Genomic DNA, 43,717 nt, shown 5'->3' with positions numbered 1-43,717 from the left:
GGATCCTTTCGGGTGGTGTCACCGGGTGATCGACCCGGCGTTCCCTCAGGCTTGCTCGGCGCAAGCGAGCGCGGCATGGGCAGATCGGCGAAATGTGGACAACTTCGCGCTCGTCACGCGGCTGTGGACAACCGGTGTTCGCTGGGACCAGCAGTGACGCACGAGGCGTGCGGACGAGCCCCAGAGCGAGAATCGAGGCGAGGGCCTCCCGGTTGCGTGGGCCGGAACCGATCGCGGGAGTTGGCCGCGAAGCTCGGCCGCGCGATATTCGGTTGCGAAGGCTGGTCGCGAATGCCATCGAGGACGCCGATCGCAGAGGGAGGTTGCGGAGGCTGGTCGGGGACGCCGATCGCGTGGGCAGATCGCGGAGGCAGATGGCGAAGACTGGTCGTGCAGATCGTTGTGTGAACAGGGACCGATACCGGCGGTCGTGAAGATCGTCGTGGTGGACAATGCCGGTATAGCGCGCACTTTCTTGCACGACGATCATCACGATCGGCGGAATCGGCAGATGCCCGCACGACGATCATCACGACCGCCGAGGCCCCGCGCACTTCGTCGCACGACGATCAGCACGACCCAGGCAACCAGGGCCGTTCCGCCGATCCAGCGCCGAAACCTCGTGATTCGCCCACTTCTGGAGGGTTATCCACGCTTCCGGGCGCCAGGATGGGTGGACAACCCTCCAGAAGTGCAGGCTTGCTCCAGACGTGCAGGTCGCAGAGGTGCAGGTCCCAGACGTGCACGTCCCTCCAGGGGTGCGCGTAACCCACCAGCCCCCGTCCACCCGAGTCCGCTCCACTACCACCCGCACAGCCCGGTCACGTCGAGCCCAGCGCTGAAACGCGAAACATCCGCGGCGTTCGTTACGCGATGCCTGCGTGCGAGGAACGATGCCTGCACCGTTACGATCCGGGAATTGATCAGTTGGCGAATGAATCACGACGAGGATGTGTGGAGCGACCGACGAGATTCGCACCATCGGTCCACGACACCACGGCGGGGTGGGGAGGTGGGCGTATGCCCTTGACGCTGCGATATGTCGCGCGTTCGGACGCCGGGTTGGTCCGAGAGGGGAATGAGGACGCGGGCTACGCCGGCCCCTACATCCTCGCTGTCGCCGACGGCATGGGCGGACATGCCGCGGGCGAAGTAGCCAGCCAGGCCGCCGTCGACGAGTTGGTGCAGGCTGATCTGCCACCGGATGGCCGGGACACCCTCGACGCGCTGGCAGCGGTGGTGCACGCGGCCAACGACCGGATCCGGCAACTGGTCGACAGCGATCCGAAACTGCGGGGCATGGGGACGACCGCCACGCTGCTGCTGTGGAACAAGTCGAGGTTCGGGCTCGCGCACATCGGCGACTCCCGCGCGTACCGTCTGCGCGACCACGAACTGGTCCAAATCACGCGCGACCACACGTTCGTCCAAGCGCTGGTCGACGACGGGCGGATCTCGGTCGACGACGCCCGCGTTCACCCGGCTCGGGCGGTGGTGACGAAGGTGCTGCAGGGCGACGAGCCCATCGAGCCGGACTACGTGATGCTCGATGTGAAGGCGGGCGATCGATTCCTGCTGTGCAGCGACGGGTTGTCCGACGTGGTCGGCCACGACGACCTGCGCGCCGCGTTGGACGCGCCGGGCGGCGTCGAAGCGGCCGCGGACCGGCTGATGAGCCTGGCGCTGCAGGCCGGGGGGCCGGACAACGTGACGGTCGTGCTCGCCGACGTCGTCGAGACCGACAGCCCGCCGCAGCCTGACGACACCGCCGAGGCCTACCTGGTCGGCGCGGTCGCAGGCGCTGGGACGTCGCACCACGAGGGGCAGTCGAGGCGCGACGACGCGCCCCGCTGACAGCCGGCAGCCGGTCTCGCCCGGCCGCCCGCCGCCAGTCACCCGCCGCTACCCGCCGCGAGGCTCAGACCAGGACCACCTTGCCGGTGGTACGCCGTGCTTCCAGCGCCGCGTGCGCATCGGCGGCACGTTCCAGCGGGAAGCGCTGCACGACGGGGACCAGTCGGCCGGCGGCGAGCTCGGCCAGCGACCGCGTCTCGAGTTCACGCATCAGGCCCGGCCGGCGGGTCAGCTTCGCGCCGAGGCCCCACGTGGCGGTGAGTCCGCGTTGGATCAGATCGAGCGAGGTGAACTCGATCAGCTGTCCCGACGAGCTCCCGAACATCACCAGCCGGCCGCCGGCGCCGAGCAGGTCGAAGGCGGAACGGCCCAGGTCGCCGCCGACGCCGTCGAGGACGAGGCTCACGGCCTGGTCACCGACCGCGGCGGTCACTTGACTCGGCCAGTCGTCGTCGAGGTAGTCGATGGCGTGGGTGGCACCCAGCTTCGTCACTTGTCTGACCTTGTCCGGTCCCCCGGCCACGCCGACGACCACCGCCCCGGCGCGTCGGCCGGCTTGCACGAACAGCGAGCCCAGCCCACCAGCAGCCGCGGTCACGAGCACCACGTCGTCCGACGTGATGGCCGCGGTGTCGAGCACGGCGAGCGCGGTGCGACCGGTTCCGATCATCGCCACGGCGGCATCGGCGCCCACGTCGTCGGGCACCACGTGCAGCGCCGATGCGGCCACGACGGCGCGGCGGGCGTAGCCCCCGGGCACCGGACCGAGGTGGGCCACCACGCGCCGGCCCAACCAGCTCGGGTCGACCCCCGCGCCGACGGCGTCGACGGTGCCGGCGACTTCCCGGCCGGGAATGGTCGGCAGCTCCGGAACGGCCAGTGGTCCTTCCGCGGAACCGGCTCGCTGTACGGTGTCGATGAAATGGACCCCGCTGGCCTCGACCGCGATCCCCACCTGCCCGTCCGTCACCTGCGGGTCGGGTACGTCTTCGTACACGAGATTCTCGGCCGGACCGAACTCGTGCAACCTGATCGCGTACATGGTGGGCTCCTTTGATCGACACTCGCCACTACGCTAGAACCTGAACTTTGATTCAGGTCAACGTCGTGAGAGAAGAGAAGGGCAACGCATGGAGTCGCCCGCGTGGAAGAAGTCCGAACTGACGGTCGGTGAGATGTCCCGGCGCAGCGGCGTCGCGGTGTCGGCGTTGCACTTCTACGAGCGGCAAGGCCTGATCTCAGCCCGCCGGACCTCGGGCAATCAACGCCGGTATCCACGCATCATGTTGCGCAGGGTCGCGCTGATCCGGATCGCACAACGCGTCGGCATCCCGCTGGCCGACATCGCAGCAGCCTTGAACAGCCTGCCGGATGGCCGGACCCCCACTCAGGAGGACTGGGAGCGGCTCTCCAGGGAATGGCGAGACGAGCTCGACGAGCGGATCAAGCGCCTGCAACAGCTGCGTGACGACTTCACCGACTGCATCGGCTGTGGCTGTCTGTCGCTGAGTCGTTGTTCGCTGGCCAACAAGCGTGATGTCCTGGGTGAGCACGGGCCGGGGCCGCGCAGGCTCCTCGAAGACGCCGAACAGTCCGGCTCATCCGATGGCGGTGTCGCCGAGACGGTGTCGCGATGACCACCGCGACCTCGGCCGATGCAGCCCTCGAGGTGGCCTGTGACGAATCGGGCTCCGAAGGTGAACGACTCATCGGTGGTAACACCGACGTGTTCGCCCACGCCGGGGTCCGGCTCGACGCAAGCACGGCGGCCGAGGCGATCGTCGAGATCCGGGACCGGATCCGATCACCGGCCACCGAGTACAAGGCGAATCACCTACTCCGGGAAAAGCACCGATCGGTCCTGATGTGGTTGCTCGGATCGACGGGCCCGATTCACGACCGTGCGCAGGTGCAGCTGATCGAGAAACCGGCGCTGCTGGTGAACCGTGTGGCTGACGTACTGCTCGGCGACCCCGCCGCAGCCGCCGCCTTGTACCGCGAGGGTCCCCAGCTGTTCGGCGCCCGGTGGCAGACCTTTCTGGAGGCATCCAACGAGGTGATGCGGGCCAAACACCGTGACGACGTCGAGTCGTCGGTGCAGGCGCTCTTCGACGCGATCGACCACCTCGCCTTCGTCGGCCCGACGCCGGACGGCCCGGCCGGCCTCGTCGCGCTGCTCCGGCATTGCCGACCGCGAACCGAGGCCTGGCGAGCGAGCCGCGCCGACGACCCGACGGCGATGCCGGTGCTCGATCCCTTGATCCCCGCACTGGTCCAGACGGTCGCGTACTGGAGCGCCGACGGCGTGCCGGTGTCGATCGTGCACGACGAGCAGAACAGCCTGACCGACGAACGCATCGTCCAGTTGCGGCAGATCATCGACGGCGCCCGAGGCGAACCCGCCGACCCGGCAGCGTCGCGGCGACTGTCGAGCCTGCGACTGGCCGACTCACGCTTCGACGCACGCGTCCAATTGGCCGATTTTCTGGCCGGGGTCGCGCGCCGGATCGCCGAGGACGAGCTCAACGGCCACGGCGACGCCGAACTGACCGCGCTCCTGCAGCCTTACGTCGACGCAACGTCGACTTGGGGCGACAACCGCAGCTGGTCGCTGTTGTGCCGCCCCGCATCGAGCGCCTCGGCCTGAACCGGCCCCGCCGCGACCGGAAGAGATCAGAAGTCCAGGTCGACGGTTTCGATACCTGCGTCGCGGCAGTGATCCAGGTAGCGCTTCATCTTGGTCTCGGCGGTCTCCACGTAGGCCAACTCGCCGTTCTCGTCCATGTACTCGATCGGGCCGTAGATGGTGAACAGCGTGAGCATGGGCTCGTCCCCGTCCACGTCGGCCACCAGGGTGTGCACGTCACCAGGGGGCTCGAAGACGAACGAACCCGGCTCGGCCTGCCAATCGTGCTCGAGGTAGTGCCATCGCCCTTGCAGGACGTACCCCTCGACCTCGGAAAGGTGTCGGTGGCGGTTGACGACTCCGCTCTCGGTGACTTTCAAGATGTTGGTCCAGCGGCCGGTGGTGGTGTTGATCCGCAAGGGCTTGAACCAGACCCGGTCGGAGCCCTGGGGAACCCACGGCACCCGGTCGGCGAGCACGAGCATGTCCTGAAGTGTGGTCACGAGTTCTCTCCTGCCGTGATCTTGTCGATCCAATACCATCTGGCGACGGCGTCGACCCCGGCCGGGGACACCGACCGTAGGTGTACGACGTCGCCATCCGTTCCGGTGATGCGTCCGTGGTCCTGGAGCTTGAGGATGTGAAAGCGTTCCGGTGGGAAACCGAGGTGGACGTCGATCTCGAAGCGGCCGTTCGGACCCGGATCGCTCCCGACGTCGTCAGCCACCTTGCCGCCGGCCTGGACGGTGATCCAGACCTGGTAGACTGCCACCACCACGACAACGACCAGGATCGATCGGACGGGCCGGGTCCGCAGCAGGTCAGCTGCCGTCGCCCACATGGGCTTCCTCCCCGGACAACAGGCTCTCGATGCGGGTCACGGTCGTACGGAAGTCCGTACTCTCCACCGCCGCGTGCCAGTTTCGCGGCCGCGGCAATGGGACCTCGACGATGTCGCGCACCGTGCTCGGCCGGCCCGACAGCACGACGACCCGGTCGGACAGGAAGACGGCCTCCTCGATGTCGTGGGTGACGAAGAAGACGGTCGGGCGGCGCAGCTCGAACAACGCCGTGAGGTCTTGCTGGAGCTTGCGCCGCGTCTGCGCGTCGATGCTCGCGAACGGCTCGTCCATCAGCATCACGGCCGGCTCGTTGACCAGAACCCGGGCAACTCCGAGACGTTGCTGCATTCCACCGGAGAGCTCGTGCGGGTACTTCCGCTCGAATCCGGACAGGCCCACCAGCTCGAGGACGTCGCGGCCGGCTTGCTCGCGTCGGGCCTTGTCCATCCCCTTCATCCGCAGCCCGAACGTGACGTTGCCCAGGACGGTCTTCCACGGGAAGAGGGCGTGGCTCTGGAACACCACGCCGCGATCAGGCCCGGGGGCGGTCACCTCGGTGCCGCCGACGGTCACCGTGCCCCGGGTCTTCTCGATGAAGCCCGCGACGATGTTGAGGACCGTCGTCTTGCCGCACCCACTGGGGCCGAGGATGGACACGAACTCGCCCTCGTGCACCGAGAACGAGACGTCACCGATGGCGACGATCTCTTCACCGGTGTAACGGTCCACGTACCGCTTGTGCAGATTGTCGATCACCATTGCCGTCATCGGGTCGTCTCCACCTGCCTCACCATTCCCCACCGCTCGACCGTCGCCTGTTCGAAGGGCGCCAGGACCAAGGCGTCCAGCGCGTACCACAAGATGCCCAGAATGATCATGCCCAGGAAGACCTCGGCGACGTCTCCCACTCGTCGGGCGTCGAACATCATGAAGCCGATCCCGCTCGTCCCGACGATGATCTCCGCGGCGATCAGGGCCCGCCAGCCATAACCGAGACCGGTACGGATGCCGCTGGCCACGGCCGGCAGGGAGCCGGGCACGATGACCTCGAGGAACACCCGGAAGCGGCTGGCGCCCATACTCCGGGCCGCTCGAACGAGCTCGTCGGGAACCTGGTCGACGCCGGCGACCACACCCAGCGTCAACGGGAACACGATCGTGTAGACGATCACGAACGTGACCGCCGTCAGGCTGAAGCCGAACCACACGATCACGATCGGCAGCCATGCGATGTCGGCGATCGCCTGAAAGAAGATCAGCACCGGCCAGGTCAGCCGACGAGCCCATCGGTTCAGGCCCACCAGGAAGCCCAGCGGGATACCGAGCAGCAGCCCGAAGCCCACCCCGTACGCCAACCGGGTGACCGAGTCGGACAGGTAGCTGGGCAAGATCCCTTTCCGGACCAGGTCGATGAACTCCGACCAGACCACGCCGGGGCCGGCGAAGAACGACTCGTTGACGATGCCCGATCGGGCGATCAGCCACCACAACAGCACCACGGGCACGAAGGGGCCGAGGGTACGTACAACGGGGTGCGCGAAAACGCGCGCCGCGATCCGCATCACGACACCGCCTTCATGCCCCATCGCTCGACCGTGCGCCGCTCCAGTGGGGCGAGGAGCAGCCGGTCCATGAGCAGCCACAGGATGCCGATGATGACCATCGAGGCGACGATCACGTCGGTGTCGAACTGGCTCTGCGCAAGGAACAGCGCGTAACCCAGTCCGGCATTGGTGGCGATGATCTCGGCCGCGACCAGGCCCCGCCAGCCGTAGCCGAGACCGATCCGCAACCCGGTGACGATGCTCGGCAGCGCGCCGGGCAGCAGCACCTCCCAGAAGATCCGGATCCGTCCGGTGCCCATCGAGCGGGCGGCACGTAGCAATTGCTCGGGGATCTGCTGGACGCCCAGCAACGCGTTGTAGGTCAACGCGAAGAACATGGCGTTCCAGACGATGAAGATCACCGCACCGTTGCCGTACCCCAACCACAGGGTCGCGATCGGAATCCAGGCGATGCCCGCGAGAGCGACGGAGAAGCGCAGCAACGGGGAGAAGAACGCCGACAACATCGGGCTCGCGCCCAGCGCCACACCGAAGGGGATCGCGGTGACCAACGCGATGGCGGCACCGATGCCGATGCGGGCCAGGCTGGCCCCCAGGTGCCGGGCCAGATCACCGGAGGCGATCATGTCGCCGATCGCGCCCACCACGTCGTTGACCTGCGGGAAGGTACGCAGCGGCGTGTCGGTGACGGCGATCGTCACCGCCCATATCGCCAGCAGGAGAACGAACGGGACGACGAACCAGAATGCGGCGGCCAGCCGGGACGGCCGGGCCCGCCGCCGGGTCCGGCCGATCCTCGGGGTGGTCGTGGGCGCGGTTGCGGTCACGCGCAGGCCTGTTCCGCCGCAGCACGGTCATAGGTCACGTCGGAACCGGTCAGCTCGGCGCCGTCCGGGATCGGCGGGAGATCTTCGAACAGTTCCGGGCGGTCCTCCATCACGTCGAGAATCGGCGCGGGATCGAAATACGCCGCCGCGTCGAAGCCAGGCTCCACGGCGTCCTGTTCAGCGAGCAATTGGCTGACGGTGTCGAGAGCCAGCACATTGCACTGGCTCAATCGCGGGTCGAGCTGCGTGATGTTGTACTTCATCGCTTCGGTGGCCACGTCCACCTCGGTGCCCGGAAGCCAACGGGTGGCCGACTCGGCGGCGTCGTCGGGGTTCTCCCGCATCCACTGGTCGACGGCGGCTCGCGCGGTGAGGTAGCTCTTGATGATCTCGGGGTTCTCTGCGGCGAACTCACGCGTGGTGATCTGGTAGCCGATGAAGGGGATGTAGCCACCCCCGCGCAGGATCTCTTCGGCCCCTTCGACCTGCTTGACCGCCTGAATCGGCCAGGGGTCCCAGATGATGCCGACGTCGATGCCGTCGGTTTCGAGCGCGACGGCCATGTCCGGCGGCGCGGTGTTGACGATCTCGACGTCGGAGACGTCCAGCCCGGCGTCGTCGAGCAGGCCGAGTAGGTAGAGATGGTTGATGGAGCCGATCGACACGCCGATCCGCTTACCGGCCAGCGTGGACAAGTCGGTGCCCGAGACGCCGGACGACGCCTTGGCCACCACGCCCATCGTCTCGTCGATGTTTCCCTGCGAGGCCGAGCCGGTGTAGTTGCCCAGCAGGACCAGGTCGTCGCCTTTCTGTGCGGCGGAGATCATCGGGGTGCCGACCTGGACGATGTCGACCTCGCCGGACTGCAGAGCATTGAGCACGTCGACCCCGGTCGGGAAGGGCTGCGCCAGCTCGACGTCCAGGCCTTCGTCCTCGAAGTAGCCGGTCTCGACAGCGACGGGCAGGCCGATCTGATCGATCGCGGAGACGTATCCGGCGCGAACCGAGGTGAGTTCGGTGCTCGCACCGCCACCGTCACCGTCGCCGTCGCCTCCGCCTGCGACGTCGTCGTCGACGGTCGCTCCGCCACCGCAGCCCGCCATCAGCAAGAGCGCCGGCGCGGCGATCAGCAGTCGGGTGACACGGGATCTCGTGGCCATGCTGTTCCTAACTCTCGACGGGAGTGGGGCTGATGTCGGGTCCCGACAGGCACGCGAGAACCGCCGCGCGGTCGGGAATCGGGTCGACGGCGCCGTGGCCCTGCGTGGCCAGTGCGGCTGCGACCACGGCGTAGCGAGCAGCAGCCATCGGAGCGGCACCGTCGAGCAGCCGCGCCAAGAACGCGCCGTCGAACGTGTCCCCGGCGCCCGTGCTGTCGACGGGCTCGACCCGATACGCCGGAACGTGTTCGGTGTCGCCCTGATGGTGGACCAGCACGCCGTCAGCGCCCATGGTCAGGGCGACGATGTCCGGGCCGCGGCGCACGAACCAGTCCAGCACCTCGCTCGGGTCCTCGGTTCCGGCGAGCAGCCGTCCCTCCTCCAGGTTCGGCAGCACCACGTCGCAGATCTCGACGCTGGCGGCGACGATGGCGCGGGCCCGATCGGTCGCCCACAGGGCCGGCCGGTGGTTGGGGTCGTAGGACACCAACCTGCCCGCCTCTTTCGCCACCCGCATCGCGTGAAACGCCGCGTCGCACGACGACGTGCTGATGGCTTGGGTGATGCCGGACACGTGTAGGGCACGCGTTGATCGGACCAGGTCGACGGGGACGTCGCCGGGGCCCATCAGGCTCGCGGGCGACCCGGCCCGGTAGTAGGTGAACGCGCTGTGCGCGGGGTCGCGGGAGATGAAGTAGACCCCGGTGCGGCCGCCGGGCTTACGCACCACACCAGAGATGTCGATACCTTCGCGTTCCCACAGATCGCAGAACGCGGTCCCGAACTGGTCGTCGCCGATATGGGTCACGTATCCGGTCGCCGCGCCAGCCCGTGCGGCGGCGATGGCGGCGTTGGAGGTGTCGCCGCCGAAGCCGACGGCGAAGTGTGGCGCCGTGGCAAGGTCATGGCCCTCCGGAGCATTCATCTCCAGGAGCGGCTCGCCGAGAGCGATCAGATCCATCGCTCAGACCCGACCGTACTTCTCGATCCCGCCGCGCAGAGACCCGGTTTCGAGGATCAAGCGCGTCTGCTCGGCCTCCCGCTGCTCGATCAGCTCGGCAGCTTCGAGCACCGCCTGGACGAGGGCCGCCGGGACCCGCACCACCCCGTCCGAATCGGCGACGATCAAGTCACCCGGGTGGACGGTCACCCCGCCCAGCTCGACCGGCTCGTTGCGAGAGACGGTCCGGATCCGGCCGACCGTGGTGGCCGCTACCCGGCTGGCTGCATAGACCGGCAACTGAGGGTAGTCCCGAGCGATCTCCTCGTTGTCGCGAACACCCGCATCGACCACCACGCCGGCCAGCTTGTTGACGACCATGCCGGCGGCCATGAGACCGCCGAAGGCGGCGACGTCCGCACCTCCGGCAGCGATGCACAGCACGCTGCCGGCCGGCGACTCGTCGATCGCCTGCAGCGCGTGCGCCGGGCCGCCTGCGTCGTCGGCCGGCACCTCCAGGACGGTCACCGCCGGGCCGACGAGGCGGCCCTGCCCCGGCAACATCTGTCGGATCCGGCCGTCGAGGTAACCGCGTTCGCCCTGCTGTTCCACGGCGTCGGCGATCGAGGCCGTGGTGATCCCGGCGAATCGTCGGATCGTGTCTGCGGAATAGGTCTGGTCGGTCATGCTGTCCTCTCGTGTCCGGTATCAGCGAGCCATCCAGCCGCCGTCGACCACGAGCACGTGACCGTGCACGTAGTCCGAAGCGGCTGAGGCGAGGAAGACTGCTGCGCCGCCGATGTCGTCGGGGCTGGCCCAGCGCCCGGCCGGGATGCGGGCGGTGATGGCGTCGTAGCGCTCGGGATCCTGCCGCAGGGCCGCGGCCAACGGTGTTTCGACGTAGCCGGGAGCGATCGCGTTGACGTTGATCCCGTAGCCCGCCCACTCGTTGGCCAGAGCACGCGTGAGGCCGACCAACGCGTGCTTGCTGGCGGCGTAGGACGCGACGTTGATCCCGCCCTGGAAGCTGAGCAGCGACGCGATGTTGATGATCTTGCCGCCGCGCCCGTGGGCGATCATCGCCCGTCCCGCTGCACGAGACGCATCGAACGCCGCGTGGAGGTTGACCTCGATGACGTCGTACCAGTCGTGGTCCTCGAAACTCTCTGACGCTCCGCGGGTGATCCGGCCGGCCGCATTGACCACGATGTCGACCGCATGCTTCTCGACGAGTGCCCCGAGCGAGTCCGAACGACCCTCGTGGCTCGCCAGGTCGAGCGGGACCACATCCCGGATCCCTTCGCCGCAGCCTCGGACGGTAGCGTCCTGGCCGGGTTCGATGACGAAGACCAGTTCTGCTCCGGCGTCGGCGAAGGCCCGCGAGATGGCCCCTCCGATACCTCCGGAAGCACCGGTGACGAGCGCCGTACAGCCGGTCAGATCGAAGGACATGCCGCGTGGGCCGTGATTTGACAGTGCCATTCCATCCTGCTCCAGGCTGTTGGCGAAATGTCTTTCGCAGACATTAAGTGAGGTCAGTCACTCGGGTGAAGGTCGAGTTCGGTATGGCGCGATCAGCGAACCGAATGATGCAACCGTGCCGGCTTGGTTCCGCTCGGAAGGGGCGCGGACCTGATGATGTCCAGCAGCGCGGCGGTCGATGCCGAAAAAACCGCGTCATCGACCCAACACACGGCCACCTCTCGATTGTGAGCGGCGCGGATCTGGCGCAGCCGGACGCCGGTGGTATCGGTCATCAGCACGGCGAGCCGGTTCGTGACACCGAGGCCGAGCCCTTCGCGGACCATGCTGACCAGGGTCTGGGGCTGATTGGTGGCCTGCACCGGTTCGAGGACGGCGTTGGCGGCGCGGAACGACGCGTAGGTCTCGAACGACGGCGGGTCGGATTCCTCGAGATGGCCGATGGAGATCAACGGATGGTCGACCAAGTCGGCGATCTCGACGGGTGTGCTGTCGGCCCGGTTGGCTACCAGCGGGTGTCCTTCAGGAGCCACCAACACGGTGTCCTCCCGCCACAGCAGATGAGTCCGGACACCGTCGGGCGGTGGCGGTTGCATGGGACGGATGTACAGGTCGATCTCGCCTTGTACGCTGGCCTGATCCAGCTCCAGCGTGGAACGTTCGATCAGCGAGACGTTGACCTCCGGCGCCATTTTCGCGACCTGGACGAGCAGGGGCGCGACGAACGCGGAGCTGGCGCTGGGATAGCTGCCGAGGCGGACCAGACCGCGGGACCCGCCGCGCCATTCGGCCATGTCCTCTTCGGCGACGTCGATCCGCCGGAGCACCGCTCGCGCGTGCTGCGCGAACGCGGCTCCAGCCTGGGTGAGTTCGACCGGGCGCTTACGCCGATCGAAGAGCAACACTCCGACCGTCCGCTCCAGCGCGGCCACGTGACTGCTGACTCGCGGTTGTGAACGGTGAGTTTCCTCTGCGGCGGCGCCGAAGCCGCCGCTTTCGACAACTGCCAGGAACGAGACCAGCCACTCGAGCCTCAGCCGGGGGTGCACGGGGCGATCACCTCTCGTCGCGAAACTGCAGCGGTGATGGGGTTACGTGATTGTTGCGCCCTTGTGAACCGAATGGCAATTGGTGGCCACAATCCGGAATGCGAATGCTCTGATTCAGAAAGTGAAACCTGTGGTCGTGGTATTCACGGGTGAAAAGCACGTACGAGCCAGCAGTATCTGCTTACCCGATCGGACCATTCCGAAATCGTTCTTGTCAGCGTGCGTCGATACCGATGTGATCAGCCCACGTCGAACTTGGGAGGTACGTCCATGTCCCCGTTCAAACGCGTAGGCACGGTGACCGGGCCGGTCGGTCGTCGCTCCGTACTGCAAGCAGCCGGAGCCGGACTGGCCGGAGTCTCGCTCGCGTCGATCCTGGACCAGCCGATCGAGGACCAGGTGTCGGAGAGTACCCGAAACGTCAACCGGAACAGCTCCCCCAGCAAGCTCGAGATCACCGACATGCGTGTCGCCGTCGTCAAGGGGGTGCCGTTCACCAGTCCGATCGTGCGCATCGACACCAACCAAGGGATCAGCGGCTACGGGGAGGTGCGCGACGACGCGGACAAGCGCTACGCCTTGATGCTCAAGGCGCGGCTCCTGGGCGAGAACCCGTGCAACGTCGAGAAATGCTTCAAGATCATCAAGCAGTTCGGGCACCATGGGCGGCAGGGTGGCGGTGTCTCCGGGGTCGAGATGGCGCTGTGGGACCTGACCGGCAAGGCGTACGAGGTGCCCGTGTGGCAGTTGCTGGGCGGTCGCTATCGCGACCGGGTTCGGCTCTACACCGACACCGCGGGGTCGAAAACCCCCGAAGAGTACGCGGACCAGATGGCCACGAAGATCAAGAAGTTCGGCTACACCTTTGTCAAGATGGACGTCGGCATCGAGCTGATCAAGGACATCCCCGGCACGCTCACCGGCGCCGGACCATGGGGCGACCTCGGGCAATACAACCTCGACCCGCCGGCCGACAGCTACGGCTCCACCGAGCACCCCTACACCGGTATCGAGCTGACTGAGAAGGGCATCGAGGAGATGGCCAAGTACTTCGCGGTGATGCGCGACCGCATCGGCTGGGAGATCCCGCTCGGTACCGACCACACCGGCCACTTCGGCCCCAACAGTGCCGTGCGGCTGGCCAAGCGGCTGGAGGAGTACAACCTCGCCTATGTGGAGGACATCCAGCCCTGGCACCACATCAAGGAGCTCAAGCAAGTGACCGACGCGGTCGACATCCCGACCATGACCGGGGAGGACATCTATGGCGTCGAGGGGTTCAAGCCACTGCTGGAACAGCGCGCGGTCGACTACGTGCACCCGGACATCGCCACCGCCGGCGGCATCTTGGAGACCAAGCGCATCGGCGACCTCGCTGAGACGTACCAGATCCCGATGTTCATCCACTACGCCGGCTCGCCGATCGGTGCGATGGCCGCGGCCCACGTCGCCGCAGCCACCCAGAACTTCATGGCGCTGGAGCAGCACTCCGCTGACGTGCCGTTCTGGGAGGACCTGGTGACAGGGCTGCCCAAGCCGCTGGTCGACAAGGGCTATTACAACGTCGGCGATGCGCCGGGCCTCGGTCTCGAGCTGGTCGAAAAGGTCGTCAAGGAGCACCTCGCCAAGGGCGAGAAGTACTTCGCGAAGACCGACGAGTGGAACGACTTCAAGGTCTCCCACGACCGGCTCTGGAGCTGACCAGGAGGAACCAACCGCCCATGATCACGTGCGTTCGCCCGTGGTCACCCGGAGCAACTCACCTGATCATGGGCGGCTCCCGGTAGCGTCCAGCGCCTGTTCACACCCCACCAGCAGCACGCCTGCGCTCCATGCGTGCGACAACGTCAGCAGCATGCCTTTGGGCTGGAAGCACGCCGTCTGGTAGTAGCGCTCGGTGATCATGCCACGGTAGGCGTTGAGCTCACCGTCTTCGCGCGGCAGCAGTTGGCGGAAGCACGCCAGAGCCTCGTCGGCCCGCTCGCGGTAGTACTGATCCCCGCACGCCTCGGCCAGCTCGATCAACTCGCGGGTGCAGACCAAACCATAGGCATGCAGGTGCTGGTTCGACGGTGATGCCTGGTCCGCGCCGCGGGTGGCGAATCCGTACGCGCCGAGCATCGTGCGCGGCGCGAAGTCCACGTTGTAGGTGTAGCGGAAGGTGAGCATCCAGTCCGCGGCCCGGCGGGCGAGATCGAGCCAGCGTTGCTCGCCGGTGCGGCGATGCAGCGCGACGTAGGCCATCACCGCCGCGTAGCCGTCTTCGGAGGTGGGGGCGAGGTCGACGTCCTCAGGGGCGCCGTGGATGAACTCGGCTTCGACGAAGCGCGCGTAGTACTCGCCGGCCCGGATGGCTGCGGCGAGATAGCGGCCGTCGTCGTCCCACCGCTGTGCCGCGGCGAACGCCGCCACCCAGGTCAGCCCGGAAGCGCCGGCCCACGACAGCACGCGGCCGTCGTCGGCATGGTGGACCGACCCGACGTTGCCGTCGGATCGTTGCCGTGTGCACACGACGTCGAGGTTCGACCGTACCGCCGTGACCCAGGCGGGATGAGCGGCGGCGACGTCGTCACCGAGGTCGAGGGCGCGCAGCAGGAACAGCGTCGCCTCACCCAGTGTGCGAGCGTGTAGCCCGCCGCGTAGCGGTGTCCAGCTCTGCAGCCAGCCGCGGCCACGTTCCCACCGCCCCCAGAACGTCCCGGACGGCGACAGCTGCGAGCAGATGAAGTCGATCACCCGCTCGGCAGCGGCGACCTCGTCGGCCGCGCCGACCCGTCGCCCGTGGGCCAGCAGGGCGTAAGCCCAGGGGATGCCGCTCACCCAGCCGACATGCATGGCCTGGCGGTCGACGCGCTGCCCGTCGCGGCCGGTGACCTCGCGATCGAATCCGACGGTCTCGAGCAGCACCCCCGGGTCAGGGTCGTAGTGCCAGCGCACCAAGCCTTCGGCGGCGATCGCCGCAGCGTCCTCGAGCGTGCACCACGGCTCGACCGGATGCGCGTGCCGGTTCGCCTCGTACACCGAACGCAGCACCGGCGCGTACCCATGGCGCTGTGCCGGAAGCGTCCCGACCGAGGCCGACAGTCGAACCCGCTCGCCCGGGCGCCAGGTGTAGCTCGCCGCGGTCGCCGGCAGCGGTGCGCTCGAGCCGTAGTACGTCACCGGATCCTCCCGGAACGGGAAGACGACGTGGGCACGGGCGCGGGTACCGGCGTGGTCGAACCCGACGCCGGTCAGCCCGCACGCCGACGTCTCCGCGGTGAGCACGACGACACCGCCGCCCTCCCCCCAGGCGAAGACCGCTGGCGTCGCGGCGCGATCGGAGCGGAACGACCAGTGGTCGCTGACCATCCCGGCCGCGTCCGCCGCGCCGACTTCGAACCGGGGAAACCGGCGCTCACACGCCGCCGGCCGGTTCTCGCCGTAGAACAGCCCCGGGATCAGCCACCACGGGTCCGAGGCGTCGTCGACCCCGGCCACGAGGCGCAGATGCCCGGTGAAGGGATCACCGCCTGCAGTGACGTCGAGCGTGACCGGCGCCAGCCCGGCAGCGTCCGGCTCGCCGACCTCGACGGTGACGGTCAGCGGTCCGACGACCACCTCGCCGGGTGTGGCCCGGCCGACAGCGGCGAGCACCGCGCCGTCGGCGTCCAGCACCTCGAGGCCGAAGCGCGGCCGGTCCTCAGCCATCGGCGTCGTCCACGGCCCACTCCAGCAGGTCGACCTCCTGGACCGGCTCCTGCGGGTCGCGTGGGACGCGGAACGTCCGGATCTGGCTGGCGCCGAAGTCGGCCTCCACAGTGCGGCCGACGAACGGCAGGTCGATGCGGGCGCGCGTAGGAGCGCCCGTGGTCTCGACCGCGCGGACGATCACGTCCGGAGCCGCGGCATCGCCGTCCTCCCCACCCTTGAGCGCGGTGACCATGACCTGCCCCGATCCGTCGGCGGCGAAACTGTCCTGAGCCGGGCGAGAACCGTCGTGGAAGCTCTCCAGCATCGCCCGCACGGGCGCGCCCAACTCGGCCGCGCGACGGGTGAGCCCGGCCGTGCGCCAGTCACCGGAGTGTGGCACCAGGAGGTACCGCCAGGTCTGCACGCCCTGGTCCTGGAAGGAGTAGAAGCCGTCGGGGTCGAGCAGACGGGGGTCGTGCCAGGAGTAGACCGGGCTGCGTACGGCGGTGATGCCGATGCTGGGCGTGGTCGAGCCGTCCTGGGCTGCCGGCGAGACGTCGTAGGCGTGCTTGGCGTTGTTCACCACCGCCAGTCCGGCCCGTGCGTCGCCGACGGCCCCGGTCAGGTCGACCCACGACTGACCCGGCTCCTCGGCGCCGTCCACCGGCCGGGGCAACGTGCCGAACGGGATCTCGTAGGTGCCTTCTGGCTCGGTCAGCGCCGTCGGGAACCGCAGCTTCAACAGGTGTGCCTGCTCGCGCCAGTCGATGGTCACCCGGACCTCGAGCTCGTCCACGCCCTGGCGCAGGATGAACTCCTCCACCATCGTCGAGCGACCCCACGCGCGCTCGACCCGCAGGCGGGCGCGCTCGGGCCCGGTCTCACGCAGCACCATCCGGGTGGTGCGCATCGCCTCGCCCGGCCAGGCGTAGGAGATGACCCGGTGCCCCCACGTATCGGTGGGGTCCTCGCTGACCTGCGTGTGCTCACCTCGAGCGCCGGCGACGACGTCCGCGCCGGTCCGCTTGTCCAACAGGCTGGTCAACCAGCCGGTCGACGGGTCGAACTCAGCGCGGAGCACGTCGTTCTCCAGCGTCGTCTCCGTCGCGCGCAGCAGGCCGGGCGGCTGGGCGCTCCACGGCGCGTCGTGCGGCGCCGCACCCGGGCGCAGCCGGTAGAGCCGGTACCCCAGCGGCGGCACCTCGGCCCGGAACACCGCTGCCCCGCGGCCCTTGTCGTCGGTGGTGGCCACCGACTGGGTGGGCTGGGACGGCGTCCGTCGCCCCTCGGCGTCCACGACGTGCACACCGGTGGGCTGGACGCCGTACTGCAGCTCCACGTCGGTGATCACCGGCCACGGATGCGGGTTGAACACGAGGACCGGCTGCGTCCCGGCTTCCATCGGAATGTCGACGTCGCGGGCGAGCACGTTGTGCACCCTCGTCATGATCCGCTTCGAGATCGCGACCGCTTCGCCCAGCTGGTCGCGGGCGTCGTCGTAGGCGGTCTCGATGGCCGACCCGGGCAGCACGTCGTGGAACTGGTTGAACAGCAGCTGCTTCCACGCGTGGCCGAGCTCGTCTCGCGGGTAGGCCAGCGCGTTCGTCACCGAGCCGATGACGGCCCACCGCTCGGCGGACAACAACGCCGCCTGGGCACGCCGGACCCACGCCTTGATACCGGAATGCGCCGAGTAGCACCCGGCCGCGTGGTGTTGCAGGTCGTCGCGCCACACCGGCAACTCGTCCATGCCTTCGCGACCTTTGCGGGCGATCAGCTCGTCGAAGTAGCGCCGCGGTGACGACATCGTCAGCCTCCCGAACGAGCCCATCCGGTCATGACGGTAGATGGACTCGATGTTCGCCTTCGTCGGCCCACCGCCGTGATTGCCGACACCGTAGAAGATCATGACGTCACCCAGCGAGCGATCGAGCTGGCCGAGCGACTTCTCCGTCTGCCCGGCGACGTCACCGGGCGGGCTGCAGTACTCGAACGGGATCCGGTAGGCGAGCACCCGGCTGCCGTCGGGCGACTCCCACCAGAACGCGGTGCCGTCCAGGTCGCTCTCGTGCGGGCCGGGCCGCAGGAAGCAGTAAGAGTCCATCCGCTGCCCACGCAAGATGGCCGGCAACATCGCGTTGTGGCCGAACGGGTCGACGTTCATGCCGACGCTGGCCGTCACGCCGAACTTCTCGTACAGGTACCGCTGCCCGTACAGGCCCTGCCGGGCGAACGACTCGCCACCGGGCATGTTGCAGTCCGGCTCGACCCACCAGCCGCCGGTCATGACCCAACGGCCGTCCGCGATGCGCTGCTTGATCTGGTCGAACAGTTCCGGGTCGGACTCCTCCACCCACGCCAGCAGCACCACCTGGTCGCAGGTGAACACGAAATCGGGATACTCCTTCATCCGCTCGATGGCCGAGCGGAACGTCGCGCGGGCCTCCTGATAGCCCTCCTGCCATGGCCACAACCACACCGGATCCAGGTGGGCGTTGCCCACCATGTGCACCGTGCGGTCCGGGGTGGCGATGGGCCGCTTCGGCTCAGCGGGTCGTTCGGCGGTCATGCGATCTCCTGTCGATCAAGTCGAATCCGTGGTGGCGGTGAGCGCGAGCCGTCGGATCGTGCTCTCCGCCACCGGTAGCGCGGGGATCAGCGCGGCGTGCAGCGCGTGATAGACGTCCGGTTTGCCGGTCCACATCGTCCTCGCCGGCTGGTTCGACGGGTCGAGTTCGTGGTGCCAGCTGCCGTACACGGGGTCGTGCAGGTGCCGTCGGGCGTAGTCGGTCCACTGGTTCAGATCGTCGGCGTACCTGGCCAGCCCGGTCCGCCGCCGCCAGGTGCCCGCGGCGGCGATGGCTTCGGCCACCACCCAATGCGGGCGTTGGGTCACTACGGGTTTGCCGTCCCAATCGACGGTGTAGACGAAGCCCGGTGCTCCGTCGGCGGCCCAGCCGAGGGTCACCGCGGTGTCGTAGAGATGGCCGGCCGCTTCGGCCAGCCACGGCGGCGGTGCGTCATAGGTCGAGGCCAGCTCGAGCAGGAGCCGGCTCCACTCGAACAGATGCCCGATGGTCACTCCATACGGCCGGAACTCGTCGTTCGGGCGCTCGCGGTTGTAGTCGCGCAGCTCCGTCCAGTCTGGCGCGTAGTGCTCGGGAAGCAACCAGTCGGCGTGCCGCGCGCGCTGGTTGATGAAATGGTCGGCGATCGCGGTGGCGCGATCGCGCCATAGCGGCTGCCTGGTGTGGCCGTAGGCGGCGAGCATCGACTCCACCCCGTGCATGTTCGCATTGGAGCCCCAGTACTCCTCGCGCACGGTGAACGCCTGGTCCCACCCTTCGACCAGGGCGGCGTCGGATTCGGACCAGAAATACCGGTCGACGACGTCCAGCACGTCGGCGAGCAGGTCGTCACCGCCGGGCACGCCGGCCGCCGCCGCGGCCGAGGCGGCCAACACGACGAAGGCGTGCTGGTAGGCGGCCTTGCGGCGGGACTCGGCCGTGTCGGCCAACGAGACGACGTAACCGCCGTGGGCGGGGTCGCGAAACATCCCGGCCAGCGCATCGACGCCGTGAGCGGCATAGCGCGGCGCGTCGGGGTATCCCATCAGGCAGCCGACGCTGAAACAGTAGGTCATCCGCGCGGTGATGAACGATTCGAGCGGATACGCGGGGTCGACCCCGCCTCGCATATCCAGGTAGCCGAACCCGCCGGACTCGAGGAGGGCGCCGCGGGCGAAGTCGAGCAGTCGCTTCGCTTGGCCGATCCCGGCCGTCGTTTCCTCGTCCGGATTCACGTGGTCGTCCATGCGGGTGGTTGGTCTCCGTCTCTCCCACGGCCGGCACCGGTGCACCAGCCTGATGTCGTCGGTCTGCGTGGTCAGCCCTTGCGCCCCTGGGTCGCGATGCCTTCGATGACGTGGCGCTGAGCGCAGGCTTTGTCGCCGACGCCGCCGCATGCGGTCCGCCTCCGCACCATCGACGCTCCCTGCCTCGGCCGAACGAGCTGGCGCCTACGACGTGCGGCAACGCCGCACAATGCTTACTGGGATCGATCCCAGCAATCTCCGGCATCATGGCAATGGGTGCGGGGGTGCGTCAACTCAGTCCGGCCCTCGTTCACCTCGTGGTCGTGCCCTGTGGGCGAGACCTGCAGGACGAACGGGTCTCTCCCTTGACAGCGTCGCAGAAGCACGCGCTGCGCTCATGGGCGAGATCGTTCCCATATGCCAACCCTGAAACAGACCCAGCACCGCACCCGCACAGCGCAAGATCACCGAGGTGATTGCTCGTCCCACATACGCATCACGACGGGTTACGCCCGGTGTGCGGTCAGTCGGCTGCGGGCGCCTGGATCGAGTCGCGGTCGACGATCTTGGTCGACATCATCACCGTCAGCGGCGCGGAGTCCGGCGCGGCGATGCGTTCCAGCAGGCGGCGCACGGCGGTCTCACCCAAGGCGGACTCGTCTTGGGCGACTGCGGTCAGTCCCGGCGTGACCAGGCTCATCCACGGAGCGTCGTCGAACGAGACGAGGCTGACGTCGGCAGGGATGGACAAGGCGAGGTCGTTGGCCGCGCGCCAGACGCCCTCGGCGAGGACGTTGTTGGCCGCGAACACGGCCGTAGGCCGGCGATCGGTCTGCAGCAAGGCGACCGCGGCGGCGTGTGCAGCCTCCACGTCCCAACCCGATGACACGACCAGGTCGGGGTCCAGCGGGACGCCGGCCTCGGACAGGGCGGCGTGGTAGCCGGAGTGTCGTTCGCGGCCGGTGGTCCACGTCGTCTCGTCGATGAACAGCGCGATCCGCCGGTGTCCGAGGTCGATGAGGCGCTGGGTGACGCGCTGCGCGGCGTGATGGTTGTCGACGACGACGGCGTCGACGTCCCCGGCGGCGAACTGGCGGTCGACCTCCACGACCGGAATCCGATGCCGGGACAAGTAAGTACTGACGTCGGCCGACACCGGCGTGACGACCACCCCCGCCACCCGCATGGCTACGAACGTCTCAGCCGCCTCCAGTTGAGCCTCGACCGATCCGCCGTCCTCGGCGAGCACCATGCTGTAGCCCTGGCCGCGCGCGGCAGCACCGGCGCCGGCCGCGAGCCGGGCGTAGAAAGAGTTCCGCAGGTCCGAGACCAGGACACCGAGAGAGAGGCTGACCTGCTGTTTGAGATAGCGAGCCGTCGCGTCGGGCACGTAGCGCAACTCGCGCGCGGCGTCCAGGACTCGCTCACGTACGTCAGTGGCCACGTAGCCGCGGCCGGTGAGCGCGCGCGAGGCTGTCGACCTGGAGACGCCCGCGGCCTCGGCCACGTCCTTGATGGTCGCGCGGCGGACCGTTCCGCCGGCGGCTGCCGCCGCGTCATTGCCCTTCCGGCTCACCGATCCGCCCCCTTCAGTGCTGAACCACGTCGATCAACGCTTCCGCATGCTGGCCGAAACGCACGTCACCGACGGTGAGATCGACCGCGACACGAGCCCGGCGCCGGAGGGTTGCGTCGGTGGTGACCACCACGGACGCGGTGGTCTCCGCGCCGGCCCGCAGCGGGAGGACGAGGTCCTCCGGGTCCGCGGCCCAGCCCGCCGGCAGCACCATTCGTGCCAAGGCTTCTGCGTCGTCCGGCAACGGGTTGCGCACCGTGACATCGAGATGAACGGTACCCGCGGGCTCGCAGGTACCGCGATACGGCGCGATGCTCGCCATGACGCCACCGGCGCCCAAGTCGATCTCGTCCAGCGGCAACAGCTCGTGGTGAATCTGGACGAGCTCTTCGCCCTCGTCGGTCAGCATGTCGAGGTAGGCGTCGTCGACCCATCGCGGCTCCCAGTGACCGCTGATCATGAGCCCGGGCGCCACTTTCCGGTACAAGGCGGCACTGCGCCGGTAGTCCTCGATCCGGAACAGGTTGCGGTACTGGTAGTTGAGGATCTCGCGTTTCTGGCCGGGGATGCCGAGCCCGTCCTGTTGGTCGCCGGTGACCATCACCGTGACGCCGTCGACGTCGAACTCGAAGCCCGCGGCGTAGAGCGTGTGCCCGGGCAACTCGTGCACCACGATCTCGTACTCGCGCCAGGTGAACGGCTCTCCGACAGCGAGCTCGCGATCCACCGGAATCGGGTCGTACCACAGGCAGGGCAGGTCGTAGCGTTCCGGTTGGCGCAGGATCGGCGCGACGTTGGCCGGTGCCCACACCTCGGTGCCCTCGACCGCGTGCAGCAGCGGGATCCCGGCGACGTGGTCGTCGTGATAGTGCGTGGGCAAGGCCACCTCGACTCGTCGCACGCCGTAGTGCTTGCGTAGCGCCGGCAACGACGCCAGCCACGGCCGCCGGGACGCGCGGTCGGTACCGGCCGGCAGCCCGGTGGTCATGTCGTAGCCGTAGTCGATGATCATCGCGTTCCCGGTGTCCGACAGCAGCACGTACGAGCACGAGTTGCTGGTCCGGTTCAACAGCAGGTGCGGGGTCAGCTCCACGAACGGGTTGTCCAGGCGGTCACGCAGATCCCACGGCTGTGGCCGTCGGGAGTCGACGTAGCGCTGCATCCGCTCGGCCAGCAGCTCGAGCGCGTGCCGCGGCTCGGGCATCGGCTCGCCGTGCGACGGCAGCAGCAGGTCCAGGGGCTCGTCGAGCAACTGGTAGCAGCTCAGCACCGTCATCGCCGGGCCCTCGTTCTCGGTGTACGACCACTGCGTCGCGGCCAGTGACCACACCTTGCCCGGCGCGTAGATCAAGTCGCCGGTGAAGGCGAGCGTCCGTCCGTCTTCGGCCTCGACGACGTAGGTGACCGACCCGGTCGTATGCCCGGGCGTCGGGAGCACGCGGACGCGGACTCCGCCGTAGTCGGCGGTTCGGTACTCGGGCACGAGCCCGGCCACCGGCACCGAGTTCAGGATGGAGAACTTGTCCTGGCGCAGGTTGTAGTCGTTGACGATCGGTCGCGACGACCACATCTCGTCCGCGTGGGCGAACAGGTCCTGTTCCACCGGCGGCACGTGGATGGCGATACCGGCTTCGACCGCCTTGGGCAGCCCTTGGCCCTGGTCACGATGGTGGTGGGTCATCAGGACATCGGTGAGGCGCCCGATGCCCATGGCGTCGAGATGGTCGAGCACGGCGCCGGAGCCGAAGTCGATGGCGATTCCCGTGGGTAGGGCGTCTGGCTCCGTCGGGTCGGCGGCGGCGCGGATGACGTAGACGTGGCAGGTGTCCCGTACGCGGAACACGCCCGGCGCGACTTCCGAGACCGTTGGGTGCATGGGCCCGATGGTATCGTTCCCACAATGTCGACGCCGTTCTCTGGCTCTCGCGAAGCCGCAGTATCCCGTCTCGTTCCGACTCCGCAGCAGGTCAGGTTGGGCTCCGGCGAGGTGTCGTTCGCCTCGGTTCGCGGCGCGGAGCATTTCGGTGATCGTTGGCGCGATTCGGCTCCCATGGCCACCACGGAGCGCCATCGATCACCGAACGAGTTGGTGGTCGAGGTCACCGTCGACGGCTCGGGCGATCTGCCGGCCGAGGGCTACCGTCTGACCGTTGCCGGAACGGACGACGAGCCGACTGCCACGGTCGTGGGGGCCGACTCGGCCGGCGCGTTCTACGGGACGCAGACCCTGCTGGCCTTGGTCCGCGACGCCGGGGACGGCACGTACCACCTGCCCCGGATCGAGATCGACGACCACCCGGACCTCGCCTGGCGCGGCACGATCGAAGGCTTCTACGGTCCGCCCTGGTCGCACGCTGATCGGCTGGCACACCTCGACTTCGCCGGCCGGCACAAGCTCAACGCCTACGTCTACGCGCCCAAGGACGACCCGTACCATCGCCAGCAGTGGCGCGAGCCCTATCCCGACGAGGAGTTGGCTCGCGTGGGCGAGTTGGTGGCGCTCGCCGAGCGCCGGCACGTGCGTTTCGTGTTCTCCGTCTCGCCCGGGCTGTCGATGGTCTACAGCGATCCGGCCGAGGTGGACCTGCTCGTGCGCAAACTCGAGCAGGTCTGGAAGGTCGGTGTTCGCGACATCGCGCTGCTGTTCGACGACATCCCGCCGGAGCTGGAGCACGAGGCCGACGTCGCCGCCTTCGGCTCCGAACCCGGTTCGTCGGCCCGCGCCCACGCTGCGGTGTGTGCCCAGGTGCAGGAGCGATTCCGACACGTACATGGCGCGCAGCGGCCGCTGATCATGGTGCCCACCGACTACGCGGGCACGCAGAGCTCGCCCTACCGCGAGCACCTCACCCGCGAGCTTCCCGATGACGTCCTCGTCTGGTGGACCGGACGTGACATCGTCGTCGGCGACATCACCCGCGCCGAGATCGACGCGGCGGCGGCGAGCTACGGCCATCGGCTACTGCTGTGGGACAACTTTCCGGTCAACGATTTCGACTTCGCGCGGCTGTTCCTCGGTCCGCTGGTCGGCCGGACCACCGAGGTGGCTGGTTCGGAACTCGTCGGTATCACCGCCAACCCGATGCCGCACGAAGCCGCGTCGGAGATCGCACTGGCCACCGTCGCGGACTGGGCGTGGAACCTGGGCGCCTACGACCCCGACGCCGCTCATGCGCGCGCGTTGCAGGTCGTTCCGGACACCGGTCGTATCCGGCGGCTCGTCGAATCGTGTCGCACCTGGCCGCCGTCCGCGCCCCGAGCGCCGCAACTGTCGGCGTGGATCGAGGCGCTCATGGCTGGTGGCAGTGATCGGGCGGTGGCCGAGAGCGGACTCCGGGATGCGTTCACGGCCATGATCAACGAGGAACCAGCCGGTGAGCCGGCTGGGCGGCTCGAACGTGAGGTCGCGCCGTGGCTACGTGCTCAGGCGGCTGTCGGCCGGGCTGGTCTTGCCGCTCTTGACCAGTTGAACTCGCCCTCGTCGTCGGGTCGCGAGGCGGTGGAGCAGGCACTAGCCGCCGCCGAGGCCTGCGAGCAGAACGTGCTGCACGACGTCGTACTGCCGCTTGCCCGCAACGCGCTCGATTCGTGAGCGAGACGGCGATTCGCGCGCCACACCAGCTATGGGTTCTCCGATGAGCCTGCGTCGGCGCTCCGGCCAGCCGTATCGATATCTCTGATCGCCAGTTCGAACCAATCCCTCGCCGAGGCGATGTCAGCCAGAACGAGTGACCTGCCGCCTGTCTCGGTCTCTTGCCGTGCCTCCTGATATGCGAGCTCCCACCCTTCCATCACGCGCAGGGGCAGTGGCGGCCACTGTTGCGCGCGGCGGAACGCGAACGTGCGCACGCAATACTCGCGCACAGTGGACAGGTCAGGACCGGCGTTCCACAGCAGCTGCAGATCGACGAGATCGTGAGGACGGGCACAGCCGGGGTCGGTCACGGCATGGACCTTCTGTGCGATCTGGTATTCGAGGTCGATCAGCCGTACCGGCTGCGGGTTCCCGAAGCCGAAACGATCGCTCAGCTCGACAAGCTCGTCATCGATGGCGTGGATGGCATGGGCTTCCGGCTCGATCTCGGGGTCGGACACTTCTACGTCTAACCCTGCCCACTCGCGCCCGAGGAAGGACAGTGTGACCCGGTACGGGTGCACCAAATACTGGGGCCGGGCAAGCCCCGGGTCGTGCAGTCGCTGCGTCTTCAGGGCCGCGGTGAATGCCACACGATCAGGCGCGTCAGGATCCTTTCGCAGCGCGCCCTTGGCCGGGGGCACGACGCCCCAGCCCTGCGCCAGGCGTGCGCGGAACTCTTCCTCGAAGGCCACGCCTCGCTCTCCAGTGGAAACGTCCAGATCAGCCGTGGCACGCGTACCGCGCTCTCCCATGCGGAGCTTGACGCCCATACCGCCCTTGATGACGACAGCGTCAGGCAGCATCTGGGACACGATCAACGTGCAAAGCATTCGGCGCACTCGGGCGCTAGGAACCCCGAACTCACGCGATGTCTCCTCCAGCCTGGTGTTCAGCTGCGCGGTGTTCAGCGGTGGTGCGGCGGCACTCATCCGGCGCGCCTTTCCTGGTTCAGCCCCGCGACGTCGTGGTCGTCGATCAGCTCGCGTCGGTGGGCTTGATCGACCAGGGCCTTCCAGCGCTCTGGCGGCATCCTGTCGCGCAAGTCCCGCAGGGCGCGCGGGACGGTTGTCGCCGGGATACTCTCGTAGTGCGTCAAGTCATCATCGGGCACGTCTGCCCGGGCCTCGAGGTCGACCCATTCTGGAAGCGTCCTTCGTACTCGGCGGCGAGTCGCGACCCGGATGCGGTGCGGGTTGAACTGCCCCAGGCCCAGCAGATCGAGCACGGCCTCGCGCTGCAAGAAAGCTCCGCGGCCGGCCAGGGCCGCTGCAGCTGCCGGCTGGGTCAGTTCTGTCGTAGGCACATCGCGGTGTACGTACACGCCGTGGCCGTAGGCACGCAGCGCGCCGCGGTGCGCGAGCTTGCGCACCTCCACAGCAGGCACTCCCGCGTCTTCGGCCTCGGAGATCGTGACGACGCCATGCCGCGCTGCGGCGATCTCCCACAGATCTCGTCGATAGCCCACGACACCACCTCCACGGTCAAAAGCGTACCATTTCTAGTACGCTTTTGGCACGCCAGATCGCACTTCGCTGTGAACCCGTCCGGATGGCTGCGGGGCTCGTGTCCGTCCTCACTCCGGGCGGGGGTCCCAGCGGAAGCGACGGATGGCCACGATGGCGCCGAGAACACCCCACAGCGCCAGCACCCCGAGACTGTCCCACGCGAAGCCGGTTCCCTGCGCCATGGCGCCGAGCAGTGCGTCGTTGAACGGCCGCACGGGCAGCGCACCTGTCACGACGTTCACCGTGTCGGACTGGATCGGCATGTACGTGCCGGAGAGGAAGACCAGCGGGAACAGGACGAACTGGACGACGGCCGGGGCCGCCTCGGCGTTGCGGATCAAGGCGGCGACGGCCACACCGATCGCGCAGAAGCTCGCCGCACCCAGCAGCAGGGTCACCACGATCGGCAGCCACTGCGACCGGTCCGGGACCGGCACGCCGTACAGCCGCCCGACCAGGACGATCAGCCCGGCGACGACCACACTGACCAGCACACAGTGCGCCAGCAGACCGACGAAATACATCCACGTGGGCAGCGGCGTGGCCCGCACGCGTTTGAGGATCCCGTTCTGCCGCCGCGTCGCCAGCACGATCGCCAGCTGGCTGTAACAGGACCCCAGCACCGACAACGCCGCGATCGTGGCGACGTAGTACCGCAGTGGCGAGACGCCGTAGAAGTACGAACTCGCCGAGCCGCCGTTGAACAGCGCCCCGAAGATCGTGATGACCAGGACCGGCATGACGAACGTGAAGAAGGCGCTTTGCGGATTGCGCCAGAACGACAGCTGCTCATAGCGGACCTGGTGCCACACCATGGCGCTCATCGCAGGCTCCCTTCGAGGGTCGATTCGGCCGCGTCGTCGCGGGTGAGGCGCAGGTAGACGTCTTCCAGACTCGGGCGTTCGACCACGAGCTGGTCCAGCGTGCAGTCACGGCGCAACGCCCATTCGGTGAGTTGATGCAGCGTCATCGTCGGCTCGGCGGACTCGACGGTGACGAGCCCGTCGCCGTCCGGTCGCGCCGGGACGGGCAGCTCGCCGACGCTGATGTCCGGTGGTGGCGCGAAGCGGATCCGAGCCCGCTCGGTGTCGCGACCACCCAGGCTCGCCGTCGTGCCCTCGGACACGAGGCGACCGTCGGCGATGATCGCGACCCGATCCGCAAGCTGCTGCGCCTCCTCCATGTAGTGCGTGGTCAGCACGACGGTGGTGCCGGTGTCGCGTAGTCGGCGTATGAGCTCCCAGGCGCTGCGGCGGGCGTTCGGGTCGAAACCGGTCGTGGGTTCGTCGAGGAACAGCAGGCTCGGGTTCCCGATCATGCCGAGCGCGAGGTCGAGGCGGCGCTTCTGCCCGCCGGAGAGCGTGCGCACCTTGCGTCGCTCGAGTCCGGCCAGATCCACCAGGCCGATGACCTCGTCGACGTCGCGGGGCGCACGGTAGTAGCCAGCGTTGCGAGCCAGCGTCTCGCGCACCGTGAGGTACGGCTCGACGGCGATGTCCTGCAACACCAGGCCGATCCGTTCGCGCAACTCCCGGCCGCGAGAGCGGTCGCCGGGGTCGATCCCGAGCACGTCCACGCTGCCGGCGTCGCGTCGGCGGAACCCCTCCAGGATCTCCAGGGTGGTGGACTTGCCCGCGCCGTTGGGCCCGAGCAGCGCGAAGATCTCGCCGGAGGCGACGGTGAAGCTGACGTCGCGGACCGCGAGCACGGCGCCGTAGCTCTTGCGTAAGCCCTCGACCGTCACGGCCGCACACATGTGACTTCCAGGTCGATGTCGAGGTAGCGGCCGGTGATCCCGCGCCCGGCGGTGATGCCGTGCTGGGTCCGGTCGACGCGGGTCGCGGCACGTGCGGTGAACGTGGATCCGTCGGCGTCGACGTCGTGCACGGTCAGCCGGGCAGGCTGGGCGACCCCGCACACGGTGAGCGTGCCGTCGAGGTGCGTGCCCCCCGGGTCGTCGAAACCGTCGGCTTCGAAGGTGATGACCGGGTGACGCTCGACGTCGAGGTAGCGCGCCGAGCGAACCTCACGATCGCGCTGCGCGGTGCCGGTGTGGAAGCTGGCGGCGTCGATCTCGACGTGGACGGAGGATGCCGCGGTGGGTTCGGCGACGTCGACGGTGCCGCCGCGGGCTTCGAACGTGCCGCGAACCGGCAGGAGCCCGAACACGTGCCGGGTGCGGAAGTTGATCGTGGTGGCGTCCGGGTCGATCCGGTAACGGCCGAGGCGGGGGGTGGGGGTGATCGGGTCTGTGGTGTTCATGGCGTCCATTAGAGCGGACCGCGGATATCGACCCACAGCGTCGAGCGTTCGGTTCGCGACCGCCGTTCGTCGGCGGTGGCGCACGGGCATGCGACTTTCGTCGGCACTTCACCCCGCGGATGGTTGTTGACGGGCGGGATCTACGGCAGTGGTCTCCTACCGTGGGCGCATGACCGACCGAACGTGGCTGCCGCGGCACTGGCTGGCCGTCGACGTCGTGATCGCCGTCGCGGTCACGGCCCTGGACACCGTGCTGACCCTGGCCGGGCAGACATGGTGGCCGCATGAGCCGGACGCACTGGCGTGGTTCCTGCTGGGCGTGCAGGCGCTGGCCTGCCTGACCCTGGTGGCCCGTCGCCGCGCGCCGCTGGCCGTTCTCGTCGTGCTGGGCGTGTTCACGCTGCTGGTGACGGTGTTGATCGAACCCGCCGGCGTGTTGACGCCGATGGCTTCGGACACGTTGTGGGCGCCGCTGGCGACGGTGGTCGCGGCCTACGGTCCGGTGTACTACCGGCAAGACCGGCGGGTGGCGGTCGCCGTCCTCGCCGCCGTCACCCTGGTGATCATCCGGCCGTGGGACCCCTCGGCCGTCGTCATCACCATCGGGTTGTTACGCACGGCTGTGGGCCCCCTGCTCGCGCTGTACTTCGACGCTCGCCGACGGCTGGTACGTGCGCTGACCGAGCGGGCCGAACGGGCCGAGCGGGAACAGCACCTGCTGGCCGAGCAGGCCCGGGCCGAGGAGCGCGCGCGGCTGGCCGGAGAGATGCACGACGTGGTGACGCACCGGATCAGCCTGATGGTCCTGCAGGCCGGTGCGCTGCGGATGACCGCTCCGGACGACGCCACTCGGCAGGCCGCCGACGAGTTGCGCGCCGCAGGTACACAGGCGCTGGACGAGCTGCGCGACCTGGTCGGCATCCTGCGCACGGCCCCCGGCGGCGACGAGTCACCGTCGATCCCGGCGATCGAGGAGTTGATCGACGAGTCGAACGCCGTGGGCGTCCCGGCCGAGTTGATCGAGACCGGTGACCGCTCGCTCGCTTCCCCGGTCGTGGGACGTACCGCGTACCGTGTCGTGCGGGAGGCGTTGACCAATGTCCGCAAGCATGCGCCTGGAGCGAGGGTGACCGTACGGCTCGAGTACAGCGATACCCACGTCCGTCTCACCGTGCACAACACCGCCCCCACGGCACCACCCAGCCCTGAGCTGGCCAGCCGCGGGTCCGGCCTCGGGTTGCGGCACCTGCGTCAACGCATCGAGCTAATCCACGGAACGCTGCGTGCGGGTGACACGCCCGACGGCGGTTTCCAGGTGGACGTGGAGCTGCCGGCGTACGTACCGACCGCGGATCCGGTGGCGTGAGGATGGCTGAGCAGGTGCGCGTGGTCCTGGTGGACGACGAGCCGATGGTGTGCGGGTTCCTGCGAACCATCCTGGAGTCGGCCGCAGACATCGAGGTCGTGGACACCGCCCATGACGGCTCGGCCGGAGTGGAGGCGGTGACGCGGCAGCGTCCGGACGTCGTCCTGATGGATCTCCGCATGCCCGTGATGGACGGGCTGACCGCGATCGAACGCATCATGGAGCTGTCCGACCCACCGGCCGTGGTGGTCCTGACGACCTTCGACGCCGACGAGTACGTGTTGCGTGCGCTGCGGGCCGGCGCCGTCGGGTTCCTGGTGAAGTCGACACCGCCGGAGGATCTGATCGGGCTGGTGCGGGTGGCCGCGGAAGGACACACCGTTCTGTCCGCCGCTGCCGCGCGCCGGCTCGTCGCGTCGTCGAGCGACAACCATTCGGCCGGTCGCAGGGCACAACAGCTGGTGGAGTCGCTGACCGAACGCGAAGCCGAGGTGCTGGCCTGCCTCGGGGAGGGGTTGTCGAACGCGCAGATCGGGGCACGGCTCTATCTCTCCGAAGCCACCGTCAAGGGCTACGTGTCGCGCACGCTGGACAAGCTGGGGTGTGCCAACCGCACCCAGGCCGGCCTGATCGCCCACGACGCCGGCCTCGTCGAGAAGTAGACCCACGCCATGGTGGGTTGGTCTTGGGCGTCATAGCGCCCAAAACCAACCCACCATTCGTCGTGACGGCGCAGCGTTGTCAGTCAGATCGAGAGCACTTGACCGGCCTCGCGCAGCGCGTCCTGCAGCACCGCCACGTCGATGCCCTGGACCGCCCGGCCGGACCGCGCGGCCTGTACCGCCGCCAGCCCTGCCGCGTGCCCGAGCATCTGGTACTGCACCTCCATCCGCACCGAGGCGAACGCCACATGCGAAGCGGACACGCACACCGGCACGATCAGGTTCGTGCACTCCTCGTAGCGCGGGACCAGACTGCGGTAGGGCACGGGGTAGGGCTGCACCGGCACCGACAGATAGCCCTCGGTGAACACCATGCCCACCGGCTTGGGGTGCTCGTCCACCCACCGCCATGTGCGCTGCACTTCGCGCACGTCGATGTGGTACGAGCCCATGGCGACCACATCGTGTTGCCGCCGTGGCCTGGGTAGCAGGTCATGCTCGGTCAGGACGTACTCGCCGAGCATCCGGCGCGCCTCGCGGACGTAGAGCTGGTGCGGCAGATGGCCGGTGTCGGCGAACTCGTCACGTGGGTAGCCCCACGTCGACATCTCCGCGCGCACGTTGGCCGGTACCGCCGGATCGTTGGCGAGGAACCACAGGAAGTCCTGGGCGTGGTGCAGGTGATGCAGGCGGATTCTCTCGCGCTCGGCGGCGTCGCCCTCCGGGTACCGCCAGGCCGAGCCGTCCAGCACGCTCAGTGAGAACGGGCCGATCGAGTTGCCGTCGCACTTGCCATTCGGCAGGTTCTTCTCCAGCCCGAGCAGGCGCCCAGCGCGCTCCTCGTAGCCGTCGCGCCGCCACCGGTCGAACAGCCGCCGGCCCAACTCCCAGTACGCGTCGTCGTACCCGTCGCGTCGATGGAACGGAATGCGGTCGTCGGCCTGGGTCAGGCACACCCGGTAGCCGTACGACATGACGCCGCCGTCGCCGACGCCCACCTCGGCCAGCGGGCGGTCGTGCAGTTGCGGCAGGATCGGCCCGCCCTGCTCACCGGTCGGGTCGTCGGCGAACGGAGAGATCCACGCCGGCATGGTGTGCCGGCCCGGGACCAGTTCGCGCCGGCCGGCGTACCGCTCCCCGTACAGTCCCCGGTCCTCACGGCCGACGGCGTACGACACACCGGCCGCGGCCATCACATCGCCCTCGTAGCTCGCGTCGACGAACACCGCACCGGCCACCCGCCCGCCGTCGGTCAGCACGATCTCGCCGATCACGCCGCTGTCGGACACGACCACACCGTCGAGGCGCGCGCCGAACCGGACGTCGACCCCCGCGCGCTCGAGCCAGTCGAGGAAGATGCGCTCGGCGACGTGCGGCTCCGGGCCGGCGAAATGCCCTTCGGCGACGCCGTAATGCTCGGCGACCGCGGTGCGGAACCGCCCGGCCATCCCGCGCACCACCCGCACGTCACCCACGTCGGTGTAGCCCAGCCCACCGGAGGTCATCCCGCCGACGTGCCGCCCCGGTTCGAGCAGGACGACCGACGCACCGGCCTCGGCGGCCGCCACCGCGGCACAGACACCGCCGGACGTGGCGCCGTACACGACGACATCAGCGTGGTTCATGAGTTCTCCCGGTATTCCGCGGCCCGGACCGCGTCCCGCCGGGTCCGGTAATCCGCCCACGTGCGCGCCACCAGAGCCAGATCGTCCCGCGTCAGCTGCTCACCGGAGTTGTCGATGGACTCCAGGTAGTACAGCGCCGGCAGGGCCGGGTTGGACGTTCCGAGCTCCGCCTGTGCCGCCACGTAGGCACGCCATGACGCCCGATCCGGCATCGGCCACTGGTCGGTGTCGATCAGGTGACCAGGCAGGCTGTGCGTCGCCACGGCGTGCCGGAAGCGCAGTTGGTCCACGACGCTCACCGGGTCGCCGTGGACGTCGCGCTCCAGCACGTCGTTGAGCCGGACCATGTCGCAGACGTCGCCGAAGGACGGATGCGGGGTGTGCGTGACGATCAACGCGTCCGGCTTCACGCCCCTGGCCGCTGTGGTGATCGTGGCCAACAGGGTGTGCAGCGCGGCGATGCCCCACGGACCGTCCGTAGCGCGCAGCGACGTTCCGGACGGTGCCCGCTGGGTGAAGTCGAGCTTGAAGCCGTCGGCGTCGAGCCCGTCCGGCCCGAGCAGGCCGGCCACGATGGCCGACAGCCGCTCGCGGTAGGCCGCGTTGGCGACGTCGACGGCGACCGGACGGCCGGTGGCGTCGGTGACGCACTCGTCGGCGGGCAGCCCGCCCGGGTCCCAGGCCTTCCACCACAGCAGGACCCGCCGTCCCGCGGCGTGCTGGGCGGCGATCCAGCCGCGCAGGTCCGGCCAGCGATCCAGGTCCGGCTCGGCGCTGCCGTACGCGGCCTGCCAGCGGTCGTCGATGACGATGATCCCCGGGTCGAGCCCGGCCGTGGCGAGCACGGCCAGGAACTCGTCGTAGACGTCCTGGCGGGCGAGGTCGGGTGCGGCGACGGCTCCGGCGCCACCGACCAGGCCGGTGTCCACCGCTTCGGCGCCCAAGGCCGCTGCCCGCGCGCATTGCGCACCCCACCCGCAGAACACCGGCTCGGACCACCAGGCAGGCGTCGCCGCGGGATCACCGGGCGGCGGCGCCCAGCCGAGCGACACCAGCAGGTCGTGATAGTCGGTGAGGGCCTGCCAGGGGGTCGCGGCCGGGCGCAACACGACCCGCGGGGTGACGACCTCGGCGTCGCCGCGGGTGTGGCCCTCGTAGTCCAGACGCAGCAGGAAGCCGCCGTCGAGCGGGTCGTAGCGCGCCGACGTCATCGTGAGCTCGCTGACCGGCGCGCACAGCGACATCCCCCACCACGGGCCGTCGGGCACGGCGGTCGCCCCGGTCGGCGCTGCGGCGCCGAGGGCCCAGCACAGCGGGGGCGGGGAGAAGATGCCGTGCAGTCGTCCGGGTTCGGCGTCGCCGACGACCCCCAACGACGACGCCACCGCGGACGGGCGCACGACGTGGACGGGTTCGGTCGGGGCCGGGCTGAACAGCGACGCGAAGCCGATCGACGAGCGGAACGTCCCGGCCGCGCCGCTGGCGAGGATCGCCCGGCCACCGAGCAGGGTGACCTCGTCGAGCCGCGCGTCCCGCCAGCCGGCACCGGACGCGACGGCCCACAGTTCGACGCCGCCCGCCGTGCACCGCAAGTGAACGGCCTTGTGCCGCCAGAGCGGACTCGAGGCCGCGACGACGAACTCCACCGCGTCCGGGGTGTGGTCGGCGATCTCCACGGGGGCGATGCCGTACGACTCGTCCCGGCCGCCCACCAGATCGAGGGAGGCCAGCAGGGACAACCGGCTCCACACCCGGCCGTCGGCGCCGGGATCACGCAGCACGGCTCGGGGGCGCTGCCGGTCGACCTCCAGCCGGTACGCCGCGGTGTCCACCACCACGACGTCGCGGCGGTGGTCGACGGTCACCGCACCGGTGTTATCGCTGGCGGGCATCATGACGGTCGGTCACCTCTCGAAGCGTCGGGCGGCGGCTCAGGGTCAGCCGAACGGCGTGATCGGGGCCGGGTCGGGCGGGACGGTCCCGGTGCGGGCGATCTCGGCGTAGAAGCGGCCGGAGTCTTTCACCGTGCGCGTCCCGGTGGTGTAGTCGACGTGGACCAGGCCGAACCGCGGCCGGTACCCCAGCGCCCACTCGAAGTTGTCCAGCAACGACCAGTGCATGTAGCCGCGCACGTCGGCTCCGGCGGCCATCGCCTCGCCCATGGCGGTGACGTGATCACGCAGCAGCGCCACCCGGCGTACGTCGTGGATGCGGCCGTCGTGGGTCGGCGTGTCGCCGAACACGCCGCCGTTCTCGGTCACGATCACCGGGATGCCGTCGTACTCGCGGTGCAGCCGGATCAGCAGGTCGCGGAAGGCCGCCGGAGCGATCTCGTTGCCGTCGTCGGTGCGTGGCACGTCGCCGGCCGGGCCGACCACGCGCCACGGGAACGGCTGCTGCGGGCCTTCGGGCTCAGCGGCGGCCATGACCCGGCGGGTGTAATAGTTGACACCCAGAAAGTCGAGCCGATCAGCGATGGCGTCCTCGTCGCCGGGCCGGATCATGTCCAGCGGGGCGCCGAGTGCTCGCTCGTAGTGCTCACGCATGTCGTCCGGGTAACCCCGACCGAACAACGGGTCGAGGAACCAGCGGTTGCAGTACCCGTCGGAGGCCCAGGCCGCAGCGGCATCCGCGTCGTCGGGTGTCGCCGGCACGCAAGGCAGCAGGTTCAACGCCGGTCCGACCTTCACCTGCGGGTACGACCGCAGGATGTCCGCGCCCGCACCGTGGGCCAGCAGCACGTGATGACCCGCGGCGACCGAAGCTCGCAGGTCGCGCACCCCGGGTGCGTGCAGCCCGAGCCGGTAGCCCAACAGCGCGATGATCCACGGCTCGTTCTGGGTGATCCACCACGGCACGCGGTCAGCCAGCCGATCGGCGACCGCGGAGGTGAACTCGGCGAAGGCATCGACACTCGCTCGCCCGGCCCACCCTCCGTCGGCCATCAGCGCTTGCGGCATGTCCCAGTGGTTCAGGGTGAGGATCGGGACGATGCCGCGGTCGAGCAGGGTGTCGACGAAGCGCTCGTAGTGGTCCAGCCCGCGCATTTCGATCCGGCCGCGTCCCTCGGGCACGATGCGTGACCACGCGACGGAGAACCGGTAGGCGCCGAGGCCCAGGTCGGCGATCAGGTCGATGTCCTCGGGCCAGCGGCGGTACGAATCACACGCGCGGGAGGCATCGCCGCCGCCCTCGACGGCGCCGGGTTGCGCGGCGAAGGCATCCCACACCGAGGGTCCGCGCCCGTCGACGTCGAGGCTGCCTTCGATCTGGAACGCCGACGTGGCAGCTCCCCACAGGAAATCGGCTGGGAAACTCATCGGGTCGACTCCTCCGCGTCGTCGGTCAGGGTGGCCGGTGGCACGTTCCATGCTTCGAGGAGCAGGCGTCGCGGGCCGGTGTCGTGGCGCCACTCGACGGTGAATCGCCGCTGGTGGCCGGGTAGCAGCGGTCGTGGGTCGGCGTCGACGACGAACCATCCGCTCGATTCCAGGGGCCGGTCGTCGCTGAGCTGCAGGCCGACGACGACGGGTCCGGCGACGTGGTCGACCGTGACCGTCCATCGTCGATCGTCGCTGGAGCGTTCCACGTGGAACACGAGCTCCGCGGGGGCCAGATCGAGCAGCGGCGCGAGGTCGTGACCGGTCGACAGCAGGACCGTCTCGCGGTCGACGAGCTCGCCTGCGGCGTCCTGCCAGTGCAGATCCCAGAACATGATCGGGGTCGCCGCGTCGCCCAACGCGCTGGGCTTCACCTCGAACTTGCCCACGGATCGGGGTCGGCCGACGGGGTCGTCGATCTGCCAACTCTCGTGCGCCACGCACCGGCCGGCCTCGTCGAGCAACCGGGCTTCGACGCGCCCGCCGCGCGGGCGGCCGGGCTCCGACCACAGCCACGGCTCGACGGCGACGACGCCGCCGGGGTGGGTGAGTCGATCGACGCGGGCGGTGACCCGCTCCGGCCGGTAGGAACGTCGTACAGCATGCAGGGCCGGCTTCGCCTCGCCCGCGTGGTCGACCACTGCGGTGCACCAGGCGTTCGGGTACGACTCGGCGAGCTGCCACGGCAGCGTGATGCTGCACCGGGGCCAGCGCCGTCGGTCGGCCTCCACGGCGTAGGTCAACCCGGTGGCCTGCAGCAACTGGCTGGCCCGCCGGAACGCGTCGGGATCGTCGAGGCGGCCGCCGAACACCTGCTGCACCAGCTCGGCGTTGTTCCACCAGTCCCCGAGGTGGCGGTAGACGGGGTTGTCGCGCCCCACCGGCCAGCGGTCCGCGACCGGGATCAGGCGCGACCAGAGCCGGCGGTTGGCCATCCCCTCGACGCCGAACTCGGTGTGCGCTAGCGCCTGGCCTCGGTTGTACAGCGTGTAGTGCTCCTCGGTTCCCTGGTGCTCCCAGGGACCGTGGACGTCGTGCATGCCGTCAGGGTCGGTGTCGATGACGTCCAACCGGTTGGCGAAGCGCGGGCCGGTCGGCGACGTCGGCAACCAGGCCCGGCCGGGGTCCAGTGCGGCGACCTGCTCGTGCAACGCGGCCAGGGCCGGAGAACGGTCGTCGTCGAGTGGTCCGTCGTCGTCCTCGAGTTCGTTGCCACCGCCCCACAGCAGTAGCGACGGATGGCGGAGCCGTGGCGGGATCACGGCGCGAGCCTCGGCGCGCAGGTGCTCGATGAACTGCGCGGAGTCCGCTGGCGCGCTCTGCATGCCGGAACTGGATTGGGAGAACTCTTGCCACACGAACAATCCGGCCCGGTCACACGCGTCGTAGAACTCCGGCGTCTCGACCAAGCCTCCGCCCCACACGCGCAGCAGCCGGGCGCCGGACCGGGCCGCCACGTCCACCAGGTGTGCCACCTTCCGCGCATCGATCTCGCCGTACAAGGCGTCGGCCGGGGCCCAGTTCCAGCCGATCAACTCCGTGCGCCGGCCGTTGACGATCGCGGTGTAGGGCAGCGCGCCGGGTGGTGCGCCGTGGTTGGCGACCCAGGTGACGTGCCGGAACCCCACCGCACCCGACCACGGCGTGCTCGCGCCGTCGTTGGTGACGGCGCGCACCTGCACGGTGTAGCGATGCTGTTCACCGAGCCCGCGCGGCCACCACAGCCGAGGCTCCGCGACCTCCATCACGTGCTCGACCCGATGAACGTCGGTGCGCTCGGTCGACGGTTCAGGCGGCCCCGCAGGTACGTGGGCAGCGGCGATCACCTCCACCCCGGCGCGGAGGACGACCTCCAGGGTCGCCTCGGTCCCAGGCGGGACCTCCACGTCGGCCGCGAGGTGAACACGCGCGGAGCGCAGGTCGGAGTCGAGCTCCGGCCGAACGGTCACCCCCGCGAGCTGGCAGCGGCCGACGTCGAGCCGAACACCGCGCCAGATGCCCTGGTGGATCAGCCGCGGGCAGAAATCCCAGCCGTGACCCAGCCGCGGCGCGTGCACCTGGACACGCTCGGTACGGCCCACCTGCGGTTCGCTCGGCGGTGCAGGCTCGACGACGATCGCCAGCCGGTGCGGTCCGCCATCGGAGACGTACCCGGTGACGTCGATGCGCGCCGAGTGATAGAGCCCGTCGACCCGGCCGGCGAACCGGCCGTCCACGTAGACCGACGCCGCCGGATCGATCCCGTCCAGACACAGGACTGCACGCTCGCCCACACCGAGCGGCGGGAGGTCGACGTCGCGGCGATACACCCACGAACGTGTGGCCACCCACTCTGCGTGTCGCGAGTTGCGTCCGACGTACGGATCACTCAGCTCACCAGCGCGGTGCAGGTCCGCGATGATCGCGCCCGGTACGCGAGCGGGCAGCCAGCCCGGAGTGCGTTGCGCGGCGTCGGCCGCCGAGCCCGTGTTGTTGCGCGCGACGACGGCCTTGTCCACGAACCACTGCCAGGTGTCACCCAGCGCCTCGCGGATCGACCAGCCGTCGCCGCCGAGATCGACGATCACCGAACGCCCCCCGAGTAGTCAGTCCAGGGGGAACAACCCGATGGGATCTGAGCTCACCCCTTGGTTCCGGTGGTCGCGATGCCCTGGACGAAGTGCTTCTGTGCCAGGAAGAACAGAATGATCATCGGCACGGTGGTGATGACGCTGGCGGTGACGACGATCTCCCAGTGCCACTCGCCGCCGAAGCCGTACTGGTCGAGCAGTGCCTTGAGCCCGCGCGGGACGGTGAAGTTGTCACTGTCGCGTAGGTAGATCAGCGGCCGCATGAGGTCGGTCCAGGCAGCCTGGAACTCGAAGATGAGCGTGATGATGAGGGCGGGTTTGCACAGCGGGACGGCGATGCGGCGGAAGATCTGCCAGTTGTTGGCGCCGTCGATCTTCGCCGCGTCGAACAGATCTCGGGGCAGGCCGAGGAAGAACTGACGCAGCAGGAAGATGTAGAACGCGCTGCCGAACAGGTTCTGCGCCCACAGCGGCGTGAGCGTGTCGACCATGCCGAGGTTGTTCCAGATGAGGAACACCGGGATCATCGTGACGGCGCCGGGCAACATCATGGTGGCGAGCACGACACCGAAAAGCAGGTTGCGTCCGCGGAAGCGGAAGTAGGCGAATCCCCAAGCGACCATGGCACTGCTGGCGGCCACGGTGACGGCGGCGAGCACGGTGACGAGGATGGTGTTCCACAGCCACAGCGCCATCGGCGCCTCGCGCCAGACGTTGATGTAGTTGTCGAGGATGAACGTGTCGGGGATGAGCTTGTTGTCGAACACCTCGCCGCGGGGTTTGAACGACGCGCTGAGCAGCCAGATGAACGGGTAGATGAACACCACGGTCGTGATGGTCAACAGTGCGCCGATGACCACCTTGCCCGGCGTGACGCGGCGCTTCTTGCGTGGCTGTACCGGCGCGGGCGGGGTGTGCTCGGCGTCGTGATCGGGTTGCTCGGTGTCTTGGACGCCGATGGGTTCGATGGTCATCGCTGCTCCCCCTCGTAGTAGACGAAGCGGCGGCTGACCACCATCTGGATGGCGGTGAAGATCATGATGATCACGAACAGCAGCCAGGCCAGCGCTGAGGCGTAGCCCATGTGGAGGAACTCGAAGGCCTGCTGGAACAGGTAGATGACGTAGAACAGCGCGGCATCGTTGCTGTACGTGGTGTTGCCGGAGCCGAAGAAGGCGGTGTAGGCCTCGGTGAAGGTCTGGAACCCGGCGATCGTGTTGACGATGAAGATGAAGAACAACGCCCCGCTGATCATCGGGACGGTGATCCGCCAGGTCTGCTGCCACCAGTTCGCGCCGTCGACGCGCGCGGAGTCGTAGAGCTCCTGCGGCACGTTGCGTAACGCGGCCAGCAGGATGATCACCGACGCGCCGACCGACCACAGGCTCATCAGGATCAAGCCGGGCTTGACCCAGGTGGGATCGGTGGTCCAGGCGGGGCCGTCGACGCCGAACCACCCCAGGGCCTGGTTGATCATGCCGCTTTGGCCGTTGAACAACAGCAGCAGCAGGATGCCGACGGCGACCGGCGGCGTCATCTTCGGCAGGAAGAACGCGGTGCGGAAGAACCCAGCGCTGCGTCCGGCCTTGTTCAGCAGCAACGCCAGCGCCAGCGACACGATGACGTACAGCGGCACCTGGATCAGGGTGAAGAAGAACGTGTTCTGTAGCGCCAGCCGGACCTTGTCGTCTTCGAAGAGACGCTCGTAATTGGCCAGGCCGACGAAGTTGGGATCGTTGATGACGTCGTAGTCGGTCAACGACAGATACCCGCTGTAGATGATCGGCCATGCGGTGAACACGAAGAAGCCGATGATCCAGGGGCTGATGAACAACAACGCTGCGCGGGTCTCACGACGACGCAGCCGACGCTTGGCCCGCAGCGCCCGCTCGTCAGCGGGCACCGCGGGCGCGTCGAGCGCTGGGCGGGCCAACGTCGTCAGCCCTCGTCAGCGTCCCACTCGGCCCACGCGGCGTCCAGGGCCTCCTGGGCTTCGTTCTGGGCCTGCTCCAGAGCTGCCTTCGGCTCCTGTTGACCGTTGAGGACTCGGTTCACCGCGTCCTGCCACGCCGTCTTGAACTCGCTGTCGGCCGGGTTGGCCGGCAGCACGAACGTGTGGTCGTTCGCCTCGTAGGTCGCCTCGATCGCGGCGTCCCAGGTGGCGTCCCCGCTCGGCTTCACGAACTGCTCGTAGATGGCGTCGTCGGCCTCGGCGTTGCCGGTGAGTAACCCGGTGAACAACTTGCCCTCTTCAGCGCGGGCCTCGGCTCTCGCCTCCGCGGCCGCGATCCAGCTGTCGGTCAACGTCATCGTCTTGGCCAGCCGACACGCCGCCTCGGGGTTCGGGCTGCCCTTCGGGATCGCCCAGGCCGAGCCGGACGCGTAGGCGATGGTCTCACCCTCGAGGTCGCGCACGGTGTCGAACGCCATCGGCGCATCCGGCGACACGTCGTTGAGCACGTTGACGTACCACTGCTCCATCGGCATCGCGCCGAGCACGTTGGTGGCGAACTGGTTGCCCTCGCCGAAGAAGTCGGCGGAGTCGCGGTAGGCCTTCACCGCGCCGAACCCGCCTTGGGCGTCGTAGATGCTCACCGCCCACTCCAGCGCTTCGAGCACCTTCGGGTCGTCCAGCTGCGCGGTGCGCCCGTCCTCGGACAGCAAATCGGCACCGTTGGCCTTCGCCCACAGCGGCAGGAACTCCGGCAGCTTGCTGTCGAAGCCGATCACCGACAACTTGCCGCCGTCGTTCGTGTGCATCGCCTCGTTCGCTGCGGAGATCGCCTCCCAGTTCGAGCCGTTCACGTCGTCCAACGTCAACCCGGCTGCGTCCAGCAGCTTCTGGTTGGCTTGGGTGATCTGCACCGAGTTGAACTCCGGGATCCCGTACACACTGCCGTCGAAGGTGACCTGGTCCAAGGCCGGTTCCCGGAACATCGACGTGTCGATGCCCTCACCCTCGATGCACTCGTCCAACGGGATGATCGCTCCGCGCGAGGCGAAGGTGCCGATCTGGTCGCGGTTGGCGTAGATGAGCTCCGGCGGTGTCTCGGTCGCCATCGACGACAAGAACTGTTGAATGTCCAGGTCGCCCTCGATCAGCGACACGTCGACGTCACCGAGCGCTTCCTTGGCCGCGTCCAGACGCACCTGGCCGATCTCGTCCGTGGCGCCGAAGCCCATCACGTTCAGCTCGCCGCTCAGCTCAGCTTCCGGGTCGAACGTGATCGAGTTCTCGTCATCGGAGCCGGAGCCGGAACTGGAATCGTCACCCGTGCCGCTCGCACACGCCCCGAGCGACAGGCCCGCGGCGACGACCAACGCCGACCACCGTGCGGTAGCTCGTGTCATGGACTGTCCTCCATGTCTGCGAAGGCACCGACGTCCAGGCGCCTACACGTCAGGGCGGCGTCCAGGGCGGAGCGCCGCGATGTCCAACTGTTGTCCGTCCGTTCCCACCCACGTGGACGGCCAGCTCCGCGCCGACGATCGGACGAGGACAGGAGCCCCGCCGACAGTGTGGCATCGTTGCCATGTGAGAACGTACCCACATCAAATCTGCCCGTCAACGGGTCCGCCTTAACGAAATGGAAACGGGTCACGACCGTGCTCTCACCAGATTCACGAGCCGGTGAGCAGCCAACTCGGGCGACGCCAGCACGGGCACGGCACGCTGGGCAGCGCTGTCCACCGCCCGGGCCATCGACGCCTGCGCCAGGACCACCACGCCGGCCCCGTCGGAGATCGCCTGGTCGACGCCTTCGGTCACCAGCGCGTCGTGGCGGTCGTCGTCGCCGGCCTCGCGGGCGCGGCCGGCCTCTTCGAGCAGCCGCACGTCGACACCGACACCCGTGCCGGCGTCGTTCGCGCTGCGCTCCACCAATCGGATGGTCGGTCCCACCGTCGACGCCAAGGTCGCCAGCACCACGATCCGTCCACCTGGACCCACGAGATCGACGGCGCGCTCGGCCATCGCCTGGTCGATCCGGACCACCGGGGCGGCGCTCACGCGCCTCGACGTCTCCTCGGTTGCCTCTCCCAGCGACGAGCACGTGACCAGCACGCCGTCCACCCCGAGCGACGTCAGGTGCCGCACGTGTGCGACCAGCCGGTCGGTCACCTCGGCGGTCACGCCGGTGGTGACGGCCGTACGCAGCAGCCACGGATCGGTGGCGTGGATCAACTCCGCGGTCTGTGATGCCGGGCCGACGGCGTCGAGCACGAGGTCGTGGAAGACCGGCGCGAGTGCCGGGACGGTGTGAACCAGCCCGAACCGCACGGTCGCTTGATCATTCATGTCGCACCTTCTTCGCGCCGGCACTCGACATCGGGGACAGTCATGCACGCTTCGACGAGCTCGCAGGCGTGGAGACCCCGTTCGAAGTCGCGTCCCACCACGCCCGGGCGTGCGTGTCGACCACCTCGACCAGGCGCTCGAGTCGAGGCGCGGAGATGGTGCGCAGCTCGTCGAGCGGGCGGCCTACGATGTCGCTCCACAACGCCCGCCCGGCCAAGAACCCGGACGCACCGGCTCGGCACGCTGCCGTCACCGCATCGAGGAAGCGCTCGGGGCGCACCCCCTGCGACAGCACCACCCACGGACCGGTGACGGCCTCGTCGAGTGCACGGCACTGATCTTCGAGCTCGTCCGGATCACCTTCGCCGGCGCTGGGCACCTGCGCCTTGTAGAGGTCGGGGCCAAGCGGCGACAACTCGCGCGCGGCCTCGCGGATCGCCTCGTTCAAGTCCCATCCGGCCGACTCGGCTGACGTCGGGCGTACCACCGGTTCGAGGACCGACAGCACCCCTCGCTCCCGCGCGGCGTCGATGAACCGCCGGGCCAGCTCCACCCGCTCGCCGCGGCGCTCGTCTCGCCGCCAGATCACCAGCAGTTTGACCGCGGCGACTCCGGTGAGGTCGGTGGCCAACGCTTCGGCATCCAGATCGGTCTCTTCGACCGGGCCGCCGATCTCCTGCTGCAGCGCGTCCACCGCGAGGATCAGTCCGCACGAATCCGGCAGGAGCCCCTGATCGCGTACCTCGTCGAAGCCCATCTCACGGTCGATGAGGAATCCGGAGGCCAACCGTCCGGCCTGCTCGGCCACCGCGAGCTTGAACTCGACCAGCTCGTCGAGCGACGGGCGGCCGGCACCGGCCTGCTCGAACATCGTCCGCAGACTCTCGCGCTGGTCCATCGCGACCATGGCGAGTCCGCCACCGGGTCGGGCGAGGGCGTCGAGTGACGGAACAGGGGCCACAGTGCTCACGGGAAAGACCTCTCGATCGGCGACGAGCTCGCTCGG

37 protein-coding genes are annotated in these 43,717 nt (G+C 68.8%); 7 read left to right on the top strand and 30 right to left on the bottom strand.

The window, feature by feature from the left end; all coding sequences use genetic code 11:
- Nucleotides 1-1,020 precede the first annotated feature (1,020 nt).
- Nucleotides 1,021-1,854, top strand: a complete 834-nt coding sequence (locus tag M6444_RS02015; RefSeq protein WP_298322432.1) for a PP2C family serine/threonine-protein phosphatase — start codon at nt 1,021-1,023, stop codon at nt 1,852-1,854.
- A gap of 64 nt (nt 1,855-1,918) precedes the next feature.
- Here M6444_RS02015 and M6444_RS02010 read toward each other — a convergent pair whose 3' ends face one another.
- A complete protein-coding gene (locus M6444_RS02010) occupies nt 1,919-2,896 on the bottom strand; it encodes a zinc-binding dehydrogenase (RefSeq protein ID WP_298322430.1) in 978 nt (325 codons plus the stop codon).
- Nucleotides 2,897-2,984: 88 nt separating this feature from the next.
- Between M6444_RS02010 and soxR the strand changes: the two genes are divergently transcribed.
- Nucleotides 2,985-3,491: a redox-sensitive transcriptional activator SoxR gene (gene soxR / locus M6444_RS02005; RefSeq protein WP_298322428.1), complete on the top strand. Its 507-nt coding sequence runs from the start codon at nt 2,985-2,987 to the stop codon at nt 3,489-3,491.
- A complete protein-coding gene (locus tag M6444_RS02000) occupies nt 3,488-4,501 on the top strand; it encodes a DUF3800 domain-containing protein (protein ID WP_298322426.1) in 1,014 nt (337 codons plus the stop codon). The genes soxR and M6444_RS02000 overlap by 4 nt, the downstream gene beginning before the upstream one ends.
- Nucleotides 4,502-4,527: 26 nt before the next feature.
- Here the strand turns inward: M6444_RS02000 and M6444_RS01995 are convergent, their stop codons facing one another.
- The 10 genes from M6444_RS01995 to M6444_RS01950 all read right to left on the bottom strand — a co-directional run bounded on the left by M6444_RS01995 (nt 4,528) and on the right by M6444_RS01950 (nt 12,345).
- Entirely contained in the window at nt 4,528-4,983 is a 456-nt protein-coding gene (locus M6444_RS01995; protein WP_298322422.1) for a 2,4'-dihydroxyacetophenone dioxygenase family protein, read from the bottom strand.
- Nucleotides 4,980-5,321 (bottom strand): hypothetical protein, encoded by a 342-nt coding sequence (locus M6444_RS01990; RefSeq protein ID WP_298322419.1) that lies wholly within the window; start codon nt 5,319-5,321, stop codon nt 4,980-4,982. The genes M6444_RS01995 and M6444_RS01990 overlap by 4 nt, the downstream gene beginning before the upstream one ends.
- The gene (locus M6444_RS01985; protein ID WP_298322418.1) at nt 5,302-6,090 is read right to left on the bottom strand and encodes an ABC transporter ATP-binding protein; all 789 of its coding nucleotides are present in this window, start codon (nt 6,088-6,090) and stop codon (nt 5,302-5,304) included. The genes M6444_RS01990 and M6444_RS01985 overlap by 20 nt, the downstream gene beginning before the upstream one ends.
- Nucleotides 6,087-6,827 carry an ABC transporter permease gene (locus M6444_RS01980; protein ID WP_298322416.1) on the bottom strand — a complete coding sequence of 247 codons (741 nt, stop codon included), beginning with the start codon at nt 6,825-6,827 and terminating at the stop codon, nt 6,087-6,089. Before M6444_RS01980 ends, M6444_RS01985 begins: the two co-directional genes overlap by 4 nt.
- A 56-nt stretch (nt 6,828-6,883) precedes the next feature.
- Nucleotides 6,884-7,714: an ABC transporter permease gene (locus M6444_RS01975; RefSeq protein ID WP_298322414.1), complete on the bottom strand. Its 831-nt coding sequence runs from the start codon at nt 7,712-7,714 to the stop codon at nt 6,884-6,886.
- Complete coding sequence (locus tag M6444_RS01970) at nt 7,711-8,874, bottom strand: NrtA/SsuA/CpmA family ABC transporter substrate-binding protein (RefSeq protein WP_298322412.1); 1,164 nt, start codon at nt 8,872-8,874, stop codon at nt 7,711-7,713. The genes M6444_RS01975 and M6444_RS01970 overlap by 4 nt, the downstream gene beginning before the upstream one ends.
- 7 nt (nt 8,875-8,881) lie before the next feature.
- A complete protein-coding gene (locus M6444_RS01965) occupies nt 8,882-9,835 on the bottom strand; it encodes a sugar kinase (protein WP_298322409.1) in 954 nt (317 codons plus the stop codon).
- Nucleotides 9,836-9,838: 3 nt separating this feature from the next.
- The gene (locus tag M6444_RS01960) at nt 9,839-10,501 is read right to left on the bottom strand and encodes an RraA family protein (protein ID WP_298322406.1); all 663 of its coding nucleotides are present in this window, start codon (nt 10,499-10,501) and stop codon (nt 9,839-9,841) included.
- Nucleotides 10,502-10,522: 21 nt separating this feature from the next.
- Nucleotides 10,523-11,266, bottom strand: a complete 744-nt coding sequence (locus M6444_RS01955) for an SDR family oxidoreductase (protein ID WP_298322404.1) — start codon at nt 11,264-11,266, stop codon at nt 10,523-10,525.
- A gap of 122 nt (nt 11,267-11,388) precedes the next feature.
- On the bottom strand, nt 11,389-12,345 hold the full coding sequence (locus tag M6444_RS01950) for a LysR family transcriptional regulator (RefSeq protein ID WP_298322402.1): 957 nt from the start codon (nt 12,343-12,345) through the stop codon (nt 11,389-11,391).
- Between the two features lie 270 nt (nt 12,346-12,615).
- Here M6444_RS01950 and M6444_RS01945 point away from each other — a divergent pair, with 270 nt between their 5' ends.
- Nucleotides 12,616-14,046 carry a mandelate racemase/muconate lactonizing enzyme family protein gene (locus M6444_RS01945; RefSeq protein WP_298322401.1) on the top strand — a complete coding sequence of 477 codons (1,431 nt, stop codon included), beginning with the start codon at nt 12,616-12,618 and terminating at the stop codon, nt 14,044-14,046.
- A gap of 66 nt (nt 14,047-14,112) precedes the next feature.
- On the opposite strand, the gene M6444_RS01940 is transcribed toward M6444_RS01945, so the two are convergent.
- The 5 genes from M6444_RS01940 to M6444_RS01920 form a co-directional block, all read right to left on the bottom strand.
- Entirely contained in the window at nt 14,113-16,035 is a 1,923-nt protein-coding gene (locus tag M6444_RS01940) for a hypothetical protein (protein ID WP_298322399.1), read from the bottom strand.
- The gene (locus M6444_RS01935; protein ID WP_298322397.1) at nt 16,028-18,586 is read right to left on the bottom strand and encodes an alpha-mannosidase; all 2,559 of its coding nucleotides are present in this window, start codon (nt 18,584-18,586) and stop codon (nt 16,028-16,030) included. The genes M6444_RS01940 and M6444_RS01935 overlap by 8 nt, the downstream gene beginning before the upstream one ends.
- Before the next feature lie 15 nt (nt 18,587-18,601).
- Nucleotides 18,602-19,831, bottom strand: coding sequence for an AGE family epimerase/isomerase (locus M6444_RS01930; RefSeq protein WP_298322395.1), 1,230 nt, complete (start codon nt 19,829-19,831; stop codon nt 18,602-18,604).
- Between the two features lie 523 nt (nt 19,832-20,354).
- On the bottom strand, nt 20,355-21,407 hold the full coding sequence (locus M6444_RS01925) for a LacI family DNA-binding transcriptional regulator (protein ID WP_298322393.1): 1,053 nt from the start codon (nt 21,405-21,407) through the stop codon (nt 20,355-20,357).
- A 13-nt stretch (nt 21,408-21,420) separates the two neighbouring features.
- Nucleotides 21,421-23,283 carry an MBL fold metallo-hydrolase gene (locus M6444_RS01920; protein WP_298322391.1) on the bottom strand — a complete coding sequence of 621 codons (1,863 nt, stop codon included), beginning with the start codon at nt 23,281-23,283 and terminating at the stop codon, nt 21,421-21,423.
- A gap of 24 nt (nt 23,284-23,307) precedes the next feature.
- On the opposite strand from M6444_RS01920, the gene M6444_RS01915 reads away from it, so the two are divergent.
- On the top strand, nt 23,308-24,999 hold the full coding sequence (locus M6444_RS01915) for a beta-N-acetylglucosaminidase domain-containing protein (protein WP_298322388.1): 1,692 nt from the start codon (nt 23,308-23,310) through the stop codon (nt 24,997-24,999).
- A gap of 29 nt (nt 25,000-25,028) precedes the next feature.
- On the opposite strand, the gene M6444_RS01910 is transcribed toward M6444_RS01915, so the two are convergent.
- The 5 genes from M6444_RS01910 to M6444_RS01890 form a co-directional block, all read right to left on the bottom strand.
- On the bottom strand, nt 25,029-25,973 hold the full coding sequence (locus M6444_RS01910) for a nucleotidyl transferase AbiEii/AbiGii toxin family protein (protein ID WP_298322386.1): 945 nt from the start codon (nt 25,971-25,973) through the stop codon (nt 25,029-25,031).
- A complete protein-coding gene (locus tag M6444_RS01905) occupies nt 25,970-26,509 on the bottom strand; it encodes a type IV toxin-antitoxin system AbiEi family antitoxin domain-containing protein (RefSeq protein WP_298322384.1) in 540 nt (179 codons plus the stop codon). The genes M6444_RS01910 and M6444_RS01905 overlap by 4 nt, the downstream gene beginning before the upstream one ends.
- A 108-nt stretch (nt 26,510-26,617) precedes the next feature.
- Complete coding sequence (locus tag M6444_RS01900; RefSeq protein WP_298322382.1) at nt 26,618-27,373, bottom strand: ABC transporter permease; 756 nt, start codon at nt 27,371-27,373, stop codon at nt 26,618-26,620.
- Nucleotides 27,370-28,305 (bottom strand): ABC transporter ATP-binding protein, encoded by a 936-nt coding sequence (locus M6444_RS01895; protein WP_363326204.1) that lies wholly within the window; start codon nt 28,303-28,305, stop codon nt 27,370-27,372. Before M6444_RS01895 ends, M6444_RS01900 begins: the two co-directional genes overlap by 4 nt.
- Nucleotides 28,290-28,811, bottom strand: coding sequence for a YceI family protein (locus M6444_RS01890; protein WP_298322378.1), 522 nt, complete (start codon nt 28,809-28,811; stop codon nt 28,290-28,292). The genes M6444_RS01895 and M6444_RS01890 overlap by 16 nt, the downstream gene beginning before the upstream one ends.
- A 169-nt stretch (nt 28,812-28,980) precedes the next feature.
- Between M6444_RS01890 and M6444_RS01885 the strand changes: the two genes are divergently transcribed.
- Nucleotides 28,981-30,177, top strand: a complete 1,197-nt coding sequence (locus M6444_RS01885; RefSeq protein ID WP_298322376.1) for a histidine kinase — start codon at nt 28,981-28,983, stop codon at nt 30,175-30,177.
- Nucleotides 30,178-30,179: 2 nt separating this feature from the next.
- Nucleotides 30,180-30,839 (top strand): response regulator transcription factor, encoded by a 660-nt coding sequence (locus M6444_RS01880; RefSeq protein ID WP_298322374.1) that lies wholly within the window; start codon nt 30,180-30,182, stop codon nt 30,837-30,839.
- 83 nt (nt 30,840-30,922) lie between these two features.
- On the opposite strand, the gene M6444_RS01875 is transcribed toward M6444_RS01880, so the two are convergent.
- The 9 genes from M6444_RS01875 to M6444_RS01835 all read right to left on the bottom strand — a co-directional run bounded on the left by M6444_RS01875 (nt 30,923) and on the right by M6444_RS01835 (nt 43,672).
- Complete coding sequence (locus M6444_RS01875; RefSeq protein ID WP_298322372.1) at nt 30,923-32,464, bottom strand: FAD-dependent oxidoreductase; 1,542 nt, start codon at nt 32,462-32,464, stop codon at nt 30,923-30,925.
- The gene (locus tag M6444_RS01870) at nt 32,461-34,359 is read right to left on the bottom strand and encodes a hypothetical protein (RefSeq protein WP_298322370.1); all 1,899 of its coding nucleotides are present in this window, start codon (nt 34,357-34,359) and stop codon (nt 32,461-32,463) included. The genes M6444_RS01875 and M6444_RS01870 overlap by 4 nt, the downstream gene beginning before the upstream one ends.
- Nucleotides 34,360-34,401: 42 nt before the next feature.
- A complete protein-coding gene (locus tag M6444_RS01865) occupies nt 34,402-35,784 on the bottom strand; it encodes a GH1 family beta-glucosidase (protein WP_298322369.1) in 1,383 nt (460 codons plus the stop codon).
- On the bottom strand, nt 35,781-38,411 hold the full coding sequence (locus tag M6444_RS01860; RefSeq protein WP_298322367.1) for a sugar-binding domain-containing protein: 2,631 nt from the start codon (nt 38,409-38,411) through the stop codon (nt 35,781-35,783). Before M6444_RS01860 ends, M6444_RS01865 begins: the two co-directional genes overlap by 4 nt.
- A 53-nt stretch (nt 38,412-38,464) precedes the next feature.
- Nucleotides 38,465-39,388 carry a carbohydrate ABC transporter permease gene (locus M6444_RS01855; RefSeq protein WP_298322365.1) on the bottom strand — a complete coding sequence of 308 codons (924 nt, stop codon included), beginning with the start codon at nt 39,386-39,388 and terminating at the stop codon, nt 38,465-38,467.
- Nucleotides 39,385-40,317, bottom strand: coding sequence for a sugar ABC transporter permease (locus M6444_RS01850; protein WP_363326206.1), 933 nt, complete (start codon nt 40,315-40,317; stop codon nt 39,385-39,387). The genes M6444_RS01855 and M6444_RS01850 overlap by 4 nt, the downstream gene beginning before the upstream one ends.
- Before the next feature lie 35 nt (nt 40,318-40,352).
- A complete protein-coding gene (locus M6444_RS01845; protein WP_298322361.1) occupies nt 40,353-41,765 on the bottom strand; it encodes an extracellular solute-binding protein in 1,413 nt (470 codons plus the stop codon).
- Between the two features lie 247 nt (nt 41,766-42,012).
- Nucleotides 42,013-42,711: an aspartate/glutamate racemase family protein gene (locus M6444_RS01840; RefSeq protein ID WP_298322359.1), complete on the bottom strand. Its 699-nt coding sequence runs from the start codon at nt 42,709-42,711 to the stop codon at nt 42,013-42,015.
- 40 nt (nt 42,712-42,751) lie between these two features.
- Nucleotides 42,752-43,672, bottom strand: a complete 921-nt coding sequence (locus M6444_RS01835) for a hypothetical protein (protein ID WP_363326205.1) — start codon at nt 43,670-43,672, stop codon at nt 42,752-42,754.
- Nucleotides 43,673-43,717 lie beyond the last annotated feature (45 nt).

This window comes from Haloactinopolyspora sp., assembly GCF_027324685.1.
In the GTDB taxonomy this organism is placed as follows: Bacteria; Actinomycetota; Actinomycetes; order Jiangellales; family Jiangellaceae; genus Haloactinopolyspora.
Note: the sequence above shows the minus strand (reverse complement) of the source record. Positions and strands in the feature narration are given on the sequence as shown.

Coding starts and splice junctions, on each gene's coding strand:
- M6444_RS02015 (WP_298322432.1), top strand. CDS start 1,021: ATGCCCTTGACGCTGCGATATGTCGCGCGTTCGGACGCCGGGTTGGTC.
- M6444_RS02010 (WP_298322430.1), bottom strand. CDS start 2,896: ATGTACGCGATCAGGTTGCACGAGTTCGGTCCGGCCGAGAATCTCGTG.
- soxR (WP_298322428.1), top strand. CDS start 2,985: ATGGAGTCGCCCGCGTGGAAGAAGTCCGAACTGACGGTCGGTGAGATG.
- M6444_RS02000 (WP_298322426.1), top strand. CDS start 3,488: ATGACCACCGCGACCTCGGCCGATGCAGCCCTCGAGGTGGCCTGTGAC.
- M6444_RS01990 (WP_298322419.1), bottom strand. CDS start 5,321: ATGTGGGCGACGGCAGCTGACCTGCTGCGGACCCGGCCCGTCCGATCG.
- M6444_RS01985 (WP_298322418.1), bottom strand. CDS start 6,090: ATGACGGCAATGGTGATCGACAATCTGCACAAGCGGTACGTGGACCGT.
- M6444_RS01970 (WP_298322412.1), bottom strand. CDS start 8,874: ATGGCCACGAGATCCCGTGTCACCCGACTGCTGATCGCCGCGCCGGCG.
- M6444_RS01965 (WP_298322409.1), bottom strand. CDS start 9,835: ATGGATCTGATCGCTCTCGGCGAGCCGCTCCTGGAGATGAATGCTCCG.
- M6444_RS01960 (WP_298322406.1), bottom strand. CDS start 10,501: ATGACCGACCAGACCTATTCCGCAGACACGATCCGACGATTCGCCGGG.
- M6444_RS01955 (WP_298322404.1), bottom strand. CDS start 11,266: ATGTCCTTCGATCTGACCGGCTGTACGGCGCTCGTCACCGGTGCTTCC.
- M6444_RS01945 (WP_298322401.1), top strand. CDS start 12,616: ATGTCCCCGTTCAAACGCGTAGGCACGGTGACCGGGCCGGTCGGTCGT.
- M6444_RS01940 (WP_298322399.1), bottom strand. CDS start 16,035: ATGGCTGAGGACCGGCCGCGCTTCGGCCTCGAGGTGCTGGACGCCGAC.
- M6444_RS01935 (WP_298322397.1), bottom strand. CDS start 18,586: ATGACCGCCGAACGACCCGCTGAGCCGAAGCGGCCCATCGCCACCCCG.
- M6444_RS01930 (WP_298322395.1), bottom strand. CDS start 19,831: ATGGACGACCACGTGAATCCGGACGAGGAAACGACGGCCGGGATCGGC.
- M6444_RS01920 (WP_298322391.1), bottom strand. CDS start 23,283: ATGCACCCAACGGTCTCGGAAGTCGCGCCGGGCGTGTTCCGCGTACGG.
- M6444_RS01915 (WP_298322388.1), top strand. CDS start 23,308: ATGTCGACGCCGTTCTCTGGCTCTCGCGAAGCCGCAGTATCCCGTCTC.
- M6444_RS01910 (WP_298322386.1), bottom strand. CDS start 25,973: ATGAGTGCCGCCGCACCACCGCTGAACACCGCGCAGCTGAACACCAGG.
- M6444_RS01900 (WP_298322382.1), bottom strand. CDS start 27,373: ATGAGCGCCATGGTGTGGCACCAGGTCCGCTATGAGCAGCTGTCGTTC.
- M6444_RS01895 (WP_363326204.1), bottom strand. CDS start 28,305: ATGTGTGCGGCCGTGACGGTCGAGGGCTTACGCAAGAGCTACGGCGCC.
- M6444_RS01890 (WP_298322378.1), bottom strand. CDS start 28,811: ATGAACACCACAGACCCGATCACCCCCACCCCCCGCCTCGGCCGTTAC.
- M6444_RS01885 (WP_298322376.1), top strand. CDS start 28,981: ATGACCGACCGAACGTGGCTGCCGCGGCACTGGCTGGCCGTCGACGTC.
- M6444_RS01880 (WP_298322374.1), top strand. CDS start 30,180: ATGGCTGAGCAGGTGCGCGTGGTCCTGGTGGACGACGAGCCGATGGTG.
- M6444_RS01875 (WP_298322372.1), bottom strand. CDS start 32,464: ATGAACCACGCTGATGTCGTCGTGTACGGCGCCACGTCCGGCGGTGTC.
- M6444_RS01870 (WP_298322370.1), bottom strand. CDS start 34,359: ATGATGCCCGCCAGCGATAACACCGGTGCGGTGACCGTCGACCACCGC.
- M6444_RS01865 (WP_298322369.1), bottom strand. CDS start 35,784: ATGAGTTTCCCAGCCGATTTCCTGTGGGGAGCTGCCACGTCGGCGTTC.
- M6444_RS01855 (WP_298322365.1), bottom strand. CDS start 39,388: ATGACCATCGAACCCATCGGCGTCCAAGACACCGAGCAACCCGATCAC.
- M6444_RS01845 (WP_298322361.1), bottom strand. CDS start 41,765: ATGACACGAGCTACCGCACGGTGGTCGGCGTTGGTCGTCGCCGCGGGC.
- M6444_RS01840 (WP_298322359.1), bottom strand. CDS start 42,711: ATGAATGATCAAGCGACCGTGCGGTTCGGGCTGGTTCACACCGTCCCG.